The sequence below is a fragment of the Empedobacter brevis genome, from assembly GCF_965118635.1.
Lineage (GTDB): Bacteria > Bacteroidota > Bacteroidia > Flavobacteriales > Weeksellaceae > Empedobacter > Empedobacter brevis_A.
The window spans coordinates 1-57,671 of record NZ_CBCPHV010000008.1 but is presented as its reverse complement, the minus strand read 5'-3'; the positions used below and the strand labels follow the sequence as shown (position 1 = coordinate 57,671).

45 protein-coding genes (1 of these 45 running past the window's edge) are annotated in these 57,671 nt (G+C 30.3%); 22 read left to right on the top strand and 23 right to left on the bottom strand.

Annotation, left to right across the window (positions count from 1 at the left end):
- Nucleotides 1–4,531: the 5' portion of a translocation/assembly module TamB domain-containing protein gene (locus ACMHJW_RS11185; protein ID WP_413533500.1), read on the bottom strand. It extends 77 nt beyond the left edge of the window; only the first 4,531 of its 4,608 coding nucleotides appear in the window; its start codon is at nt 4,529–4,531; its stop codon lies beyond the left edge, outside the window.
- A 63-nt stretch (nt 4,532–4,594) separates the two neighbouring features.
- Here ACMHJW_RS11185 and tsaD point away from each other — a divergent pair, with 63 nt between their 5' ends.
- Together tsaD and ACMHJW_RS11175 are read left to right on the top strand one after the other, a co-directional pair.
- Nucleotides 4,595–5,614, top strand: coding sequence for a tRNA (adenosine(37)-N6)-threonylcarbamoyltransferase complex transferase subunit TsaD (tsaD, locus tag ACMHJW_RS11180; protein ID WP_413533499.1), 1,020 nt, complete (start codon nt 4,595–4,597; stop codon nt 5,612–5,614).
- Nucleotides 5,614–6,321, top strand: a complete 708-nt coding sequence (locus ACMHJW_RS11175) for an RsmE family RNA methyltransferase (RefSeq protein WP_413533498.1) — start codon at nt 5,614–5,616, stop codon at nt 6,319–6,321. The genes tsaD and ACMHJW_RS11175 overlap by 1 nt, the downstream gene beginning before the upstream one ends.
- 106 nt (nt 6,322–6,427) lie before the next feature.
- Here ACMHJW_RS11175 and ACMHJW_RS11170 read toward each other — a convergent pair whose 3' ends face one another.
- Nucleotides 6,428–7,042, bottom strand: a complete 615-nt coding sequence (locus tag ACMHJW_RS11170; RefSeq protein WP_413533497.1) for a vancomycin high temperature exclusion protein — start codon at nt 7,040–7,042, stop codon at nt 6,428–6,430.
- Between the two features lie 142 nt (nt 7,043–7,184).
- Between ACMHJW_RS11170 and ACMHJW_RS11165 the strand changes: the two genes are divergently transcribed.
- The 3 genes from ACMHJW_RS11165 to ACMHJW_RS11155 all read left to right on the top strand — a co-directional run bounded on the left by ACMHJW_RS11165 (nt 7,185) and on the right by ACMHJW_RS11155 (nt 8,745).
- Nucleotides 7,185–7,976 (top strand): HipA family kinase, encoded by a 792-nt coding sequence (locus ACMHJW_RS11165; protein ID WP_413533496.1) that lies wholly within the window; start codon nt 7,185–7,187, stop codon nt 7,974–7,976.
- Nucleotides 7,954–8,337, top strand: a complete 384-nt coding sequence (locus ACMHJW_RS11160) for a DUF3037 domain-containing protein (RefSeq protein WP_413533495.1) — start codon at nt 7,954–7,956, stop codon at nt 8,335–8,337. The genes ACMHJW_RS11165 and ACMHJW_RS11160 overlap by 23 nt, the downstream gene beginning before the upstream one ends.
- Before the next feature lie 81 nt (nt 8,338–8,418).
- Nucleotides 8,419–8,745, top strand: a complete 327-nt coding sequence (locus ACMHJW_RS11155) for a single-stranded DNA-binding protein (protein WP_413533494.1) — start codon at nt 8,419–8,421, stop codon at nt 8,743–8,745.
- 76 nt (nt 8,746–8,821) lie between these two features.
- Here the strand turns inward: ACMHJW_RS11155 and ACMHJW_RS11150 are convergent, their stop codons facing one another.
- The 8 genes from ACMHJW_RS11150 to ACMHJW_RS11115 all read right to left on the bottom strand — a co-directional run bounded on the left by ACMHJW_RS11150 (nt 8,822) and on the right by ACMHJW_RS11115 (nt 16,992).
- Nucleotides 8,822–10,045, bottom strand: coding sequence for an aminotransferase class V-fold PLP-dependent enzyme (locus ACMHJW_RS11150; protein ID WP_413533493.1), 1,224 nt, complete (start codon nt 10,043–10,045; stop codon nt 8,822–8,824).
- A 103-nt stretch (nt 10,046–10,148) separates the two neighbouring features.
- Entirely contained in the window at nt 10,149–11,468 is a 1,320-nt protein-coding gene (gene sufD, locus ACMHJW_RS11145) for a Fe-S cluster assembly protein SufD (protein ID WP_413533492.1), read from the bottom strand.
- Between the two features lie 78 nt (nt 11,469–11,546).
- Complete coding sequence (gene sufC, locus ACMHJW_RS11140; RefSeq protein ID WP_413533491.1) at nt 11,547–12,302, bottom strand: Fe-S cluster assembly ATPase SufC; 756 nt, start codon at nt 12,300–12,302, stop codon at nt 11,547–11,549.
- A 139-nt stretch (nt 12,303–12,441) separates the two neighbouring features.
- Nucleotides 12,442–13,899: a Fe-S cluster assembly protein SufB gene (gene sufB, locus ACMHJW_RS11135; RefSeq protein ID WP_413533490.1), complete on the bottom strand. Its 1,458-nt coding sequence runs from the start codon at nt 13,897–13,899 to the stop codon at nt 12,442–12,444.
- A 4-nt stretch (nt 13,900–13,903) separates the two neighbouring features.
- Complete coding sequence (locus tag ACMHJW_RS11130; protein ID WP_413533489.1) at nt 13,904–14,758, bottom strand: hypothetical protein; 855 nt, start codon at nt 14,756–14,758, stop codon at nt 13,904–13,906.
- Nucleotide 14,759: 1 nt separating this feature from the next.
- Nucleotides 14,760–15,089: a HesB/IscA family protein gene (locus ACMHJW_RS11125; RefSeq protein ID WP_125349067.1), complete on the bottom strand. Its 330-nt coding sequence runs from the start codon at nt 15,087–15,089 to the stop codon at nt 14,760–14,762.
- 153 nt (nt 15,090–15,242) lie between these two features.
- A complete protein-coding gene (trpS, locus tag ACMHJW_RS11120) occupies nt 15,243–16,217 on the bottom strand; it encodes a tryptophan--tRNA ligase (protein WP_413533488.1) in 975 nt (324 codons plus the stop codon).
- 112 nt (nt 16,218–16,329) lie between these two features.
- Complete coding sequence (locus ACMHJW_RS11115; RefSeq protein WP_413533487.1) at nt 16,330–16,992, bottom strand: hypothetical protein; 663 nt, start codon at nt 16,990–16,992, stop codon at nt 16,330–16,332.
- Between the two features lie 64 nt (nt 16,993–17,056).
- On the opposite strand from ACMHJW_RS11115, the gene ACMHJW_RS11110 reads away from it, so the two are divergent.
- From ACMHJW_RS11110 to ACMHJW_RS11100, 3 genes are all read left to right on the top strand, one after another.
- The gene (locus ACMHJW_RS11110; RefSeq protein WP_413533486.1) at nt 17,057–18,064 is read left to right on the top strand and encodes an energy transducer TonB; all 1,008 of its coding nucleotides are present in this window, start codon (nt 17,057–17,059) and stop codon (nt 18,062–18,064) included.
- Between the two features lie 181 nt (nt 18,065–18,245).
- Complete coding sequence (locus ACMHJW_RS11105) at nt 18,246–18,440, top strand: C4-dicarboxylate ABC transporter (protein WP_219035204.1); 195 nt, start codon at nt 18,246–18,248, stop codon at nt 18,438–18,440.
- A complete protein-coding gene (locus tag ACMHJW_RS11100; RefSeq protein WP_413533485.1) occupies nt 18,424–19,365 on the top strand; it encodes a PstS family phosphate ABC transporter substrate-binding protein in 942 nt (313 codons plus the stop codon). Before ACMHJW_RS11105 ends, ACMHJW_RS11100 begins: the two co-directional genes overlap by 17 nt.
- A gap of 53 nt (nt 19,366–19,418) precedes the next feature.
- Here the strand turns inward: ACMHJW_RS11100 and ACMHJW_RS11095 are convergent, their stop codons facing one another.
- Complete coding sequence (locus ACMHJW_RS11095; RefSeq protein WP_413533484.1) at nt 19,419–20,378, bottom strand: PorP/SprF family type IX secretion system membrane protein; 960 nt, start codon at nt 20,376–20,378, stop codon at nt 19,419–19,421.
- Between the two features lie 16 nt (nt 20,379–20,394).
- The gene (locus tag ACMHJW_RS11090; protein WP_413533483.1) at nt 20,395–23,574 is read right to left on the bottom strand and encodes a T9SS type B sorting domain-containing protein; all 3,180 of its coding nucleotides are present in this window, start codon (nt 23,572–23,574) and stop codon (nt 20,395–20,397) included.
- 118 nt (nt 23,575–23,692) lie between these two features.
- On the opposite strand from ACMHJW_RS11090, the gene ACMHJW_RS11085 reads away from it, so the two are divergent.
- The gene (locus ACMHJW_RS11085; protein WP_413533482.1) at nt 23,693–25,279 is read left to right on the top strand and encodes a peptide chain release factor 3; all 1,587 of its coding nucleotides are present in this window, start codon (nt 23,693–23,695) and stop codon (nt 25,277–25,279) included.
- 39 nt (nt 25,280–25,318) lie between these two features.
- On the opposite strand, the gene ACMHJW_RS11080 is transcribed toward ACMHJW_RS11085, so the two are convergent.
- The 6 genes from ACMHJW_RS11080 to ACMHJW_RS11055 all read right to left on the bottom strand — a co-directional run bounded on the left by ACMHJW_RS11080 (nt 25,319) and on the right by ACMHJW_RS11055 (nt 36,729).
- A complete protein-coding gene (locus tag ACMHJW_RS11080) occupies nt 25,319–26,434 on the bottom strand; it encodes a serine hydrolase domain-containing protein (RefSeq protein WP_413533481.1) in 1,116 nt (371 codons plus the stop codon).
- Nucleotides 26,435–26,888: 454 nt separating this feature from the next.
- Nucleotides 26,889–32,912 carry an alpha-2-macroglobulin family protein gene (locus tag ACMHJW_RS11075; RefSeq protein WP_413533480.1) on the bottom strand — a complete coding sequence of 2,008 codons (6,024 nt, stop codon included), beginning with the start codon at nt 32,910–32,912 and terminating at the stop codon, nt 26,889–26,891.
- A gap of 151 nt (nt 32,913–33,063) precedes the next feature.
- Nucleotides 33,064–33,576: an IS1096 element passenger TnpR family protein gene (locus ACMHJW_RS11070; protein WP_413533479.1), complete on the bottom strand. Its 513-nt coding sequence runs from the start codon at nt 33,574–33,576 to the stop codon at nt 33,064–33,066.
- Between the two features lie 3 nt (nt 33,577–33,579).
- Nucleotides 33,580–35,001 (bottom strand): CCA tRNA nucleotidyltransferase, encoded by a 1,422-nt coding sequence (locus tag ACMHJW_RS11065; RefSeq protein WP_413533478.1) that lies wholly within the window; start codon nt 34,999–35,001, stop codon nt 33,580–33,582.
- A 31-nt stretch (nt 35,002–35,032) separates the two neighbouring features.
- Complete coding sequence (locus ACMHJW_RS11060) at nt 35,033–35,590, bottom strand: L-threonylcarbamoyladenylate synthase (protein WP_413533477.1); 558 nt, start codon at nt 35,588–35,590, stop codon at nt 35,033–35,035.
- 77 nt (nt 35,591–35,667) lie between these two features.
- A complete protein-coding gene (locus tag ACMHJW_RS11055) occupies nt 35,668–36,729 on the bottom strand; it encodes a glycosyltransferase family 4 protein (RefSeq protein ID WP_413533476.1) in 1,062 nt (353 codons plus the stop codon).
- Between the two features lie 126 nt (nt 36,730–36,855).
- Between ACMHJW_RS11055 and ACMHJW_RS11050 the strand changes: the two genes are divergently transcribed.
- Nucleotides 36,856–37,635 (top strand): lipopolysaccharide kinase InaA family protein, encoded by a 780-nt coding sequence (locus ACMHJW_RS11050; protein ID WP_413533475.1) that lies wholly within the window; start codon nt 36,856–36,858, stop codon nt 37,633–37,635.
- Nucleotides 37,636–37,669: 34 nt separating this feature from the next.
- Here the strand turns inward: ACMHJW_RS11050 and ACMHJW_RS11045 are convergent, their stop codons facing one another.
- The 5 genes from ACMHJW_RS11045 to ACMHJW_RS11025 all read right to left on the bottom strand — a co-directional run bounded on the left by ACMHJW_RS11045 (nt 37,670) and on the right by ACMHJW_RS11025 (nt 44,249).
- The gene (locus ACMHJW_RS11045; RefSeq protein ID WP_413533474.1) at nt 37,670–38,578 is read right to left on the bottom strand and encodes a GYDIA family GHMP kinase; all 909 of its coding nucleotides are present in this window, start codon (nt 38,576–38,578) and stop codon (nt 37,670–37,672) included.
- Nucleotides 38,579–38,583: 5 nt separating this feature from the next.
- Entirely contained in the window at nt 38,584–39,462 is an 879-nt protein-coding gene (gene fabD / locus ACMHJW_RS11040) for an ACP S-malonyltransferase (RefSeq protein WP_413533473.1), read from the bottom strand.
- Nucleotides 39,463–39,511: 49 nt separating this feature from the next.
- On the bottom strand, nt 39,512–41,416 hold the full coding sequence (locus tag ACMHJW_RS11035; protein ID WP_413533472.1) for a glycosyltransferase: 1,905 nt from the start codon (nt 41,414–41,416) through the stop codon (nt 39,512–39,514).
- Between the two features lie 44 nt (nt 41,417–41,460).
- The gene (locus ACMHJW_RS11030) at nt 41,461–43,311 is read right to left on the bottom strand and encodes an LTA synthase family protein (protein WP_413533471.1); all 1,851 of its coding nucleotides are present in this window, start codon (nt 43,309–43,311) and stop codon (nt 41,461–41,463) included.
- Nucleotides 43,312–43,433: 122 nt separating this feature from the next.
- On the bottom strand, nt 43,434–44,249 hold the full coding sequence (locus tag ACMHJW_RS11025; protein ID WP_413533470.1) for a 2,3,4,5-tetrahydropyridine-2,6-dicarboxylate N-succinyltransferase: 816 nt from the start codon (nt 44,247–44,249) through the stop codon (nt 43,434–43,436).
- A 92-nt stretch (nt 44,250–44,341) separates the two neighbouring features.
- On the opposite strand from ACMHJW_RS11025, the gene ruvX reads away from it, so the two are divergent.
- From ruvX to lysS, 12 genes are all read left to right on the top strand, one after another.
- A complete protein-coding gene (ruvX, locus tag ACMHJW_RS11020; RefSeq protein WP_413533469.1) occupies nt 44,342–44,755 on the top strand; it encodes a Holliday junction resolvase RuvX in 414 nt (137 codons plus the stop codon).
- Nucleotides 44,756–44,799: 44 nt separating this feature from the next.
- Nucleotides 44,800–45,375 (top strand): peptide deformylase, encoded by a 576-nt coding sequence (def, locus tag ACMHJW_RS11015; RefSeq protein ID WP_413533468.1) that lies wholly within the window; start codon nt 44,800–44,802, stop codon nt 45,373–45,375.
- A 20-nt stretch (nt 45,376–45,395) separates the two neighbouring features.
- On the top strand, nt 45,396–45,992 hold the full coding sequence (locus ACMHJW_RS11010) for a DUF5606 domain-containing protein (RefSeq protein ID WP_413533467.1): 597 nt from the start codon (nt 45,396–45,398) through the stop codon (nt 45,990–45,992).
- Between the two features lie 7 nt (nt 45,993–45,999).
- Complete coding sequence (gene mazG, locus ACMHJW_RS11005; RefSeq protein ID WP_413533466.1) at nt 46,000–46,764, top strand: nucleoside triphosphate pyrophosphohydrolase; 765 nt, start codon at nt 46,000–46,002, stop codon at nt 46,762–46,764.
- A gap of 338 nt (nt 46,765–47,102) precedes the next feature.
- Nucleotides 47,103–49,094, top strand: coding sequence for an excinuclease ABC subunit UvrB (uvrB, locus tag ACMHJW_RS11000; RefSeq protein ID WP_413533465.1), 1,992 nt, complete (start codon nt 47,103–47,105; stop codon nt 49,092–49,094).
- An 18-nt stretch (nt 49,095–49,112) separates the two neighbouring features.
- Entirely contained in the window at nt 49,113–49,922 is an 810-nt protein-coding gene (locus ACMHJW_RS10995; RefSeq protein WP_413533464.1) for a DUF4846 domain-containing protein, read from the top strand.
- Between the two features lie 85 nt (nt 49,923–50,007).
- A complete protein-coding gene (locus ACMHJW_RS10990; RefSeq protein ID WP_413533463.1) occupies nt 50,008–51,168 on the top strand; it encodes a cysteine desulfurase family protein in 1,161 nt (386 codons plus the stop codon).
- The gene (locus ACMHJW_RS10985; protein ID WP_413533462.1) at nt 51,168–51,689 is read left to right on the top strand and encodes a CvpA family protein; all 522 of its coding nucleotides are present in this window, start codon (nt 51,168–51,170) and stop codon (nt 51,687–51,689) included. The genes ACMHJW_RS10990 and ACMHJW_RS10985 overlap by 1 nt, the downstream gene beginning before the upstream one ends.
- Nucleotides 51,690–52,329: 640 nt before the next feature.
- Entirely contained in the window at nt 52,330–53,706 is a 1,377-nt protein-coding gene (rmuC, locus tag ACMHJW_RS10980; RefSeq protein WP_413533461.1) for a DNA recombination protein RmuC, read from the top strand.
- A 31-nt stretch (nt 53,707–53,737) separates the two neighbouring features.
- Nucleotides 53,738–54,676, top strand: a complete 939-nt coding sequence (locus ACMHJW_RS10975) for a hypothetical protein (protein ID WP_413533460.1) — start codon at nt 53,738–53,740, stop codon at nt 54,674–54,676.
- A gap of 77 nt (nt 54,677–54,753) precedes the next feature.
- Nucleotides 54,754–55,734, top strand: a complete 981-nt coding sequence (locus ACMHJW_RS10970; protein ID WP_413533459.1) for a hypothetical protein — start codon at nt 54,754–54,756, stop codon at nt 55,732–55,734.
- 107 nt (nt 55,735–55,841) lie between these two features.
- Nucleotides 55,842–57,542 (top strand): lysine--tRNA ligase, encoded by a 1,701-nt coding sequence (gene lysS / locus ACMHJW_RS10965; protein ID WP_413533458.1) that lies wholly within the window; start codon nt 55,842–55,844, stop codon nt 57,540–57,542.
- Nucleotides 57,543–57,671: the final 129 nt, after the last annotated feature.

Genomic DNA, 57,671 nt, shown 5'->3' with positions numbered 1-57,671 from the left:
AATCTTTGTTATTTTGACGAATCGTATCTATTCTTTTTTCTTCTTTTCTTTCCTCAACTTTTTGGAATTTAGGTAGCGCAATTGAATCAAACTTTTCTTGTGCTTCTTCTGCAGTTTTCTTTTTTGATTTCTTTTTGCTATCATCTAGACCAAGGAAACCTCGGAATGTATCAAAGTTTTTGTTGTATTGAATTCCAACTCCAAAACTTTGATTCAAATTATTTTCCATTCCTGGTAACAATCCAAAACTTGTAGGTTTTGTAAATGCTCTTAATAATAATGCACCATTATTTAATTTAGAAATATCGTATGTAATATCGAAGTTTCCATCAAAATTTTCTTGTACACTACGGTTATTTGTCACAGCAATTCCATAAGATCCTCTTAAACTTAATCGATTATTGACACGGTATGAAACAGATGTTCTAATTTTATCGTTTGTATCAGATTGCACACTTCCTCCTACATATTCCATTTGTATATCTACATTATTGGCAATTGAAGATAACATTCCAGCAATTGTTGACAAACCTATATCTGCAGCAGTACTTGTAACTCCGGATTGAACAGCAGAAGCATCTCCGAATTTTCCTGTTAATAAAATATAACTGAACTGAAGCATTTGTTCTTCTGTATTGGAACGGAATTTTGATTGTAATTGTGAATTGATATCTGATCCTGCATTTGGAATAGTTAATCCAAAATCAATGATTGGTTTTTTCAATGTTTCTGAAATATTAATCGATAGAATCGCATCATAAATTTGTGAATAGCCAACTCCTAAATAATCACCAACATTAGAAACCGAACGTTGATATTCTGCTGTAATGTTAAGTGTTGCATCAAGTGGATTTCCTGCAAATTGAACTGAAGATCCTTTTCTTATCTTAAAGTCTTTCGGAATTAAAGGAAATTGTCGGAATTCATATGTTCCACTTTCTATATTATATACTCCCGTAATACTAAGTCCAGATTTATTCATTAAGAATCTAAGATTTTCTGCCGTTCCACGAGCTGTTGCTTTATCATTTGTAGCAGCATCAAAAATTAAATTCACCATTGAATTAGGATATGCATTGATATTAACATTAATAGACATTCCTTTTGGCGTACTTATTTTATCCTTCAATTCTTTTTCATCTAAATGTTGATTTGGAACAAATCGAACCAAATTATTTTCAGATTCTATGGTTGTACTACCAGTATTAATTGTTAATTCTGAATTTCCAACAACGGTTGCATCTCCTGCTATTTCTAATTCTTCTACAGCACCAAACATGGTTACATTTCCTTTCGCAAAGACTTTTCCATAAAACAATTCATTGTCTTTAATTGTCGTATTCATTACCAATAAATTATCGGTATCAAAATCTAAGTTGAGACCCCATTTACTTAAGCTTCTAAAAAGTATTGCTCCATCAACTTTTCCCTTTGTATTGAAGGATGTATCTTTAAATGCTATATCATTCAAAATAATACTTCCTTGGCCTGCTCCTTGTTTCGCAACGAATAACTGATTTTCTCCTTCAAACAAATAATCTGTTCCTAAGAAATTAACCTTTAATCCAAGGTCTTTTGCAATCATATTCCCATTAAGATTAGGCAAATCAACTGGACCAGTAATTTTTAAATCTCCTGATAAAGATCCACGCATATTAGAAAAAACCGATTTTAAGAATCCTTCTAAGAAGTCGATATGAAATTCATCAAAATTGGCATCAACATCAACTTCAGGACCAGTTGGTTTATTGATGATATTTCCATAAGCAACCAATGATTGGATTTGTTCTTTTTGTAAACCTGCTTCAAAATTAAATTGTTTATCCGAAACATTATAACCTCCTTGCAAAGTCAAATTACCAAGTTCATAATCATTTAATCCTAACTGATCAATTTTAGCTTCAAGCGTTGGTTCTAACTTTTCTTTTGTTCTAATAACATCAACTTTACCATTTGCTATACCTTCTATTTTTAAATTATTTAATAATGTTTTAGGTATAATTTTTTCTAAATGCAAATCCTTAAAATCGGCATTAAAATTGTAATCGACGTTGTTATTAAATAAACCACTTACTTTTAAATATTGTTCATCAGATTCTAATGATAAATCTTCTACTTTCAATGATTTATTGATTCGATTAAAAATAAAACGATTAGAATTTGCATCATTCAAATGATTGATTGTCCATTGCGTTGAATCGATTTGAATAGTTGAAGGTGAAAATCCGAAAATCAAATCATTTTTATTTTGAACTGTATGAAAAAGATTCAGATTGAATAAAATTGGACTTTTTCGACCAATGTTAAAATCTGTCTTCACAATCATCGTATCATTCTTTGGAACTGAATTAACATTAATTGTATTAATTGTAACACCACTTACTTTCAAACTATCAATCTTGGCATTCAATGTTGGCAATTCTGAAATTGTATTCAAATTCACATTTGATTGAAATAACTGAATCCCAGCATATTTTATCCCTGGAGTTTCCAAGGCTGCTTCTAACTGATTTTTGGTTCCATCTATATAACCTTTTACATGCGTATCTGGTTCTATCATAATTGATGGATCAATATATTTTAAAAGATTTTCTTGTACATAAACATCAAGCGAAAAAGCTTGGTTTGGAGACACTTTTTTAAAGCGGAAAGATGGCACCAAATCAACAAGAGAATTATTCATTACATCAACAACTTCTGTGATATTGAATTTTCCATCAATCGTTGCACGCATATATTGAGGAACATCTAACGTTATGATTTTACGAGAATTATTAATTTCTGAATTCAGAATGATATGAGCCAATTCTACTGTATCTTTTTTAGAACGGAAGTAAAGATTTTTCACATCAATGTTTCCTCTTAAATCGTTTAGATTTGTCAGTTTAAAATTCCCTTCAACATCTCCACGAACAACTGCATTCAAATCTTTAGTAAGTCCAAGAAAGTCTAGATTTATTTGACGAATATTCGAAGTAAAATCAAAATCGTAAGGCTTTCCACTAAAGTTTATTTTTCCATTTAATTGTGCATTCAAATTTGGATCTTTGATATCAAACAAACCGTTAAATTGATAATCTTTAACTAAACCATCAACCGTAATATTTTGGTAACGTTTGTTCATTAAATCTAGATAACGAAGCGTTCCATCCAAATTCAAATTAATATTTTTCAGATCCGTTCCTCTTCCATCAAATCTAAATTTTCCACTCACAAAACCTAAATCCTTAGCATTTGTTAATTGACGAAGATTTAAATTTTTAGCATCTAATGTTCCTTTGTATATTAATGATTTTACGTCTTTATAATTTCTTATTTGCGCATTCAAATCAGCATCACCAAGCCCAGAAACAGCATAGCCATTTGCTTGAATTTCGTTTGGATTTAATAAAATATCTCCACGATAGTTTAAGTTTCCAAAACGTGCCAAAATATCTGGAATTTTTTTCGAAATAAATGTCGGAAGTAATTTTGTAATGCTTTTATACGAAGTGGTAACTTTTGCATTTCTGCTCGAAAAATTTAACGAAGAACCATGCAAAACATCTTGTAATTGTAAACGCGAAGCACCAACATAATTATCCTCTCCTTTCAATTCGAAATCAGAAAAAGTCAGATTATTTAGCGTTCCATTTACTTTTCCATACACATCAACTGATGAATTTTTATCAAATAAATCCGTGAAATAACGAATTTCCTTAAAGTTAATTTTAGAACCACGATCAAAAAAGACATCCCAACGAACTTTATCAGCAAATTCGCCCATATCAGAAGGTTCATCGTAACTCAACAATAAATTTCCGTTGAGTACAGAAGTATCTGTTCGTAAATTTAAATTTCCAATTCGAATTTCTTTATTTGAATAATGAACTTTTCCTGTAAAATTCTGAACCTTATAAATCTCTTTATTTTTAGTTGCAACAAAACAAAAATTCTGTAGTTCGGCTGTAATATCAGAATCGACCAATCGAAAGTTTTTCACGGTCATATTCAGTTGTTTCGAGTCTAACCAAATATTACCAGAATTTTGATTCACAATTGAAACTTTTCCGTCTTCTAAAATAAAGTTTCCATCAAGCTTAAAAATCTTTTTCGGATCTTTTGGTTTATCCGAACTAAAACCGTTTACAAATTTGATGAAGTTTGAAATAGAATCGCCTTTGTATGTAATCACACGAATTTCTGGCTGAACCAATTTTACTTCATTCAAATCAATATGATCTTTTTTAATCCCAGGTAAAAGAGTCCAAAGATTAATGCTTGTTTCCAAGGTTTTCGACTTCATAAAATCATATTTATGGTCGTCTTTTATTTTCACGCCATGGAAATATATTCGTCCAAAAAAATCAATATCCACTGAATCTACAAAAATTTGTGTATTCAATGATTTATTTAATTTTTCTAAAGCAAAATGGGCTATTTTTGTCTGTACTGCAGGGATTTGTATTGCAATTGCTACTGTTAAAACTAAGGTTAGAACAAGTATCATCAACGACAATAAAAATCTTCCTATTCGTCTGACTATTTTCAATGGTTTAAATTTACGATATTTGCAGGGTAAAAATAAGTTATAAATTTTATTCTACAAGGAATTATGAGCGATAAAAACTACATTTTAGCCATAGAATCTTCTTGTGATGACACAGGCGCTGCAATAATTGAAGGAAACAAAATTATTTCTAATGTTGTGGCGAATCAAAAAATTCACGAAATATATGGTGGCGTAGTGCCAGAATTAGCTTCGAGAGCACATCAACAAAATATTGTTCCCGTCGTAGATCAAGCCATTAAACAGGCAAATATTACCAAAGAAGAACTTAAAGCAATTGCTTATACACGTGGTCCTGGATTAATGGGTTCTCTTTTAGTTGGCGGAAGTTTTGCAAAATCATTCAGCCAATCATTGAATATTCCATTGATTGAGGTTAATCATATGCAAGCTCATATTTTGGCAAATTTTATAGAAGATGCTAATGATGAAAAGCCAACTTTTCCATTTCTATGTTTAACCGTTTCTGGTGGACATACGCAAATTGTTAAAATCAACAATTATTTTGATATGGAAATTTTGGGTGAAACGATTGATGATGCAGCTGGAGAAGCATTTGATAAAGCAGGAAAAATTTTAAATTTACCTTATCCTGCTGGACCTATTATTGATCAAAAATCAAAAGTAGGAAATCCGTTGAAATTCAAATTTGCCAAACCAAAAATTGATGGATTAAATTTTAGTTTTAGCGGTTTCAAAACTTCAATTTTATACTTTATTCAAAAAGAAGTAAAAGCAAATCCTAATTTTATCGAAGAAAACATCGATGATTTATGTGCTTCAATTCAGCATTCAATTGTTAATATTTTGATGGAAAAAGTAATAAAAGCTACTGAAATAACAGGAATTAAACAAATTGCAATTGCTGGTGGCGTTTCTGCAAATTCAGAAATTCGACAACGTTTAAAAGATGGTGAAATTGAATTTGGTTGGAAAACATTCATACCAAAATTCGCCTATACAACTGACAATGCTGCTATGATTGCAATGGTTGGAAGTTTAAAATTTGATCAAGAAATATTTACAGAAAGTACAACAAAATCTGTAGCAAAATACCATATCTAATGAAATTATTTTTTGGAAAAATAGAGCACGATACAGCTATTTTAAATGAAGAAGAAAGCCATCATTTTGCTAAAGTTTTGCGAGGAAATGAAGGAGATTTAATTCACGTAACTGATGGTAAAGGAAACTTAGCAAAAGTAGAGATAAATGCTATTTCGAAAAAAGCTGTAGAAGGAAAAATCATTGAGTTAAAAACTGATTTCGAAAAGAAAAACTATTACCTTCACGTTGCTATTGCTCCAACCAAAACCATGGAAAGATTGGAGTTTTTCTTAGAAAAAGCAACAGAAATTGGTATTGATGAAATTACTTTTCTACAAACTTTTCATTCGGAACGAAAAAACATTAAAATTGAACGAATAGAAAAAATCGTTCAAGCTGCAACAAAGCAATCTTTAAAAGCTTATTTGCCTAAAGTAAATGATTTAACCAAGTTTAATGATTTTATCAAATCAGATTTCGAAGGTTTTACCAAATGTATTGCACATTGCGAAGCTGATATTGAACGAATTCCATTTCAAAATATTTTAAAGGAGAATCCGCAACATATTTTAATTATGATTGGTCCTGAAGGAGATTTCTCACGAGAAGAGATTCTTTCTGCTGAAGAACATCAATTTAAAGGAATTAGCCTTGGACATCAACGTTTTCGAACAGAAACTGCAGCTTTACAAGCTGTTTTTGCCGTTGATTGGAGTTTAAAATAAAATTGAAAATATATTTTATAAAAAAAACCGATTCTGAGAATCGGTTTTTTACATTATATGAATAATAAAAATCTATAAATAGAAAGATAAATCTTAATTGCTTTCTTTACTTTTTTGGTTCTATAATTACTTCAGGCGCTCTCTCTTGCCCAATATCCAATAGTGCTTTTATATTTGCCAACACTTCTCTAAAACTATGTCTACTTTCGGTTTTATAAGGTCCATTATCAGCATTATATCCAATACAATCCAAGCCAAATACTTTTCCTAAAAACAAAGCACGTTTTAGATGATATGATTGAGAAATCAAAATTACTTTATTAAATTGATAAATATTTTTTGTTCTATAAATTGTGCTGTAAGTATCCAAACCTGCACCATCAAGATAAGTATCTTCAACTTTAACACCTCTATCCAAGAGATATTTTTCCATCACATCAATTTCATTAAAACTTTCGTGAATTTTTTCACCCGAAAGTAGAATTACATCAACTTGATCCTCTTTATAAAGTCGAATTGCAGCATCCAATCGATCTTTCAAAAAACGAGTTGGCAAACCATCTTTTTGCACTTTTGCACCAAAAACAACTGCAATGCGATAATCTCGAGGTATATTTCCTTGGTAATTATAAATATAAAAAGATGTTAAAACTTGAATAATCAATGCAACAACCAAAGTAAAAGCCGCTATTAATCCAGCGATGAATATACTTTTTCGCATTACAAATTTTCCTATTTTAACAAGTTTAATCAACTATACTTATTTTAATTTTTTCTTAACATTCAAAAGTCTATAAGTTTCCTGATATTTAAAAATTATAAATGTGAAAATTATTTTAAATTTTTCATCGTAATTTTATACAATGAATGAAATTGAGTTAAGAACAGTTACCGTTGAACGCTATTTACAACCTTTGCGCGAAGGTGGTTCTTTGCCTGCATTGGTTGATGCAGATGACGGTTTTAAATATGTTTTAAAATTTAAAGGAGCTGGACATGGACCACGCATGCTAATTTCCGAATTATTAGGTGGCGAAATTGCTCGTGTTTTAGGATTTAAAGTTCCTGAATTAGTTTTTGCAAATTTAGACGAATATTTTGGTCAATCGGAAGCCGATGAAGAAATTCAAGATTTATTGAAATTCAGTGAAGGAACTAATTTAGCGTTGCATTATTTATCTGGCGCAATTAATTATGATCCTGCTGTAATGAAAATTGATGATAAATTATCTTCTCAAATTGTTTGGTTGGATGCTTTTTTAACAAACGTAGATCGAACTTTTCGTAATACAAATATGTTAATGTGGCACAAAGAATTATGGTTAATCGATCATGGTGCTTCTTTTTATTTTCATCATTCTTGGGACAATTGGGAAAAAGCTTCACTTGCTCCTTTTACGCCAATTAAAGATCATGTTTTATTGAAAAATGCAACAAAACTTGAAGAAGTTGACAAAGAATTTAAAGCTATTTTGAATGATGAAATCATTGATAAAATTGTCGACTTGATTCCTGATGAATGGTTAGAAACAGAAGTTACACATGCTACGCATGATGAAATGAGAACAGTTTACAAAACATTTATCAAAACACGATTACAACATACCGAACTTTTTATAAACGAAGCTAACAATGCAAGAAAAAATCTTATATGAGTATGCAATTCTTCGTTTAGTTCCGAAAGTTGAACGCGAAGAATTTATCAATGTTGGAGTAATTTTATTTTCGAAAAAGGAAGATTATTTGAAAGTAAAATATTTTATCAATGATAATAGAATTAATGCTTTTTGCCATGAATTGGATCTTAACTTTATTGATAGTAACTTAAATGCTTTGTCTAAAATTGCAGAAGGAATTCATCCTGAATCTGCTATTTCTAATTTCGAAACACCAGAACGATTTCGTTGGTTAACAGCTGTCAGAAGTTCTTCGATACAAAGTTCTCGTCCGCATCCAGGTAAAACAACAAATCTTGATAAAACATTAGACAATTTATTCAAAGAGTATGTTATATAAAACTTTAAACGATTAAAAACGAATATTTTAAAAATAATTTCTTAGATTTGGTTATACATTAATTTTAAATTATTTATCGCCATGAGTACATTAAGAAACAAAGTTCAGTTAATTGGGAATGTTGGTAGCAATCCTGAAGTTAAAACATTAGAAAACGAAAAGAAGTTTGCAAAATTTAGTTTAGCAACAAACGAAAGCTACACAAATAGCAAAGGTGAGAAAGTTCAGCAAACAACTTGGCATAATTTAGTTGCTTACGGATCAATTGTAAATGTAATCGAAAAACACGTAGAAAAAGGAAAACAACTTGCTATAGAGGGCAAATTGACTTACCGAGATTATCAAGATAAAGATGGTCAACAAAAATCGATTACAGAAATTATAATTGATGAAATTGTACTTCTTTAGTTTTTAAAATAAAAGGGAAACAGTAATGTTTCCCTTTTATTATTTTATGAGTTTTCAAAATAAGATTGAAAATATATTATCCTAACATTCTTATCGCGGTTTTTAAACCTTCGATAAATGTATCTATTTCTTCTTTTGTATTGTAAACAGCGAATGAAGCTCGCACTGTTCCCGGAATATTGAAATGATGCATAATTGGTTGCGCACAATGATGTCCTGTACGAACAGCAATTCCTTTTTTGTCCAAAATCATTCCGACATCAGATGAATGAACGCCATCAAATTTTAAATTGAAAGAAACTGCTCCAGAATGTTCTGCATCTTTAGCATAAATCTCTACTTCATCAAATTCTGATAAACGTTGAATGGTATAATCTACCAACTCTTTTTCGTAATCGTGAATATTTTGCATTCCAATTGAATTGATAAAATCAACCGCTGCTCCAAGTCCAATAATTCCAGCAATATCTGGTGTTCCAGCTTCGAATTTAAAAGGTAAACAAGCATAAGTCGAAACTTCCATTGTTACATCTTTTATCATCTCTCCTCCTCCATGAAAAGGTGGCAATTCGTTCAAGATTTCTTCTTTTCCATATAAAACACCAATTCCTGTTGGTCCATACATTTTATGTCCAGAAAAAACCAAAAAATCACAATCCATTTCTTGCACATCTATAATTGTATGTGGAGCAGATTGCGCTGCATCAATCAGAACCCAAGCCCCTTTTGCATGTGCTTTTTCAATAATCGTTTTTATTGGATTGACAACTCCTAATGCATTCGAAACTTGATTAACACATACTAATTTCGTTTTATCTGTCAATAAATCATCCAATTTTTCAATATCCAAAATTCCTTCTGCGCTTAACGGAATATATTTCAATTTTGCTCCAGTTCTTTGACACAACAATTGCCACGGAACAATATTAGAATGATGTTCGATTTCGGTAATAATAATTTCGTCATCAGCCGTTAAAACATTACGTAATGAATTTGAAACTAAATTAATTCCTTCCGTTGTTCCACGCGTAAAAATGATTTCGTAATCATGTTTAGCATTGATAAATTTTTGAATTTTACGACGAGACTCTTCCATCAAATCAGTTGCTTCTTGACTTAATGTATGAATTCCTCGGTGTACATTTGCATTGTACTTCTCGTAATATTCGTCTAAAACATCTAAAACAACTTTTGGTTTTTGAGAAGTTGCTCCATTATCTAAATAAACCAATGGTTTTCCATTGACTTCTCTTTCTAAAATTGGAAATTGACTTCTTATTTGTTGAATATCTATTGACATTGTTTTGTTGTATTATGTAGTTTGTAAAATGTATTAGGTTTAAAAAAAGTTGTAAGTAAACTTACAACTTTATACTTATGACTTAATACTTTCGTACATTCAATTATAATTCGAAATCTAAACTAACTCCTAATTTATCTGCAATTAAAGTATTTACACGCTTTGAAATCTGAGGAATTACAACATGTTGTAAAGCATCTGATGCAAAAGCATATAATAACATTGCTTTGGCTTCTTTTTTAGGAATACCACGTTGTTGCATGTAGAATAATGATTCTTCTTCTAACTGCCCAACTGTACATCCGTGCGAACATTTTACATCGTCTGCAAAGATTTCTAATTGTGGTTTCGTATCAATCGAAGCTCCGTCTGATAATAAGACATTATTATTTTGCTGAAAAGCATTTAATTTCTGCGCTTCTTTATGTACAAAGATTTTTCCATTGAAAACACCTTGTGCTTTTCCATCATAAATTCCTTTGTACATTTCATGCGATTCACAATTTGGTGCATTGTGTTCTACAAATGTATGATGATCTACATGTTGTTTACCATCGATTACTGTAATTCCGTCTAAAACTGAATTACAGTTTTCTCCATTTTGAGAGAAATTTAAATTGTTACGCACAATTTTTCCTCCAAAAGCGAATGTAAACACATTTGCACGAGAATCTCTTTCCTGGTTGATATATGTATTATCTATTATAGAAGCTTCATGCGAATCATTCTGAAATTTGTACCAATGAATTTCAGCATTTCGACCAACATTTATTTCTGTAACAACATTTGTTAAGTTTGCTTTATCGTCTAAAGTTTGGTGTCTTTCAACAACCTGAACTTGAGCATTGTCTCCAACTACAACCAAATTACGTGGTTGATACATTGCTTCTTGAGCAACGCCTGTCGAAAAATAAACAATCTGAATTGGTTTAGATAAAATTACATTATTTGGAATATAAATGTAAGCTCCATCTTTAGCAAAAGCTGTATTTAACGCAACTAAACTATCATCATTTTTTGCAATTTTTCCGTAATAATTTTCAATTACTGCTTGATGAGTTGTTTTATGCATTGCGCTTGATAAGACACAAATATCTGCTTCGTCATGTGTTGTGTTTGACAAAAACGCAGAATATTTACCGTTAATAAATACGATTGTATAAGTATCGATTTCATTAACCAAATATTTCTTAATGTCTTTGTACTCAATTGCCACTTCGTCTTCAGGGAATAATTTGTAATCCACCTTCAACAAAGGAGCAAGATTTGTATATTTCCATTCTTCGTCTTTACGTGTTGGAAAACCTTTTTGATTAAAGATTTCGATAGCTTCTTGACGTAAACCTTCGATTCCTTTATTCACTTTGTTTTTTTCGTTGAACACTAAATGACGAGAAACTAAATTTTCTTTTAAATCAATCATTTTAGATATTGTATTAATGTATTATGTAAGAAGTAAAAAGTACTTTGGACTTAATACATTTTACATTTTACAAAATGTTTAGATTCCTGCTTCTTCTTTTACCCAATCGTAACCTTTAGCTTCTAATTCTAAAGCTAATTCTTTACCACCAGATTTAATGATTTTTCCGTCTGCTAAAACGTGTACAAAGTCAGGAACGATATAGTCTAATAAACGTTGGTAGTGTGTAATTACTAACACTCCATTGTTTTCATTTTTGAATTCATTCACACCATCTGCAACAATACGTAAAGCATCAATATCTAAACCAGAATCAGTTTCATCTAAGATCGCTAATTTTGGGTTTAACATTAACATTTGAAAAATTTCGTTACGTTTTTTCTCTCCTCCCGAAAAACCTTCGTTAAGAGAACGTGATAAGAAATCTTTTTTGATTCCTAATAAATCTGCTTTCTCACGAATTAATTTCAACATTTCTGAAGCTCCCATTTCTTCTAAACCTTGTGCTTTACGCGTTTCGTTGATAGAAGTTTTGATGAAGTTTGTTACCGAAACTCCTGGAATTTCAATTGGATATTGGAAAGACATAAAAATTCCTTTTTGTGCTCTTTCTTCTGGTGCTAATTCTAAGATTGATTCATTTTCAAACTCAATATCACCACTAGTTACTTCGTATTCTTCTTTACCTGTAATAACATTAGATAAAGTTGATTTTCCAGCTCCGTTAGGTCCCATAATCGCATGAACTTCACCTGGATTAATTTGAAGGTTTAAACCTTTTAAAATTTCGCGCTCTTCAATACGAGCGTGTAAGTCTTTTATATTTAATAACATAATCTAATTTGTAAATTAGTTAATGTGATAATTCTTTAATTATCTTGATTTTGATATTAGATGTCAGATTTTATAATCCTACTACTATATATCTATTTATTATTGTTAATTTCTAACTTCTCAATTCTAGTTTCTAAAACTATCCTACAGAACCTTCTAATGAGATTTCTAATAATTTTTTCGCTTCAACGGCAAATTCCATTGGTAATTTGTCTAATACTTCGCGGCTAAATCCATTTACAATTAATGCAATTGCTTTTTCAGTATCAATACCACGTTGATTACAATAGAATAATTGATCTTCTCCAATTTTAGAAGTTGTAGCTTCGTGTTCTAATTGAGCTGATTTATTTTCTATCTCAATATAAGGGAAAGTATGTGCTCCACATTCGTTACCCATTAACAAAGAATCACATTGAGAGAAGTTACGTGCTCCGTCTGCATTCTTCATCACTTTTACCAAACCACGATAAGAGTTTTGAGATTTACCAGCAGAAATACCTTTCGAAATAATTGTCGATTTAGTATTTTTACCAATATGAATCATTTTTGTTCCCGTATCTGCTTGTTGGAAATTATTTGTTACGGCTATTGAGTAAAACTCACCAACTGAATTATCTCCTTTTAAAATACAAGATGGATATTTCCATGTTACAGCAGAACCTGTTTCGACTTGTGTCCACGATACTTTTGCATTTTTCTCACAAATTGCACGTTTTGTTACAAAGTTAAAAACACCTCCTTTTCCTTTATCATCTCCTGGATACCAGTTTTGTACTGTAGAATATTTTATTTCTGCATCATCCATTACGATTAATTCAACCACAGCTGCGTGCAATTGGTTTTCATCACGCATTGGAGCAGTACAACCTTCTAAATACGAAACATAAGAACCTTCGTCCGCAATTAATAAAGTACGTTCAAATTGTCCTGACCCTGCAGAGTTAATACGGAAATAAGTTGATAATTCCATTGGGCAACGAACACCTTTTGGAATATAGCAGAATGATCCGTCTGAAAAAACTGCCGAATTCAAAGCTGCATAAAAGTTGTCTGTTGGTGGAACTACTTTACCAATATATTTTTTCACTAATTCTGGATGCTCTTTAATCGCTTCCGAAATTGACATGAAAATAATTCCTTTTTCTGCTAAAGTTTCGCGGAAAGTTGTTTTCACAGAAACTGAATCAAAAACTACATCAATAGCAACTCCAGATAAACGTTTTTGTTCGTCTAAAGAGATTCCTAATTTCTCGAAAGTTTTTAATAATTCAGGATCAACCTCATCTAAGCTCGCTAATTCTTTCTTAGGTTTCGGTGCTGCATAATATGTAATTGCATCAAAATCTGGCTTTTCGTAAGTTACGTTTGCCCATTCTGGTTCTTCCATCTTTTCCCAAGCACGATAGGCTTCTAAACGCCATTCCGTCATCCACTCAGGTTCCTCTTTTTTGGCTGAAATAGCACGTACGATATCTTCATTCAATCCAACTGGGAATTCTTCATATTCCATGTCAGTCGTCCAACCAAACTCATATTGTTTTTGGCTAGCTAGATCTTCACGTAGATCGTCTTCTGTATATTTAGTGTTACTCATCTTATTATTTATAAAATGTATAGGTAAAATTAAACTGTAAAGGTTGCTGTTTATCAGCTTTATTTCCTAAAAATTTGAATTCTTTTAATCGTTGATTTTGATCTAAAATCACCTCAAATTGTGGTTGATTATTTTTCAAAATCTGATATTTATTTTGAGAAATTAATTTAATTTCTGACCAAGGTCCTTCTACCAAATTAATTTTTTCTGTTTTTGGTGCAACATCTGGTGTATATTCTTTTATTTTTAATGGCACCTGAAATGTTGAACTACTATAACAAATCTTATTAATGTCTTGACCTAATGATTTTGTAATTCTACAATCATGCATTAATCGGTCTTCAAAACCTATTTTTTGTTCTAAATATGTTTTTTTCAACATTATATCTCCTTCCAACCAAATGATATCAAAAAGTTTATTTCCATTTTTGACATACATATTTTCTTGGTCGTAAAAGAACTGATTTGTTTTCACTTCACTTCCTTTTCTTGCGATTGTTTCGGCAGAAATTACACCATCTTTGTAAGTATAACTCACTTTTGTTGGTGTTGCAACCTCATCTGTCAATTCAAAATCAAGAAGATTTCCTGTTGTATCATAATTTGCTTTGTAAGCAATTTTTTTATTTGATACATTGGTTATTGTAATCGTTTTTATTTTAGATTCGTTTAAATCCAACGCTTTTATAAAGGGTTTTACATTAAACAAACCGAAAAATAGTTGTTCTGAATATGCTTTACTCAATTTTGTTGAAGATGCTGTTGGTTGATAAACCATCAAATCTTTCTCTACAATTGTATTTTGTCCAAAAGCGACAAAACCAATCAAAAACGAGATGAATAAAGCTATTTTTTTCATCTTAAACTGCAAAACTTTCACCACAACCACATGTGCGCGATGCATTCGGATTATTAAACACAAAACCTTTTCCGTTTAATCCGCCCGAATATTCCAATGTCATTCCAACAAGGTATAAGAACGATTTTTTGTCAACCAAAATTCTTACGCCATTGTCATCGAATAATTTATCGTCTGCGTTTTGTTCTTTTGTAAACTCTAAATTATAGTTTAATCCTGAACATCCTCCGCTTGTTACTCCAACACGAACAAAAGATTCTTCTATAGAAGTTCCTTCTTCTTGTAAAAGTGATATTATTTTATTTTTTGCTGATTCTGAAACCTTAATCATTTGACTCTAATTTTATATTACAAAGATACTTAATTTAAAATGACTTAAAATAATGAACGATATAAATATTAACAATGGTTTAAGTTTTATTATTTATAGTCAAGATTTTTTGAAAAAATGTAACTGATTATATAAAACTTAATTAAGCCTATTTTAAGCTTTTAAACCTAATTTTGTTCTTGTTCTTTTTAATACTTTTTGTGCTACTTCTCTTGCTTTTAAAGCTCCATTTTCTAAAAATGCATCTAGCGTTGCTTTATCATTCATCAATTCATCAAAACGAGTTCTTGCTGTTGCGTATTTTTCTAAAATCAATTCGAATAAAGCTTGTTTTGCATGTCCATAACCATAACCTCCTTTCAAATAATTTTGACGCATTTCCTCTATTTGTTCTGGAGTTGCTAATAATTTGTATAACGCAAAAACATTGTCCGTATCTGGTTTTTTTGGCTCTTCTAAAGGTGTTGAATCTGTTTCGATTGACATTACTTGCTTGCGCAATTGTTTTTCTGGCAAGAAAATATTGATGAAATTATTTCTTGATTTTGACATTTTGTTTCCATCTGTACCAGGAATCAACATAATATTTTCATCAATTGCAGCTTGTGGTAAAACAAATGTTTCTCCCATTTGGTGATTGAATTTTTCTGCAACACTGCGAGTAATTTCTAAATGTTGTAATTGATCTTTACCAACTGGTACAACTTCTGCATCATACAATAAAATATCCGCAGCCATTAAGATTGGATAGGTAAATAATCCTGCATTTACATCTGCTAAATAATCTGCTTTATCTTTGAAAGAATGCGCTAAAGTAAGACGTTGAAATGGAAAGAAGTTTAATAAATACCATGTTAATTCTGTTGTTTCAGTTACATCAGATTGACGATAAAAAACTACTTTCGAAGGATCTAAACCTAATGCCAGCCAAGTTGCAGCCACTTCGTACGTATTTTGTTTTAACACTTCCGCATCTTTAATTTGCGTTAAAGCATGTAAATCAGCAATAAAAATGAAAGAATCATTTCCTTCTTTCTCCGTTAATTCGATTGCGGGAGAAATTGCTCCTAAAATATTTCCTAAGTGCGGAGTTCCAGTAGCTTGAACTCCTGTAAGTATTCTTGGCATTTGTTTAAAATTTTTAAGCAACAAAGATAAACTTAATCAATGAAATGCACCAATTGAAACGCGAAGTTTATTCGAATTAATTGAGAAGGATGATGAAAAACATATGGATGAATTAAAAAAGCTTTCCAATTTGTCGAAATGGCCAAAAGATTGTTCTTAATGTTTTATCCAAAAAAGTTGTCTTCTTATAAACACTTAAACCAACTTCTACTAAATTATTCATTTCATTTTCATTTAAAATAATCCTACAAAATGTAGGGTCTTCAGTTACAAACAATTGTTTTTCATCTCCCAGATAAGAATACTCAATCTCATAATTAGATTGATTTTTTAAAGCTTTTAACTCAAATTTTCCATTTTCATCTGTATAAACAATTTGATTAGAATTTTTTAAATTAACCTCAGCATCAGCAGCTAGAAAACCATAACTATCAATAACAATTACATGAATAACAATCGAATCATTTTCGATTTGTGCTTTTGTGATAGTTGAAAAACTTAAAAATCCAACTAAAGATGAAAGTTGTAACCATCTTTTGGATTGATTAGAAATAGATTTTGAAGCTTCGTATGAATTAAATTGTTCTAAATTTCTGGTTTTAATTTTTACACAAACAGCAGGATTATCATTCAGAAAACTTTTTAATTCTTTGAATGAATAATGATCCAAATCGTGAACACATTTCGAACAAACATCACAAAACTTTTGTTGCGAATCTGCATCCTTCATTTCGTCCCAATTCTGATTACATTTTTTATTAATTTGTAGCTGCATAAAAATCTACTTTTCAATAAAATTAAACTTTTTTCGAAAATTTATCAAACCTCAACCAACCTTTTTGCAAAAAGATGAATCTATAAAGAAAAAAGATTCATTAACCTTAAATTATATTGATATGAGTAACAAAGCTTTTTTAGACATTCTTTTCGAAAATCGAAATAAAGAATATGGTGCTTATCAACTGAGACAAGTTGTAAGCCATGATTTGATGAAATCTCTTTTTGTAGGGATTGGTATTGTTGCATTAATTACTGGTGGAACTATTTATGCAAATAACAGAACCATGAATAATGATATAACAAAAGGAGATGATGGTGTAATAGCTTGTCCTGTTTTTATTCCAGAAATTCCTCCTGAAAAGAAAAAAGAAGAAGTAATCCCGCCAAAAGAAGATACACCGAAGGAAGAAAAAACAATTCAAGCGAAGACAGATCAAGCGAAACATATCATTCCAACTCCAAAAGAAAATCCAGAAATTGAAGAAACAATAAAATCTGTTAAGGAACTAGAAAAAGTAGATCTTGGAACAGAAAATAGAGAAGGAATTGCTTCTACTGGACAAGTTGGTGGTGGAGAAGTAAGTGATACAGGAAATAAAGTTGGCCAAGCAAACACAAAAGTACCTGAAGGACCAAAAGAAGTAAAACTTGTTATTAATTCTAACGCAACAATCACAGCTAAGAATGCTGCGATAATGGCTATTTATCCAGGATGTGAAAGTGAAAGCAAAAAAGGAAATGCTGCTTTGACAAAATGTATGAGCGATAAAATTTCGAAAGAATTAGGAGGAGAATTAAGTGATTTTGCTGAAACAGCTTCTCGTAATAACATTGGTTCGGCAGTTGCTAAGATGCAATTTATCGTGAATAAAAATGGAGAAATCTCGCAAGTAAAACCGCTAAGTGGAAGTAACCAAGATTTAGGAAAAGAAGCAAAATCTGCCTTAGAACGAATCAATAAACAAATTCTAAGAAGAGGTAAAAAAATAACACCTGCAAAATTAGAAGATGGTTCTGAAGCAAATTTAATTTTTTCTATTCCTGTAAAATTTCAGCTTGCCGAATAATATTTAAAATACTTTTCTTTCTGAAACCATTGCATTCATTTTTTTGAGTGTGATGGTTTCTTATGATTTAAGAAATTGAATATCTATTCAAAAATAGTTGCCAATAAATGCATATTTGTCGTATAAAATTTAAGTTTTAAGTCAATCTTAACACAATAAAATTGTAACTTCGTCGCGAATTATGAATAAGAATATTGTTTACGGATTGATTGGTTTCGGTTATTTTTTGATCGGAATTTTTACTTGGAAATATCAGTTTTTTATCATCAAATTAGATGAAACAAAAGCGATGTTGCTAGGTATTTTATTTATTGTTTATGGCGCTTTTCGAGTTTATCGCGGTATAAAATCTTATAAAAATGATCAAAAAAATTAGTTTACTTTCACTTTCAGCTCTTCTTCTTTTTTCTACTTTTAGTTGTAAAGACAAAGAAAAACAAACAAAAGCAGCACAAAAAACTGCTGTAAAACGTGCTTTACATGAATACGGAAATCTTACAATGACTGTCGATCCAAGTTTTAAGAATTTGGCAACATCGTTGGCAGATATGTATATGGTTGATTATCCTGATGTAAAAATTACGATTAACGAAGAAATTGAAGAAAAAGCAATCAAAGATTTTTACGAAGGTAAAATTCCAGTTTTGATGGTGAGCAAACCATTAACAAAAGCGCAACAACAACATTTATTCAATAAAACAACTACAAAATATATCTCATCTGTTATTGCTTTGGATGCCACAGTTTTTATTACTTCTATTGATAATCCAATCAATTCTATAACAATGAATGATATTAAGGATAATTTGTACAAAAAAGATCCGAAAATAACTTTTGTTTACGATCATCCAAATTCTGCTAATTATAATACAGTTAATGAAAAACTAAAATTATCTGGTGCAAATGGTGCAAAAGTAACGGCAATGGGCGATGCAGAAAAAGTGATTGATTTTGTACAAAAAGACAAAAATGCAATCGGAATTATTGGATTGAATATTTTGAGTGATAAAGGGAATCCGAAAGTTGAAGAACATCTAAAAAAGGTAAAAATATTATCTATTGCTGATGATAAAGGAAATTTAGCATTGCCAACTATTCCAAATCTGAAATATGGTGTTTATCCTTTTTATCGTCAAATTTATATTCTGAAAAACGAAGTCGGTTTCGGAATTGGAGCTGGTTTCACAAGGTTTGCAGGTTCGCAACGTGGACAAAAAATTGTAACACGTGAAAGCCTTCAACCTTATTATATTTACAAACGTGAAGTTCAGATTAATAATCTGGACAAACCTTTACAATAAAACAAAAACCTTCCGAAATGGAAGGTTTTTTTATCAAAGATTAATATTTTAATTTAATAAAATCTTGCTCCCCAAGGATTTTGTAAATCAAAACCTAAACTAAATAACATTCCATTTTTTCTGCCATCAACTTGATAATCTGATAAACCAATATCGTAGGAAATTCCAGCTTTTAAAGAACCTACTTTAAACTTTAGGATTGGAGAAATAAACAACGGATTACTATTCTTAGAATCCATTCCTTGCTTGTATCCTACTCCAATATCCACACCTTGATTATTGTCACCAAAACCAATATGCGACATCAAATTGATATCTAAATGACGTTCTGAAATTGAATTCAAGTTATAAACCAAAGAAGGTTCTAATGCAATTCCGTCAGCAACATTCCATTTATATCCAACATTGAAATAATACCACGTTGGCAAAGGTTCTATATTATTAACATAATACACATTCTGACTTAAAGGAATATCCAAAACAGAAACTCCACCAAAGAAACCTGCATATTTAAAAGACAATCCGACATTGGCAAAAAAAGTAGAATATTTATCTTCTTGCAAAGCAGGATCGTTTGGATCTTCTGCTATAATTTTGGAATAATCAAAACGTTGAGAAACGTTTGAAGCGCCAACTCCAAAAGAGAAAACATTTATTTCGTCACCGTCATAACTTCTGTCATCAATTGGAATATGATAGGCTGCATTAATTCCGAAGCCAGTCATTTTAACAGCTCCATTTCTATCGTTAAAAAACTGCATTCCTAATGCCAATCGATCTACAATAATTCCGTGCGCACTTACAGTTTGTGTACTTGGACTATCGGGCAAATCGTCCCATTGATTACGATGTGTTCCTGTTATAGAAATCACATTTGGATCTTGTCCGGCATAAGATGGATTAATCAACATTTTATCACTCACCAAATAATGGTTGTAAAATGGTAATCCTTGCTGTGCGTCAACTTTTGTTATTGAAAATAAAGTGAATATAAATAGTGATAATTTTTTCATAAATGTGTTTAATCAATTATTTGATTTTACGTTTAACTAATATACTACCAGAATATTGAACTTGCATATCATCTGATTGTTTTGAAAATTCTAATAAATACCAATAAGTTCCGTCTGGTACAGCTTGCCCATTAAGCGTTCCATCCCATTTGATAATATTTGTGCCTTCTTGAGATAAAATAGTTTTCCCGTAACGGTCAAAAATAATCAATTTGTACGAATTTAATGTATCGTTAACTTTACCATCCTTTATCATTGGTTGCCAAACATCATTATAACCATCATTATTTGGCGTTACAACATTTGGTAACGCAAGATAAATAACGTTTTTACGTTCTTTAATACCACAATTATTCAATCTTACTTTTACTGTAAAATCATTATCAAGAATATTATCTGGAATTATTAATTCATTGTTCTTTTGCCAATCAACAATTACTTTCCCTGTAGAATCAAACAACGCATATTCTAATTTCCCTTTTGTTTTTGTTAAAACAATTACGCTTTTTTCATTGATTTTAATCTTATCAATAGCTGGTAGTTCTGAACTTTTTAAGTTCAAATTAAATACTTTCGGACAACCTGAATCTTTATTACTAATTGTAATCGTGTGATCTCCAACGCCTAATTCGTATTTATAAGTTGAAATTTGATTTTTATCAATTCCATTTACTACAAAATTATAATCATCAACATTCAATCCTTTCTCTTTAGCTAATTCTTCAAAATCTAGAATATACTTTGTATCTGTACAAACTTCTGCTGAAGTTGGAATATCAAACGCTGGCAAAGTATTTTTTTGATAAAAGAATTTTATTGAAGCTATTCCACAAAAATTAGGATCTTCGAAATCGACTATAACTTCTCCTTTATCTGAATTGAATTGAGCCAAAATTTCACCATCCGAAGATTTCGCATCCAGATTAGGATATTGTATTCTGTAATAATTTTTAATGTAATCAATGACACGATTTATTTCATTTTTAGCATCATGATTATTCTCTTCACAATAAATAATTGGATTATCTTTTGTGTAGCTTTCTAAAGCTGCAATATCAACTATTAAATCTGGTTTTTTATTGATCGTTAAATTCACAATTGTTGAACACGATTCACTTAATCTATTTTTGAACTCAATTGAAATATTCAAAAAAGTATTTAATCTTTTTTGAATTGGATTTCCTTCTATATATTCTACTCCTTCAATGAATATTTTATAATCAAAAACATTTGGACCAAAGTAATTTTTCAATAAATCATCATTAATTGTTAAGATTTCTCCTTCGCAGAATTTAGTTGAATAAGTCTTATCATTAACATTTGGTTTGTTGACTGTTTCTACGATCAAATACATTTCTTCTGATAAACAAGTTTCTGATTTGTTTCTAATTTTAAAAATTAAGGTTTTATTAGAATTCGCTAACACATTTACAGGTTGAAATGATGTTGCATCTGAATTCAAAATTTCAAAATCCGAAATATTTGTAAATCCTAAATATCCTTTAATATGTTCTTTTATTTCGACTACTGAAAAAGTATAATCTTGAGTAACACCTAAACAGCCTGGACTCAATAAAACATCAAACGATTTTCTTGGAACAGAAGACTTATTTAATATTATTGTTAATGGTACTGTTAACTCACAAAAACCAATTTGATTACCTGTAATTAATAAATTAAAATTTGTTTTATCAGTTGTTCCTAAAATTAAATCATATAAACTCTGTAATTGAGTTTCTGTGTAATTTATTCCATTGTAATTAATGGTTAAATTAATATTAGAATCAAAGTTTTTTACTTCATCTATTTTATCTCGAAAATCAAAAAATGAGAATTCACTTCTACATTTTTCAAAATTTGGTAAACTATTAAGTACAATATTAGGTTTTCTAATGACTTTAAAATCTACAATATTACTTTTACAATTTTCATTTACTTTATCTACAATCTGAACTTTAAACTTTGCTTCATTTCCTTCAAAATCGTAAGGTGTAGCTGGCATATTCACTAATTTATAACTAGTCGCATCAACTCCTAGAGCTAATAAAATATCAGCTTCTGATAAAGTTTCTGAATTACAAACTTCTGCTGATTTACCAGTTTCTAAAGTTGGATTTGAATTTTTTAATTCAAAATTGACTGATTCAGAAAATGGTGTTATTGGACAAAATTCCGTACCAATATAACTTAATTTAACACTGTATATGGTTTCATTTTGTAAAACAATAGGAGCTTCTACTTTTACATTATTTAAATATACTTCGTAATCCGAATATTTGTCAGAAGCAATTGTTGGAGAAACTTTATAGATTAATTGTTCTTTTGAAAAAGTTTTATCAGAGCTACAAAATTCTTCTTTTGCTTCTATTAAATTATAGTAAATAATCGATTTAAAAACTATCGGAATTGTATAAATAAATTTTAGACTTCCCGCATCATCACGTACTTGTGCATATAGGATTGTATTTGTATTAAAAATTGTTGATGGATCATCTATTAAATTACTAAATGTATTATCTGTATATAATTTAATGTCACTTAGATTAGAATTTGTTTTTACAGCATCAACAACTTGCTTGTATGTAGCTTGCTCTCCGAAACATAAATTATTAAAATCTGGAATTACTCCTCCTCCTGGCTCAGGTTCACAAACTTGAGCTGTTCCTCCTCTAATTACATTATTTATTTTTGCATTTGCATCTCTCGTTACAAACCCAATAACTATATATTGCCCAGCTGTAACATTGATTGGTTTTAATTTACCATCTGCATGATCATTTTTTTCATCATAATACTCACATTCATCTGTAGCTTCCTTAAACAATCCTCTCCTTGAACCTGTTGAACTATAAGAATGTCGTATAGAAGCATTTTTTGTTGCAGTATCTGAGAAAAAATCTTGTATTTCTGATTCTGATAAAACCCAAACATGAAAATTTACAGGACTTCCTGATGTAAAATCATAATCAAATTCAAAACTACCTCCACTAGTTACCTTATAGTAATTTATACTTTTATAAATATCCGAATCATCTTTATTACAACTAGAATTTGAAGGTGTTCTAAATTTTTTCGTGTTAAAATCTCCCGTAAAAGTCAAATTAGTATTATTTGAACACAAATTATTAAACTGATTAATTTGCCCCCAAACAAACCCGCTAATCATCAACAGCAAAAAGTAAAATATCTTTTTCATAATTCTATCATCAACTATATTTTAGAATAACGGAATTTACTTTAGAATATTCTATCAAGCATAATGTTTCTATTTTTATTGAGATAAACTATCTTTGCATCCTGAAAATTTGATTAAGATGTCTTTAGAACAAGAAATAAATAAAAGAAAAACCTTTGGGATTATTGCCCATCCCGATGCTGGTAAAACAACTTTAACAGAGAAGTTATTACTTTTTGGGGGGGCAATACAGGAAGCTGGTGCTGTAAAAAGTAACAAAATAAAAAAAGGTGCAACATCCGATTTTATGGAAATCGAACGTCAACGTGGTATTTCTGTTGCGACTTCGGTTTTGGCTTTTGAATACAAAGGCAAAAAGATTAATATCTTAGATACTCCTGGTCACAAGGATTTTGCTGAAGACACTTTCCGTACTTTAACTGCTGTAGATTCTGCTATTGTAGTAATCGACGTTGCAAAAGGGGTTGAGGAACAAACAATCAAATTGGTAGAAGTTTGTCGTATGCGCAAAATTCCGATGTTGGTTTTTATTAATAAAATGGACCGCGAAGGAAAAGATGCATTCGACTTGATGGACGAAGTAGAACAAAAATTAGACTTACACGTTACGCCACTTTCTTGGCCAATTGGTATTGGTGCAACTTTCAAAGGGATTTACAACATTTGGGAAAAGAACATCAATATTTTTTCTGGGGATAACAAACAAAAAATCTCTGAAACAATAAAAGTCGAAGATTTATCAAGCCCAGAATTTGATACATTAATCGGAGAAACATATGCTGAAAATCTTCGTAATGAGATTGATTTAATTGACGGTGTTTATCCAGAATTTGATATGCAAGAATATATGGACGGAAATTTACAACCTGTATTTTTCGGTTCTGCTTTAAATAATTTTGGGGTTCGCGAATTGTTAGATGCTTTCGTCGACATTGCTCCTACACCACAATCCAAAGAAACAGATTTAAGAATTGTTGAGCCTTACGAAAATAAATTCTCTGGTTTTGTATTCAAAATTCACGCGAATATGGATCCTAAACACCGAGATCGTTTGGCATTTATCAAAATCGTTTCTGGAAAATTTGAACGTAACAAAAACTATTTCCATGTTCGCCAAGGCAAAAACATGAAATTTGCCGCTCCAAATGCTTTCTTTGCCGACAAAAAAGAAGTTGTAGACGAGTCTTTCGCAGGAGATATTATTGGATTGCACGATACAGGAAATTTCAGAATTGGTGATACCTTAACAGAAGGTGAAAAATTCTCGTTCAAAGGGATTCCTGCTTTCTCACCAGAACATTTCCGTTACATCAACAATGCTGATCCAATGAAAGCAAAACAATTGGAAAAAGGTATTGATCAATTAATGGACGAAGGTGTTGCGCAATTATTTACATTAGAAATGAATAATCGTAAAGTAATTGGTACAGTTGGTGCGCTACAATACGAGGTTATCCAGTACCGTTTGGAACACGAATATGGTGCAAAAGCAACTTACGAACCATTTGCTGTACACAAAGCTTGTTGGGTTGAGGTAGAAAATGAAAAGTCAGAAGAATTTCAAGAGTTCAAACGTGTGAAACAACGTTATTTGGCAAGAGATAAATTCAATCAATTAGTATTCTTGGCCGATTCTGCGTTTACAATACAAATGACTCAAGAGAAATTCCCTTCAGTAAAATTACATTTTGTAAGTGAATTTTAATTTCAAGATATAAAATATTCAAAAAGCCTCGTTATAATTCTAACGAGGCTTTTTTTGAGCATTCTTTATTAACAACTTTTGAAATTCCTTCCCTATAAATGGATTGATAATATGTTGAAGCCCTTTTTGTAAAATAAAAACAGTAACCGTTGCATCAGATTCTGGCGAATAAATCACATCTGTTCCCCACCAACCTCCGTGATAATAAGCATTAAATCCCATCTCAAAATGATAAATTCCTAAACAATATTTAGATTGATCCGAAGGTAAAACATAGGTAGACATCAAATCCAAAATTTGTTTATCCTGAATAATTTTACCATTAAATAAATATTGAAAAAACAAAGCTGATTCCTTCGCTGTAGAAGCAATTCCGCCACCGCCATATAAATCCCATGAAGGATTCAAATCATAAGAATCCCAATTGTATTTATCTGCATATTGATGTGTAAGTGGAAGTGTTTGTTGTGGATACTTTTCTAAATCGATGAACCATGTTTTAGTTAAATCTAATTCTTTATATTTTAATAAATCTCGCATTGCAAGATAAAAAGGTTGATGTGATTCTTGCTCAATAATTTCTGCTAAAAGCAAATAATTAATATCACCATAACTGAACTTTTCTCCAACTTTTTGAAGAGTTCCAATTTTCATTGCTCGATTGATTTGTTCCTCCTTTGTCCATTTATATTTCGGACGTTGGTTAACAAGCTCAAAATAGTCTTCATCGACATAATCCTGAATACCAGAAGTATGCGACAATAAGTGTTTTACTGTAATTACATTCAAATCATAACCAGCTCTTTCTAAAGTTTTTCTTGTTTTCTTTGACAACAGATTCTTGATTGGTTGATTGATTGTAACTTGACCTTTTTCTACTAATCTCAAAATTGTAGCTGCTACATAAGGTTTCGTATTACTTGCGATTAAAACCGGTTGTTGATGATTTAAAATTTCATTCGTTCTTGTATCCGAAACCCCTTTCGCATAACTCCACGAAATATTATTTTTTGGAGCTTCTACATGAACAATAATTCCGATTGCATCTTTATTTTTCTCATAAATAGAATCTATTTTAGATTGAAAAATAGTTTGCAATTGTGCAACTCCAATAAAAGGAATTAATATAATATTGAGTAGAAATGTTTTCTTCATATAGTGTTATTTGATTTAAAGATAAATAAAATCACTATAAATTATTTGAAAAAAAATTTAGATAGAATTTCATTATAACTACTCCTATTTCTAATCTTCGCCAAAAAGATTTCATTACAACTAGACCTGTTTCTAATCTCCATCAAAAAGATTTCATTACAACTAGACCTGTTTCTAATCTCCATCAAAAAGATTTCATTACAACTAGACCTATTTCTAATCTCCGTCAAAAAGATTTCATTACAACTAGACCTGTTTCTAATCTCCATCAAAAAGATTTCATTACAACTAGACCTATTTCTAATCTCCGTCAAAAAGATTTCATTACAACTAGACCTATTTATAATCTCCGCCAAAAAGATTTTATTACAACTAGACCTATTTATAATCTCTGTATAATTAAAAATGGGCTAAGAAAACTCTCAGCCCATTTTATATTTATTGTTTGAATTGATTATTTAATCTCAACACGAATTCCTTCGCTTTGCGCACTCAATTCTGGTGCATACATATTTTGCATCGATGTAATTCCGTTCGAGAAATTCCCTGCATTATTCGCTTTCAAATCATATTCAAAAACATATGTTCCTTTTCTCATGAAATCGGCAAAGAAATTTGTCGCTGCATCGCGTGTACTTTCGTAATACCCAAATTCTCCTTTCCATTTGTAACCAGAAAGTACATTCACAGGCTCGAAACCACTTGCGCGCATATCTTTTATATGGACAAATTGCATGTTACGATCAACCGAAATTTCTAAACGAACCGTTACAATATCACCTACTTTTATTGGTGTTGAAGTTGTAATTTCTTTTAGAATTGGACCATTTGCAGAATTCGATTTTACGAATAATTTCTTGTTGAACTTGATTCCTGTTTCAGCAGATTTTATCTTATCTAAATCTTCGAAATATTGCCAATACATTGCTCCCCAAGCAACACCAGGAGAAGTTTTAGAAACCTCTACTTTTCCCATTTCTGGTTTTATTTCTTCTCTATTCCAAGAAGTTTTTACATAACCAGAACCAGCTTGAGTATTCTTATCTAAATCAAAATTTTGATTACCAATTTTCACTTCAATTCCTTTTTCTGCATCAATCCAAGATTTCCCGAAATTCATTAATGCATAAACTGCTTTTGTTGTTGCTTTTGTTGAATTCCATTGATTTGTTTGACGATTTTTCAATAACCAAACTTTCATTTCTTCTATCGATTTTTCGTCATTCGAAACCTCAGCAAATGCTTCTATCAACAACGATTGTGTTTCTACAGGTGCTTGATACCAAAACCAACCCGGTTGATTTTCTTTCCAATACATTCCCATTTCGTCCGATTCTACTGCTTTTTCTTTGATTGAATTCACGACAATTTTTGCAGCAGATTGCATTCCGAAACGATTCATTACAATGGCAGCCATTGCTTTTTGTTGCAACGACAAATCCAGTTTAGAAACATTCAAATTCTTTAACATTGCTGTTCTCATTTCTTCCAATTCTTTTGACATTGGATAGTCGTCCAAGAAGAAAGAACGTGCGTATAAGTAATGTAAACCATCTGAATACATGACATCTTTGAAAGATTTTTGATCTTTTTTGAATTCATTGAAACGTTTTAGATTCTCATCATCAACAAACTGAATTGCTTTCTTGATTAATGGATTTACATCAATATCGAATGCTTTGAAATTAACATTCATTTTTTTCATGTTTCCGAAACCAGAAACGATGTGTGTTGTAATATATTCGTTTGCGCGACCGCCATCAAACCAACCAAAACCACCAGTTGATAATTGTTTATCTGATAATTTTTGGAAAGCTGATTTCATTTCCATTTGCATTTGATTCAATTGGAATAAAACGGCAATTTGTTTCATTTGCTCTTCTTCGCTTTCCGCATTTTTCAACCAAGGTGTTTCTTCTAAAATGATATTTTTTAACTCTTGGTTCAATTGTAATTTCGATTTTAATTCTCCATTTTTGTTCCAATCATCAAAAACAGCTTTAATTTTTGGATTCGAATTAATCACTTTTTCCGAAATCATATTTCCATATAAACGAGAGAACACTTGTTCTGCACATTCGTAAGGATATTCGCGCAAATAAGGCAACGAGAAAATCGCATACCAAATTGGATTGGTTGTCATCTCAAACGTTAATTTGAAATTATCCAATGAAGTCGATTTATTGTTGATCAAATGATCGAATTGGAATGTTTTCTTTTGACCTTCTTTTACATAAATCGGTAATGTTTCTGTCACCATCATGCGATTTGTCAAAATTGGTAAAGCCGATTCTTCACCATCAGAAAAATCTCCAGCCGTTGCTACCACACGATAAACAACTGCTTCTACATTTTTCGGAACATTGATTGTCCACGTTACTTGATCTGAATTTCCTTTTGCAACAGAGAAGTTCTGAACTGCATTAGTCAACTTGAATTTCTCATCAATTGGTTGATTGGTAAACGCATCGAACAACATCAATTTCGCAGAACCATTTAATACCTTATCTGATAAATTATTAATCTTAGATGAAACCGAAATTTGATCGCCTTCGCGCAAGAAACGTGGCATATTTGGTACAACCATCAAGTCTTTTTGGGTACGAACATTTTGTTCTAAATAACCTGTTTTTAGGTCTGGCGTATGTGCAATCGCCATAAATTTCCACTCTGTTAAACTTTCTGGCGTTGTAAATTCTATAATTACATTTCCGTTTGCATCTGTTCTTAGATTTGGATAAAAGAATGCTGTTTCGTTTAGATTTGTACGCGCTTTTACATTATCTAAAGCTGCGTTTGCTCCTTTTTTCGTAGTAATTACCACTACTCCATTTGCTCCAATTGCACCATAAATAGCAGTTGCTTCTCCTCCTTTTAACACATTCATTGATTGAATATCATCAGGATTAAGATTTGGTTCTTTATCATACACAACTCCATCTACAACATAAAGTGCATTTGGATTATCAGAAGACGAAACTCCGCGAACTGTTAAATTAATTGTTGAACTAGAAATAGCAGATTCCATCTCAACATCTTCTAAATTCGCTTTATCATTTGTAGAAGTTGGTGCAGCAACAGATTTCATCATTCTACGATTCATGCGATATTGGTTAAATCCAAAATCAAATAAATTAAGATCTAATCCTGCATATCCTCTTGCATAAAAATCATAATTTGTACGATAATAAATAACTCGAGATTGATTTGTAGAATAAAATTGACGAAGATCAAAAGGATTATTTTTTCTTGAATTTGTGAAATTATAAGCATTAAAATCTAAAGAATTTGACGCAAATTGATCCAAAGAAGCATCGTACATACTTGCTAAAACCTCAGCCGAAACTTTGTCTTTGTTAGGTCCTTCAATCTTTAATTGCCATTTTTCTTTTGCTCCTGGTGTTAATTTATCACGTAAAACTTCAGCCGTAACTTTCAATTGTTTATTTGTAAACGGAACAGCCAAACTAAGACTTCCTGTTTGTACATCATTGAATTTCGTCATCGCATAATTCACATAAATTCCGCCACGATATTCTTCTTTGATTGGAATTTCTACTACAGATTTTTTACTTAAATCTAAGAAACCTTTCTCTATAATTGTTTGATTAGCTTCTACTTCATAATACACAAATGTATTTTTAGAACTAGATTTAAAGTCAATTTTTGCAACATCTTTCGGCTGAAAAGTTGATTGATTTTGTGAAACTGCTAAAAGTGTTTTAATTTCATTTGCTTTCTTTTCATTCGAAATGTAAACCAATTTATCTACTTCAACTTTTTGCGCTCCATCTAGTACAAAACCTTTGATTACATAATAACCTTCTTCTAAATTTGATGCTTGATTGAAATTTATTTCTTCTGAAATTTTTGTATCAAAATCACTTTCGAAAACTTTTTGATTAATTGTCCATGTTTTCGGATTCATTTCATCGCCATAAGGTTCATTTGGAAAGATTTTTTTGAATTCTTCTTTCGAATAAAAATTGTAATCTGTTGTAAATTTTTGAGAACGAACAATTTCTTTTGGTGCATTTAAAGAATAAATTTCTATATGTCCTTTTCCATCTAATTTTTCGTCATTCAAGTTCTTTACTTCAACTTTGAATGTTTTCAGATCAGCTGCTTTTGTTTTCTCTGGAATAGCAATATTCAATGTCATTCTTGTATCTCCAACTTTTACCGAAGACGATTCTGACTGTGTTTCTCCATTGATATCCGTTGCATTAACTTCGATAAAATAATTGTATGTTCTTATTTCATCGTTCTTTTTCTCTGAAGCTGGTTTTGCTACAAATTTGAAGTTAAATTTCCCTTCTGAATTCGTTGTTGTTTCGCCAAATGTAATTTCTTCTCGCTCGCCACGATCAGTTGGAATTGAGCGATACCAAGGCCAAAACGTAAAAATTTCTTGACGATAAACACGGTACTTAACTTTTGCATTATCGATATTAGCGCCCGAAAAAGCAATTGCTTTTCCTTCTACTTTTACCTTATCATTTAAGCTGTAAACACCTTTATTTTTCTCAATTTCTACTTTAAATTTTGGACGTTTATATTCTTCTACTTTGAAAGAATGTGAACCAAGGTCTTCAACATCATCATTTTCTACATAAATTCTAAAATCTCCTGTTAAACCAGAATTTGGTAAAACAAAACTTCCGTTTGCAGAACCAAATTCATTCGTAGTCAAATCGATTTTAGAAACCTCTTTTCCATTTACATCATTCAATATAAATGTTAGTTTAGAATTTGGGATAACTTTTCTCGTTTTACCTTCTGATAAATAATAAATTGTTTTGAAATAAACAGTTTGCCCAGGACGATAAATCGCACGATCTGTAAAAATCTTAACAAAAAAATCATCATTTTCATGGTTACGATTATAATTGTAATAATAAGTTGAATAAATCGTATTTTCGTCTTTTATTCGATATTGAAAATTATTCCAGCTTGAAGGAAAAATAATGATTCCATCTTTATCCGATGTTAAAGTTTTTGTTTCCTTTTTATCATAATCTGCTAAATTGGAAAACTCTACCATAACCTTACTTTCTGGCTTTCCTGTTTCTCTATTCACAACCGAAACCTTTCCGTTTAGTGAGTTTATCGCATATTTAGAAACCATTATATTCAAATAATTAATATCCTCTTTTGCATTGATTTCGAACTCTGGATTAGTTGAAAATAAAACAATGTATCGACCAGATTTCAATGGATTTAATTTAACAATTGTCGAATGATTTTGATAATCCTCAAAAGATTTTACATCAATCGTATATTGATCGACAACTTGTAAACTATTCAGAAAATTTTGCGCTTCTGGAATTCGATTTTCATTGTAAACATTTAGCGTTTGTATTTTATTTTGTTTATCAAAACCTACGTTATAAGCAAAAACCTTTACAAAAACTTTGTTTAAATTTTTATGTGTTAATTGAATTGGCGTATTCTGATTTTCGCTGATATATTTCTCTGCTTCTACACTTAATTCTTGTGCTTTTATCTTCGAAACTAGATTGTTTAGATTTACTAATTCATCTGAATTTGGATAAAGCTTTGCAACTTTTGTTTGTATATCAAAAATCTTATTAATATTCGCTAATTTGTCATCTTTCAAGTTATAATAATCAATTGCTAAAGTTGCATAAATATAAGATGAATACCAGGCTTTTGGATATTTTGTTGCTAATGTTTCTTTTTGTTTAATATAATCTTCAATTGATATTGAATTTCGCTTATTATCTAATAAAGACAATTCATTGTACAAAATTGCATTTTCGTTATTTTTCTGAGAATTAACTTGAATTAAATCAGTAAATAATTGATTTACTTTATTTTTATCATCATTCTGATTCAAATAATTGATATATTTTTTAGCCAAAACATCATATAACGAAGGCATTAAATCAAGTTGTTGTTGCTCACTTTTCTTATCATTAACAAAATTCAAAATCATTTTATAATCTTGAGACTTTGTTGCAATTAATTCATTTTTTGGTTGAATTGATTTCGAAAAATAATCGTTTATCGTTTTATTAAATGTTTCTTCTGTCCAAAATCTTACATCATTTGTTGCTTGATTTTCGACATTTGTACGATTTTGTATTTTCCAACGATTTTCTTGAAAATACAATTGATATAATTCGGCTAAATACGAACTAACGATTGCATTTTCTACCTTTGATTTTCCGTCTAATTCTTTTTTAAACAAATCAAAAACGAAGTTGACATCATCTTTTTCATCAGAAGTTGCCACTTTTATTTTTGCTTCATAAAACAAAGCTTTAAGATAACTTTGTTGATTATTTTGCTTTTTTGATAGAGCTTTTAGTTTGTCAATCTTTGGTTGGACTGATTTGAATTGACCATTTTGCATTTGTTGGTCAATTTCGTTCCACTTTTGATCAATCGTTGGGGATTGAGCCATAAGCATCGAATTGGTTAAAATTAATAATAAAAACAGGAGCTGTTTCATAGATTCTTTCTTTTATCTGTAGATGCAAGTTACGGAAAAATGGTTGGTTACGGAAGTAAAATAATTATCAAAAAGGTTGATATATAGTACAAAAAAAATCTGAATGTTTCCATTCAGATTTTTTGATATATAAGTTGATTAGTTGTAGTTTTTATAAATCGTCTACGTCTAAATCTTCGTCGATTTGTAAATCATTTAATTCAGCATCTTCAGCAAAATCAATATCTTCTTCGTCATCTAAATCAACCAAAAGGTCTTTTTTAGGTGCTTTAAGAGGCATTGAACCGAAACGATAAACCGTTAATGGATAGTTTAGCACTGCTGGTTTATCTTCTATAGAAATTAATTCTGCAACGAATGTCCACATTTCCATAAAATCATACACAAACGCCATACGATCTCCTTCATTCGCAAATGCTTCTTTGATATAGAAATCTGCCATTGTTTCATCAGTACCATCATCAGACATATCCTCTAAAGGAATTTCTTTTGTTTGGTTTCCATCTTCATCTACTTCATAGAACGATGCTAACTCTTCACCTTGTAAACTAAAAGCACTAATAATACCTTTGTACAATGTAAATAAAGTTTGCTTCTCTTTAATCTCTATGTCTCTAAAAACATCCTCTTTTGCATCAAGGAATACACGAATTTTATATATCACTTTCTAAATATTTTTCGGTTCCAAATTTAAATCTTTTCCCATATTAATTACAAATTCTAAAGCAGAATTATAATTATTTTCGACTTCTCCTTCTAAAATAGCTTCTTTAATAGCATTTTTTAGTATTCCAATTTCTCTTCCTGGTTGGATATCAAATATTTTCATGATTTCTTCACCTGAAATTGGCGGTTGAAAATTACGAACCCTATCTCGTTCTTCAACATCTTTTATTTTTTGTTCTACAACTTCAAAATTTTGTTTGAAACGTTTCTGTTTGCGCTCATTTTTTGTTGTAATATCAGCTTTACAAAGCGTAATTAAATCGTCGAAATCTTCTCCTGCATCAAACAATAATCTGCGTAATGCCGAATCTGTTGCATCGTCTGTTACAACAGCGATTGGACGAGAACTCATCATGACTAATTTCTGCACATATTTTACTTGTGGTCCTAATGGTAATTTTAGTCTTCTGAACAATTTTAATACCATTTTAGATCCAACAAATTCGTGAGAATGAAATGTCCAACCTACTTTTTTATCAAAGCGTTTGGTTACTGCTTTTCCAATATCATGCAACAGCGCTGCCCAACGCAACCACACATTGTCTGTATTTATGGAAATGTTGTCAACAACTTCTAACGTATGATAAAAATTATCTTTATGTTTCTGTCCTTCAACCTCCTCAATTCCTTTTAACGCAACTAATTCAGGTAAAATATGCTGCATTAAACCTGATTGTTCTAATAACAACAATCCGACCGAAGGTTTATCTGTCATCATAATTTTTTGAAATTCATCCATCACGCGTTCAAAAGATACAATGCTAATACGATCTGCATTATCAATTATAGCTTGAAAGGATTTTTCTTCGATTTCGAATTCCAATTGTGCTGCAAAACGAATGGCACGCATCATGCGCAAAGGATCATCAGAATAAGTTACATTCGGTTCTAATGGCGTTTTGATGATTTTATTATTCAAATCTTCCACTCCATTAAAAGGATCGATTAATTCTCCAAAATTTTCTTTGTTCATCGAAATTGCTAAAGTATTAATCGTAAAGTCGCGACGTTTTTGATCATCTTCCAATGTTCCGTCTTCTACATGCGGTTTTCGACTATCTTCTGAATAGCTTTCTTTACGAGCACCTACAAATTCCAAATCCGTGTCTTTGTATTTGAACATTGCTGTTCCGAAACGTTTAAAAACTGAAACTTGTGATGTATGTCCTAATTTATTTGCCAATTCTTTAGCCAATAAAATTCCATTTCCTACTGTTACAAAATCGATGTCTTTTTTTTGACCACGATTTAATAAATAATCGCGTACAAATCCTCCAACTACATAAGTTTCTTGATTAATTTCATAAGCAACTTCTGCTACATTTTTAAAAATTGGATTTGATACGGCTTCTAAGATTTTCATTCTGCAAAAGTATAAGTTTTGAAATAAAAAACTACTCTCTGATAACTTTTACTTCGTTATCTAGACCTAATTTAATTATTGTAGACGCAGTAAACTGAGGCACAAAGGTTTTTGTTTCCGTTGGATAAAAGTCAACACGCTCTAAAATAGAAGGATTAACTTCTGAAAATACTTTTGGAGAAGATTCTCCTGATAAATTTGCAGATGTTGACACAATTGGTCCGCCTAATTTTCCTATGATTTTTTTACAAAACAAATCATCTGTCAATCGAATAGCAATTGTATTATCTTCTGCTATTAATGATGCTGGCAAACCTTTTGGATTATCATAAATTATTGTAAGTGGTTTTTCATTCAAATCTATCAAATCCCAAGCTAATTCTGGTACTTCAACAATATTTTGTAACATTCTTGGAGAATCAACCAAAATGATTAAAGATTTGGAAGACGGACGATTTTTTATCTGATAAATTTTTTCGATTGCAGCTTCATTCATCGCATCACAACCTAATCCAAGAATTGTATCGGTTGGATATAGCATTGTTTCTCCTTCTTTTAGCTTAGCTACAATTTCATTTATATCTGACATTTTCTTTATTTTATAATTTTGAATGCAAAGGTATTATAGGAAAGTTGAATGAAATAGATTTTTTTTAAAATAATATATTAAATTTCATAGATTTTCAAATATTCTTTTGCAGCATTATCCCAACTAAAACTTGCTGCTCTTTCAATATATGAATTTCTAAAATAATTTATATTTTCATTATATTTATTCAACGCATCTTCCACAACATTTTTCATGTATTCTGCTTCGAAGTTATTCCAATAAAACGCATCTTTGCCTCCAATTTCTGGTAATGAGGTTTTGTCTGATAAAATAATTGGTTTACCAAAACTCATTGCTTCTAATGGAGGCAAACCAAAACCTTCGCCAATAGAAGGAAATAAAAATGCTTCGCAATTCTTCATATAAAACTGCTTTGCTTGTTCAGAAACTTTACCTGACAAAAAAACTTGATTTTCTAACTTTTCTCGAGAAATTAAATCCTTTATTTTTTGTCCATATGCGTTCGTGCAATTACCAGAAATAATTAAATTAAAATCAGGTAATAATTTCATCATTTGAACAATTGATTCAAAGTTTTTTTTCTCTAGAAAAGCACTAATTGTGTAAAAATATGGTTTTGAAATATCTAATGGACTTTTAAAACTCTCACAATCCAATCTATCAGAAATTGAATTACCATTATGAATAATCGTATTTTCAATTCCTGAAATATCAAAATATTGCAATGTTTGTTCTTTTGCATATTCTGAAATAAATGTGATTACATCAGCTCTTTTTATTTTCTTTCTAAAAAACTCTACACGATCTGAATTAAAATCGAGTGATTCTTCTTCCATAAAATTAACATCATGAATAGTCAAAACGTATTTTTTGGGTTTATAGAAAGGTTCAACTTTAATATTTTGATTCAAGGAATGCCAAACATCATACTTTTCACGCGTTCTAAAAAGTGGATTACGCATTAAACTATAATATTTTTTGTAATGAAATTTAGTACCAAATTCAGCTTTTAAATCTTTAGGTTTTTTAGATAACAAATAAATATCATCTTCAAAACTTAATTTTGATAAAGCCTTAATCAATTGATAATTAAAAACTCCAAAACCGGTTGCTTGATTCTTTAGATTATGAGATTCTAAAAGAATTTTCTTAGTCATAAGTTAGGTTATAAAAATTAAAAAACTTGTTTTAAGTTGTCTGTATTTTCAGCAAAAATAGACATATCTTTGACAGATTAAAATGAAATATAGATTTTTTCTATATTAATTATAACATTTTGAAAAATGACACAGAAAATTGTCGTAAATAATAATTATAAAACCACGAAACCCGAAATCAAATCTATTGTTGATAATTTCGATTTGATTGACGACTATATTGCAAAAGGGACAAGAAATTCTATCAAAAAAAAGAAATTAGAATCTGGGAAAATTGCTACAATTAAATCATTCAAAATTCCAAATATTGTCAATAAGTTTGTCTATCGTTTTTTTAGAAAATCTAAAGCTGAACGTTCTTATGAATATGCAAAAGAGTTGATAAAATTAGGTTTTTTAACACCTTATCCGATTGCTTTTGTCGAAAATAAAACGGCTTTTACTTTTCGTGATAGTTATTATTTCTGTGAATTGGTTGAAGCTGATTTGACTTATCGAGAATTAGTTGAGATTCCGACTTGGGAAAACCGGAACGAAATCTTAAAACAATTTACAAAATTCACTTTCGATTTGCATGAAGCTGGAATTGAGTTTTTGGATCATTCTCCTGGAAATACTTTAATTAAACAAATTGGAGAAAACAAATACGAGTTTTATTTAGTGGATTTGAATCGGATGAATTTCCATGATTCGATGAGTTTTGACTTACGAATAAAGAATTTTTCACATCTTACTCCATATAAAGATATGGTTGAAATTATGGGAAAAGAATATGCAAAACTTATTAATAAACCTGAGGATTTAGTAATAGATGCGATGTGGAATAAAACAGAAGAGTTTCAACAAAAGTTTCATAAAAAACAAGCTCGAAAAAAGAAATTGAAAGCCTTGATTGGTAAAAAATAAAAAAAGCAGATTTGATGTTTCAAATCTGCTTTTTTTATTTTTTTATCATTTCAGAAAATGGAATTATAATATCATATCCTTTTTCTTTAAAATAATCGTGCATTCCTTCTCTATAAGTTACCAGAACAAAATCTCCTCCCCAAGTACCAAGACTTTTCACTGTTCCTAAATAATCAGAAAAATATAATTCTTTGACTTGTGGAATTTGCATAAAACTTCCCAATTCTTCTTGATATTCGTCTAAAACAATTTCTAAATCAGTTAAATTATTAACTTCTGTTGCTTTAATAACCAAGTCAGAAAGTTCGTGAATCATTTTCCAATCTTTTGGTTTATTTTTATAATGATTCCCAACAGCCGATTGCGTATCTTGTTTTTGATTAAGATAAACAAAATAAAGTTGATTTGTAAAATCCCAATTCAACTCTAATTCTTCAACTTCAATAGGATTGTTCGAGAACAAAATTGGTTGATCATGATGTGCACAAGCAATATCATAACCGCTTGTATTAAATGTTAATCGATTTAATTCAAAAGGATTTACTTCAATCCATTGACCAATTAAATCAATCAATGTAGAACTACTTCCTAATCCCCATTCTTGTGGATATTCTAGCTTTGTTAAACATTGATAACCTTTTTTAGAATTAAAAAAAACTGGATTTAATGTTTTAGCTTTTTGTAAAATAGTTTGTAATGATTTGGATAATTGATTATTTGTTGAAGAAATTATTTCTAAATCATTCAATCTTAATTCTGCTTCAAACCAAATAGATTCATCATATTTTTCTGCTTTCCAGCTGATAAAATTTTCTGTATCTGAAGAATTTTCTACAAACAAACATTGCCCATATTTTGTGGGCAATGCAAATGCTTTCGCTCCATCAATCACAATATATTCCCCGATAAGAAATAATTTTCCATTGGAACGGTATGTTTTCATCTATTTTAGATTTGTGCAGAAGAAGTCGAAACTTCTCTATTTATTTTTTTTACTAAACCTTGTAAAGTATTTCCTGGACCAACTTCGATAAATTCTGTTGCTCCATCAGCAATCATATTCTGAACAGATTGCGTCCATTTTACAGGCGCTGTTAATTGTGCAATTAAATTTTTCTTAATTTCTGCTGGATCTGTAACAGCTGTTGTCGTTACATTTTGATAAACTGGGCAAATAGGCGTATTGAAAATAGTTTCTTCTATTGCTTTGGCCAATTCTTCTTCGGCAGGTTTCATTAAAGGTGAATGAAAAGCTCCACCAACCGGTAAAACTAAAGCACGTTTTGCACCTAATTCTTTCAATTTTTCACATGCTAAATTAACTGCTTCAATTTCTCCAGAAATCACTAATTGACCTGGACAGTTGTAATTTGCAGCTACTACAACTCCATCAATTTCTGCACAAGCATCTTCAACAATTTTATCTTCTAATCCTAAAATTGCTGCCATTGTTGATGGATTTGCTTCACATGCAGCTTGCATAGCTAATGCACGTTTGTATACTAATTTTAATCCTGATTCAAAATCTAATGTTCCATTTGCAACTAAAGCTGAAATTTCTCCTAAAGAATGCCCAGCAACCATTTCTGGTTTGAAGTCTGGTAAAATTTTCGCTAAAATAACAGAATGTAAAAAAACTGCTGGTTGAGTTACTTTTGTTTGTTTTAGATCTTCAGCAGAACCTTCAAACATAATTGTTTTTATATCAAATCCTAAGATTTCGTTGGCTTTATCAAATAATTCTTTTGCGATTTCAGAATTTTCGTACAAGTCCTTCCCCATTCCTGTGAATTGAGCGCCTTGTCCTGGAAAAACGTATGCTTTCATTGTATTATTTTTAATATATGACAAATGTATAATAAAATCTTAAACTTCTTTATTTACCTAAGTCTTGATTCTCTTTTCTATAAATCTCGTCTAAATATTTATATCGATTAGTAACTGAAATGGCATGTACCTTTGCAATTGTATAACCATATTTTCCATCTAGAAATCCAAGCCTCATTACGAAATAATTAAAAAATCTATAAGCCGGCTTTATCTTGTAATGAAAAAATGATGGTTTTAAATTTTTGAGACGAAGTTCTTTGGCTCTTAAACGAGAATAACTATTTAATTTATCTAAATAATCCTTTTCATTATCAAAAGTGTAATGATCTAATTTATTTTTCAAAAAACCAACATCGCCTTTACAATCGATAATCTCATGTACCATACGATCTGATTTATATAGAGATTTCGATTTTCTGAAAAGACGTATTGCTTTATCACTTTGCATTCCAGAATATTTAATAAATCTATTCTTGAAAAAAAACTTTCTGTAAACGTAATAAGCATCAAATTTTGGATGATTATTAACTGTAGAAACTATTTCTTCTTTTAAATGATTCGGAATTCCTTCATCAGCATCAAAAAAAGTGATCCATTCATTATTAGCTAAAGAAATGGCAAAATTCCGTTGATTCGTAAAATTATCAAACTTTCTTTTTATAAATTTAACCTTAGGATTTTGAAGAGCTATTTCTTCTGTTTTATCATTACTATAAGAATCTACTATGATTATTTCATCTGCGAAACTAACATCGTTTAGATAACGTTGCATATTTTTCTCTTCATTATATGCAATGAGTAAGGCTGATATTTTAGTAGGCATTAGTTCTGAACAAGATTCTTTTTTAGTTTCTATTTTAACTTTATTATTGCTTACAAGTTGTTCATTTATTAAATTATTGTTTAAAAAAAGTTCTAATTTTTCTTTAAACAATTCAAAATCAAAGATTGAATAAAATTCATGAACATCCTTTTTTATTTGGTGATCACTTAAATTTTGAAGTTTTTCAGGAAAATAATCTTTTAAATGAACACTTATATGATTAATTCCATCTTCGAAAGTTGCCCAAACATTTTTATCTATCCAAGGAGAAAAAATAATAAATGATTTTTTTCCTAAAGCTTTCGACATATTGATTGCGCCACCATCGTTTCCAATAATTAAATCACATTCGTTTGCTATAGCTATAAATTCGCGCAAATCATTACCTAATAAATCAAAATATACTTTAGATTTCGTTACATCTGATAATTGCTGATAAACTTCTTTCGCTTGATTAATTTGTGTTGGAAAATAATTAAATAGAATATTAACATTATAATTTTGTCCAATAAAATCAACCATTCTTGCCATTTGGTCCAAAGGATATGTTTTAGACATATCTGAACCAAGCAAACTTATCATAATTGTTTTACGTGATTCATCAACTTGATGTTTTCGAAACAACTCTTTTGCTGCTTGAATTTCTTTTTCGGTCAGATATAATTTCGGTTCTGTAACTATAGGTTCTTTTATTCCAATAGGTTTTAATAGTGCTAAACGATGTTCTATCGCAAGACCAAGATGACTATTTGGAGAATGATGTTTTATCACATTATCCGTATACAGAAATGTTCTACCTATTTTTTTGTAAGAAATTTTTCTAGGAGCTTGATTAATAAAAACATCAACCCAACTCTGAATTTTAGAATAAGCATCAATTACAACATCATAATTATTCTCATTCAAATGTTTAGAAAATTTTATCAATTTTATCAATCCTTTATTTTCTTTTTCATCAAAAATAATTTTTTTATCGATATAAGGGTTATTTTCTAAAACAGGCAAAGTATTACTGTTGATTAAATAATCAACAATAGCATTTGGATAGGCTTTTTTGATATTTTCGCACAACAAAGAAGATATTAAAACATCTCCGATCATTTTATGCTGAATTATTAAAATCTTCATATGATTGTGTTGTCTCGCAAATCTAAGGAAATATATATTCTTTATTAAATAGTCAGTTGATTTTTTGAAACTCTATGATTAAAAGACTGAATATACGCTTTTATAAAACGCTCCATTTTTTCTTTTGTTTCTAGATCCTTTTTAATTAAATTCTCTTTCAAAAGTGGATCTTTTTTCCAATTATAAAGTCCTAATGATTTTGTTCCATCAAAAGCCAAATAAAAATCTCCCATTTCTAAATTATAAACATTATCTAAATAATTCACAACAAAATCTTTCTTAGATTTATAAGATTTCCCGTACGAAATTAGTTTTGTATTTAATTGCAGATAATCGACTAAACTTGGCAAAATATCAATTTGTTCAAAATTCTTTTTATCTATTTTCACCATAGAAGGATCGTTTGGAACATAAAACATAATAGGAATTCTAAATTTCCCAACATTGTTTTTATATTTTAGTTCTTCGCCTGTAGATGAAGTATGATCTGAAGTGATAACAAAAATAGTATTATTGAACCAAGGCATTTTTTCTGCAGATTCAAAAAAATTCTTTAATGCATAATCAGTATACGCAATCGATTCATGAATTTCGGTTGTTCCTTTAGGAAATTTACCTTTATATTTTTCAGGAATTGTGAAAGGTGCATGCGATGAAATAGTGAATAAAGTTGTAAAAAAAGGCTGTTTAAATGTCGTTAATTCTTTTGCGAAAAATTGTAAAAAGTCTTCATCAAAAACGCCCCATTTTCCATCAAATGATTCAGGTCCTTTGTATTCATTTTTTCCATAATAGCGATCAAATCCAGCAATATTTGCATATTGATCAAAATTTTGACTTCCGTTGAAAGCTCCATGAAAAAAAGAAGTATCATATCCATTGTCTTTCAATATTTTTGGTAATCCATAAACATCATTCAAAGCATAATTAGACGAAATAAAACTTTTATTCATTAAACTCGGAATGCTAGAAATAGTTGAAGGAACTGCATCTATCGACAATTTCCCGTTTGCAAATCCATTTTCGAAAAAATAACTTTTTTGAATCAATGAATCCAAAAATGGAGTTTGTCCTCGTTGAATATTTTCTCTTCCGAAACTTTCTAAAATCAATAAAACGACATTCTTTTTATTTGATTTTTCGTACGAAAAAGATTGAATAGGATTAAAAATAGCATTTGCTTCCTCTTCACTAAAATAATTTACTTCTTTTAAATTCTCTTTTTTACTCAAGGTTTTTAAAACAGTAAATGGTGTGTTTAAAACCAATGCAGAAGTACCGATTGGTCCATATTCAGAAGCATCTACAATACTCAAAGGTTTTCTATCAATTCCTCTTCCAGATGTAAAAAGTAAAATCACCATGAATAATAAACTTAAAGAAGAAAGCAAATTAGAAGATGTTTTAATTTCTTTGTATTTTATTTTCTTTAAAGCAAACCAAAATAAAGTAAAAGTTACAGCAACAAGAACAGGAATCTTCCAATAATCAACAAAATATGAAACGATTAATCCTCCTATTTCGTTTGACATTCCTTCTGCAGTAATCATTGAAAATGAACTTCTTCTACCTACAAAACGAAAATATTCAAAATCGATAAAATTCAAGCAAATAAAAATTCCGTTTACAATAAAAAAGCTGTAAAATAAGAAATTTTGATACGTTTTATTTTGTTGAATTTTTCCTGGAAATAAATGTAAAATTGCAAAAAGAATATTGATATAACCTAAAATAGAAAGATCAAACAAAAATCCTCCAACAAAAACTTTTGAATTTATTTCAGGAAAAAAAGACTGATTGTAAAAGTAAAATCCAACTCTAACAAGCTGATAAATTGCCAAAACTAAAATAAAACGTTGGATAAATAATGTAATTGTGTTTTTTGATTTATTCATGATTCGCCAAATAATTGGCAAAAGTCGAATAATATGAAAATTTAACCAAAATATAACATTAAAAAAAACGATTTCTTTGCTTAAAAGAAATCGTTCTAAATACTATACGTTATTGTTTTAAATTAAACTGCTACATTATGTTCACGTAATGCATCATTTAAAGATGTTTTTTTATCTGTAGATTCTTTACGTTTCCCGATAATTAGTGCACAAGGAACTTGATAATCACCTGCAGGGAATTTTTTCGTGTAAGAACCTGGAATAACTACTGAACGAGCAGGAACATAACCTTTAATCTCGACTGGATCATTACCAGTTACGTCAATAATTTTAGTTGATGCAGTTAATACAACATTTGCGCCTAAAACAGCTTCTTTTCCTACACGAACTCCTTCTACAACTATACAACGAGAACCAATAAACGCGTTATCTTCTATAATTACTGGAGCAGCTTGCAATGGTTCTAAAACTCCACCAATACCAACACCACCAGACAAGTGAACATTTTTACCGATTTGTGCACAAGAACCTACTGTTGCCCAAGTATCCACCATTGTTCCTTCGTCTACATACGCACCAATATTTACATAAGAAGGCATTAAAATAACTCCAGAAGAAATATAAGCACCATAACGAGCAACTGCATTTGGTACAACACGAATCCCTTTTTCTGCATAGTTACGTTTCAATTCCATTTTATCATGGTATTCGAAAATTCCAGCTTCTAAAGTTTCCATTTTCTGAATTGGGAAATACATTACAACTGCTTTTTTCACCCATTCATTCACTTGCCAATCATCACCTACTGGTTCTGCACAACGTAATTGCCCGTTATCGATCAATTCAATTACTTCACGAATTGCTGTTTGTGTTGCATCTTCTTGTAACAATTCTCTATTGTCCCAAGCTTTTTCTATGATTTGTTTTAAATTCTCCATTTATTATTAATAATAGTCACAAATATAAAAATTAATATGAAGCCTTTCCATAGAGATTATTTATTATTGAATCGTTTTTTTAAATTTGCCAAATGTCACGAATATTAGCATTAGATTACGGAGGAAAAAGAACAGGTATAGCTGTAACCGATGAATTGCAAATCATCGCTTCACCTTTGGATACAATAGAAACTTCAAAATTGATGGATTTCTTGAAACAATATATAGAAAAAGAAAACGTTTCTGATCTTGTTGTAGGATTATCTGTTCGTTTTTCGGGAGAATTAAATGAGATTGAAAATCAAATTCAACCTTTTTTAAAAAAGTTTTCTGAACAGTTTCCCTTAATTAAAATTCATCGTGAAAATGAGATGTTTACCTCAAAAATGGCATCTCGAGCAATGTTTGAAGGAGGCATGAAAAAGAAAAAGCGCCAAGAAAAAGGAATGGTAGATAAAGTAAGTGCTGTAATAATTTTACAATCATTTTTATCACATAAACTATAACAAATTGTATCTTTGCCGTTAAATTAATAAAAAAAGATCAAAAAATGGTATTACCAGTTGTAGCTTACGGAGATCCTATCTTGCGTAAAGTTTCACACGAAATAGATCAAGATTATAAAAATTTACAAGAACTGATCGAAAATATGTTCGATACAATGTATGACTCAAACGGAGTTGGTATCGCTGCGCCACAGATCGGAAAAGATATACGTTTATTTGTTGTTGATTGTTCGCCTTTCGAAGAAGATGAAGATTATGAAGATGTAAAAGATAAGTTGAAAGACTTTAAACGTGTTTTCATCAATCCTAAAAAAATCAACAGTTCTGAAGGTGACGAATGGGCTTTTGCAGAAGGATGTTTGAGTATTCCTCACATTCACGAAGAGGTTACTCGCCCAGAATCTGTAACATTAGAATATTTTGATGAAAATTGGGTAAAACATACCGAAACTTTTTCGGATATTCGCGCTCGAGTTATTCAACACGAATACGATCATTTGGAAGGAAAACTTTTTATTGACTATATTTCGAGCTTTAAAAAGAAACTAATAAGTAATAAATTAAAAAATATAACAAAAGGGAAAGTAAACACGAGTTACAAAATGAAATTCCCTTCATAGACCCTTAAACATAATAGAATATGGATTTATCAAGAGTTATCGCAATTTCAGGAAAACCAGGATTATACCGTTTAATTTCTCAAACAAGAGGTGGTTTCGTTGTTGAAGATTTAGAAAAAGGTAAAAAAATCTCAATCGCATCTAACTATAATGTTAGTTTATTAGACAACGTTGCGATTTACGGTGTTTCACAAGAATACCCTTTAGCAGAAGTTTTCTTTAGAATTTACAAAAAAGAAAACGGAGGTGAAACAATCGACCACAAAAATTCTGGAGCAGAATTGCGTAAATATATGGAAGAGGTTTTACCAGAATATGACGATTCAAGAGTTTATGATTCGGATTTGAAAAAATTATTCCAATGGTATAATATCTTACACAAAAATGGATTATTAAACATTGATTTAGCTGCTGTAGAAGCTGCAATGGCTGCTCAACAAGCACAAGAAGCTCCTGTTGCTGAAGTAGAAGCTAAAGAAGAAGTTGCTGTAGAAGAAAAACCAAAAAAGAAAGCTACTGTAAAAAAGGCTACTGACAAAAAAGATGCTGAAGAAAAACCAGCTAAAAAAACTGCTGCTAAAAAAACAACAGCAAAAAAAGATAAAGACGCTGAATAATTAAGAGATGAATACACGTAAAAATCAATTAAAGGCTTTCGAGAGATTGTTAGACATAATGGATGAATTACGTGAAAAATGTCCGTGGGATCGTAAACAAACAATGGAAACGTTACGTACGTTATCTATCGAAGAAATTTATGAATTATCGGATGCAATCATCGAAAAAGATTCAGATGAAATAAAAAAAGAACTAGGTGATGTTTTTCTTCACCTAGTTTTTTATTCTAAAATAGCATCAGAGCAAAATAATTTCGACGTTGCTGATGTTTTAAATGGTATTTGTGAAAAATTAATTCATCGTCATCCGCATATTTATGGAGATGTAGAAGCAAATACTGAAGAAAAAGTACTTCAAAACTGGGAACAAATCAAACTAAAAGAAGGCAACAAATCGATTCTTTCTGGCGTTCCTACTTCTCTACCAGCAATGGTAAAAGCATACCGAATTCAAGATAAAGTAAAAGGTGTTGGATTTAAATTTGAAAATTCTAATCAAGTTTTTGATAAAATTATAGAAGAAATTAAAGAATTCAAAGAAGAACAAAATCCTATTGATAAAGAAATGGAATTTGGTGATATTCTATTTTCTTTGATTAATTATGGACGATTTAATGGAATTAATTCTGAAGATGCTTTAGAGCGTTCTAACAAAAAATTTATTCATCGATTTCAAAAATTAGAAGAAATCGCTAAAGAAAATGGTCAAGATTTAACTGAATTATCCATTTCTGAATTAGATAAACTGTGGAATTTAGCGAAAATAATTTAGTGTAAAAAAGACACTATAAAATTTATTAAAATCTACGAAAACGTTGTATTCATACCGTTTCACACTATTATAAATATATTTTATCGACACCAATAAAACAAAGTATTACAAATTATTGTGCATGCACAGAAAACCGACCTATATTTGTAGTGGTTATAGCGGGCAATAGCTTGTAATAATGGAAGGAAGTTTGTTTACTTAGTAAACAGTTTTCTCATTTTTTTGTGGTTTTGATGAAAAGGTGACTTAAAGTCGCCTTTTTATTTTTTCATCAATTTCTTCTGTAAATCACAATTTATCACAACCTATTTTTATCTAAAATTTTGTAAATTTGTAGAATGCAGTTTCAATTAAATTCTGAATTCAAACCAACAGGTGATCAACCAAAAGCTATTGAAGAATTATCAAATGGTATTCTAAACAATGAACGCTATCAAACACTTTTGGGTGTTACCGGTTCTGGTAAAACATTTACAATTGCAAATGTTGTGCAAGATGTACAGCGTCCAACATTAGTTTTGGCACATAACAAAACATTGGCAGCTCAGTTGTACATGGAATTCAAAGAATTTTTTCCGAATAATGCTGTCGAGTATTTCGTTTCTTACTACGATTATTATCAACCAGAAGCCTATATTCCTTCCTCTGGAACATATATTGAAAAGGATTTATCAATCAACGAAGAAATCGAAAAGTTACGTTTAAGTACAACTTCTTCCCTACTTTCTGGTCGTCGCGATATTTTGGTCGTAGCTTCTGTTTCGTGTTTATATGGTATTGGAAATCCTACAGAATTTCATAAAAATGTAATTCAGATAGAAACGGGACAAATTATCTCAAGAACCGCATTTCTTCATAAATTAGTTCAAGCTTTATATTCAAGAACTGAAGGAATTTTTCAACGTGGAAATTTCAGAATAAAAGGAGATACATTAGATATTTTTCCTGCTTATGCTGATGATGGAATCAGAATTAATTTCTTTGGAGATGAAATTGAAGAAATTTCTGTTTTTAATGTAGAAACGGGTAAAACAACTAACAGATTAGACAAAATTAATATATATCCTGCAAATCTTTTTGTAACTTCTAAAGATACGTTGAATGGAGCAATTGCTGATATTCAAATTGATTTAGGAAAACAAGTTGAATATTTTCACGAAATCGGAAAACATCTCGAAGCAAAACGTTTACAAGAACGTACAGAATTTGATTTGGAAATGATTAAAGAATTAGGTTATTGTTCTGGAATCGAGAATTATTCAAGATATTTGGATGGTCGCGAACCAGGAACTCGTCCGTTCTGTTTATTGGATTATTTTCCAGAAGATTATTTAATGGTAATCGACGAATCGCACGTTACTGTTTCTCAAGTTCATGCTATGTATGGTGGCGATCGCTCTCGTAAAGAGAACTTGGTAGAATATGGTTTTCGACTTCCTGCTGCAATGGATAACCGTCCATTAAAGTTCGAAGAATTCGAAGCTTTACAAAATCAAGTTATTTATGTTTCGGCAACTCCAGCAAATTACGAATTAGAAAAATCAGAAGGAATCGTTGTGGAGCAAGTTATTCGTCCTACCGGTTTATTAGATCCAATTATAGAAATTCGTCCAACACAAAATCAAGTCGATGATTTGATGGAAGAAATTAATAAACGTGTTGAATTAGACGAGCGTGTTTTGGTTACAACTCTTACGAAACGAATGGCAGAAGAATTAACAAAATATTTGACAAAATTTGGAATTCGTTGTCGCTATATTCATTCTGATGTTGATACTTTGGAACGTGTTCAGATTATGGCTGATTTACGTGCAGGATTATTTGATGTTTTAGTTGGTGTTAATCTTTTGAGAGAAGGTTTGGATTTACCGGAAGTTTCTTTAGTCGCAATTCTAGATGCAGACAAAGAAGGTTTCTTAAGAAGTCATCGTTCGTTAACACAAACGGTTGGTCGTGCAGCGAGAAATATCAATGGATTAGCAATTATGTATGCCGACAAAATTACGGATAGTATGCAATTGACAATTGATGAAACCAATCGTCGACGTGAAATCCAGATGAAATACAACAAAGAACACAACAAAGTTCCGCAAGCTTTAAATAAAAAAATTACTAAATTAAGTTTAGCAGCAGCAGAATTTGAAGAAAATCCATATGAACAAAAACATTTAATTCAACAAGCTGCAGAAATTAACGAAAATTACTCGACTGAAGATAAAGAAAAAATGGTACAAAAATTGCAGAAAGAGATGGAAAAAGCTGCAAAAAATTTAGATTTCATAAAAGCAGCTGAGTTGAGAGATCAAATTCAACTCTTAACCAAAGAATAGTACATTTTTACCGTTTCAATGAAATTTTTTAGTTCTATATTTTTAATATTATTTTATCTATTTACATCTTGTAATACTCATATTCTAAAATCTTCTACGAATAATGAATTAATAGAAAATGGAGAACATAGTCTTATTCATCCGCGTGAATTAAAGATTTTTAAACGATTTGAAACTCCACAAAATTTTGATCGAGATCAAAACTATACAAAATTTGGAAAATGGTTAAACAATATTCCACTTAAAAATAGTAATACGCCTGTTTATTCATACAACGGTCAAAAAAAACCAAATCCGAATATTTATGTTGGAGTTTTGGATTTTGAACAACCAAAAAAAAATGTTCAATTTCATGCAAAAGCAATGATTGGTTTGCGTTTAGAATATTTTTATCAAGAAAAAAAATATAATGAGATGAATAAAATGGCTAAAGTTTCGACAAAGCCAATTCCTTTTACTGATTATGTGAAAGGAGATTATTCATATTCTAAATACATGGAATATTTAGAATATTACTTAGAAAATACAAGTTCTAACACAATTTCAGAATTATTGAAACCTATTTCTATCAAAGATATTCAGATTGGCGATTTATTTTTTCAGAAAGGAAATATAAAAAACCATGCTGTAATGGTTATGGATTTAGCAAAAGACAAAAAAGGAAATAAAATATTCTTATTAGCTCAAAGTTATTATCCAAGTCAAGACATTCATATTCTTACCAATCCAAGCAATGATTTAATTTCGCCTTGGTATGTTTCAAAAGAAGGCACACTACTTACTCCTGAATGGAGATTTTTATCATCAGACTTGATGCGTTTTAAATAACATTTTACTTTTTCAATACTTACATTTTACTTAAATTTGTTGATCAAAACCTCAAAGTAAACAACAATACAGTAAATAATCGATAATGCAAAGAGTATATTTAGACAATGCAGCTACTACAGCTATTCGTCCAGAAGTCGTTGACGAAATGACAAATGTGATGAAAACGGTTTTCGGAAACCCATCTTCTACCCACATTTTTGGTAGAGAAGCAAAAGCACTTATAGAATTAGCTCGAAAGAATATTGCTCAGCGTTTAAATGTTTCTCCTGCCGAAATTTATTTTACTTCTTGCGGAACAGAATCTAATAATACAATTATACGATCTTGTGTAAACGATTTAGATATTACTCGTATCATCACTTCGGATATGGAGCATAAATGTGTACAAGAAAGTATTAAAGATTTAGAAAATCGTGGAAAAGTTGAAGTAATCCGCATCAATATTGAAAAGAATGGCGATATTGATTATGCTCAATTAGAAGAATTATTAAAAGATCAATCGAGAAAGACTTTAGTTTCTTTAATGCATGCCAACAACGAAATTGGAAATATAACAGATGTTAAACGTATTTCTCAATTATGCCAAGAAAATAATGCATTATTTCATTCAGATACGGTACAAACTGTTGGACATTATGATTTAGATTTTCAAGATTTGGGAATAGATTTCGCTTCATGCTCTGCTCATAAAATTCATGGTCCAAAAGGTGCTGGATTCTTATATGCTAAAAAAGCATCACATATCAAACCATTAATCGCTGGAGGCGGACAAGAAAGAGGAATGCGTTCTGGTACAGAAAATGTTTACGGAATTGTAGGACTTTCTAAAGCTTTTGATTTAGCAATTGATGAGTTAGAAGCTCATGTAAATCACATCAAAGAAATAAAACAATATACAATAGATCAATTAAAAGAAGCTATTCCAGGCGTTTCTTTCAATGGATTATCAGAAGATTTAGATCAAAGTTTATATGCTTTATTAAGCATCAAATTGCCATTTCACGATACATTAATCGGATTCGAATTAGAATTAGCAGGAATTGCTGTTTCTCAAGGAAGTGCTTGTAGTTCTGGAGCTGCAAAAGTATCATTGGTTATGCAAACATTGTACACAGAAGAAGAAATCAATCAAATGACGCCTTTGCGTGTTTCCTTTTCATACGAAACAACAAAAGATGATATTAATATCTTAGTTAATACATTGAAAAAAATTGCAGAGAAACATCAATTACAAAACGCTTAATGACAGATTTCAATCAACTTGATATTCTGATTTTAATTGCATTAGCTTTTGGTTTCATCAATGGATTTTTCAAAGGTTTTATTTCTCAATTAATTGGTTTAGTCGGTTTTTTTGTAGCAATTTGGCTAAGTTTCAAATTCTATCAAATTATCGAAGTATATGTCGATTCTTACAACATTGTAGCAGATAGCCTAACTTCTTTAGTCGCATTGGTTATCACATTTGCAATTGCGTATTTTACTATAAAATTAGCATCAAGCATTACACAAAAAACAGTAGAAGCTGTTGGTTTAGGAATCATCAATCGATTTGGAGGAGCAGCTTTAGGATTCATAATATCTTTACTTTTAACCTCAAGTATTTTATATTATATCGATCCAATTTTAGAATTAGGTTTTAAAGAAACAAAAGAAAAAAGCCAGATTTTACCAATTTTAAATGAAAGTTCTCAAATTATCAAGAACTCAATCTTTGAAACAAAAGATAACTTAAGAAATGAATCTCAAGATTCTATCAAATAATATAAAAAGGATTTATTAAAAGTAAATCCTTTTTTTTATACTTTTATTTATGCTGAAACAACATTGTATTCCTAATAAAAAAAACTATATTAATGCATATATAATATATGTCGAATTATTAATGAAAATTAAAAAAAGTAAAAATTCATTCGCTGTAAACTTGACAATCTTTCTCGCTTTAATATCATTTATTTTAGCTTTAATTTTAAAATCTGTCGTTTTAGCCGAATTTTGCATTGTTTTCTTATTATTAATTATCGTACTAAATGTATATTACTATTATATAAAAAATAAATTAATTTCTAATTTTAAAAAGCATGTTAATTCAATTCCGGAAGAAGAATTCAAAAAAGAATTCGATATAATATTCGAAGAAAATGGAATAAAAATTGACAATTTTTTACATAAGTATGATGAATTAAGAAATTTTGTTCAATACAAACATTTATTATTCATCGAGAAAAAAGACAATTCACTATTTAACGTTATTTTTTCTAATAAAGAAATAGATCAAGAAACATATAACAAACTATTAGAAATTCTTAACAACAAAAATATTAAAGAATTTAAACATAAATTTCATTAATCAAACGACACTTTATGTCGTATAAAATTGTTCCTTTGTTTAAATTTTAAGATTATGAACAGCGCAATTATTCTGACAGCAATCCTTTTTTTTATTATCGGAGCTCTTATCAGTTTTTTATATTCAAAATCGAAAGCAAATTCAGCAATTATCGGAAATGAAATAAAATACCAAGAACTTCAAAAACAATATGATTCACTTAAAAATGAACTTTTAGAAATAAAAGATGATGCCAATTTCAATTTGGATCAATGGCAAAAAGAACGCGAAAAAAATACAGAATTAACTGTTCGTCATCAAGAAGCAATAAAAGCAGTTGAAGAACAAAAATCATTTATGCTCGAAACAAACGAACGTTTGAAAGAACAATTTGAAGCGCTTTCTGCACAAGTTTTTAGAAATAATAACGAACAATTTCTTGATTTAGCAAAAACAACATTAGATAAACATTTTTCCGATTCTAAGAATGATTTAGAAAAGCGCCAACAAGCAATCGATTCATTAATCAAACCATTGAATGAAAGTTTGAATAAGTTTGATGGAAAAATTTCTGAAATAGAAAAAGCACGCGAAGGAGCTTATTCAGAAATCAAAGTTTTCTTAGATTCGATGCGCGGCACAACCGATAAATTGCAAAAAGAAACAAATACATTGGTTTCGGCTCTTAAAACTTCGCATACAAGAGGAAAATATGGAGAAATAGGTTTGCGCCGAGTTGTAGAATTTGCTGGAATGTCTTCTTTCTGTGATTTTGAAGAACAAACTTCTGTTCAATCAGAAAATGGTTTGCTTCGTCCAGATTTAATTGTAAATCTTCCTGGAAATAGGAAAGTTATTGTTGATTCTAAAGTTCCATTGAACCAATATATGCTTGCTTTCGAAACGGAAGATGAAAATTTGAGAAAACAACATTTACAAATGCACGCAAAAGCTGTTCGCGAACATTTAAAGAATCTAAGCTCAAAAGCATATTGGAATCAGTATACAGAAGCGCCCGACTATGTCGTAATGTATCTACAAATTGAAAGTTCTTTTGGTGCTGCGTTAGAATTGGAGCGAACTTTGATAGAAGATGCATTAAACAATAGAATAATTATTGCAACACCAACGACTTTAATTACGATGCTTCGTACAATTGCTTTTAGTTGGCAACAATTAAACGTTGCTGAAAATATTTATCAAATGCGTGATGCTGGAATAGAATTATACAATCGTGTGAATGTTCTTATCCAACACTTAGCAACTGTTGGACACAATCTTAACCAAGCAACACAAAGCTACAATAAAGCTGTAGGTTCGCTGGAAAACCGATTTATTCCTCAGGTAAAAAAACTAAAAGAAATTGGTGGAACATTGATGGAAAAAGAAATTTCGGAAACCAAGCCAGTTGATACAATGATTCGTTCAATAAATAACGTAGATATTCAATAATCATTCTATATTTGTACAACTATTAACGAGAATGAAAACAAGCCTATTTGCCTTGATTTTACTATGTTCTCCTGCTCTTTTTGCGCAGGTAAATTTTGAAGAGAAATCTGTTCAGGTAAAACCAAATTTAGAATTAAATAAAATATATAATTATTCATTTACAGATCGTAACTTTTCGATTTCTGTAAACGATACAATTTCTAAAGTTATCAATCAATCCAATAAATCAATGGAATTGGTTGATAAGAATAGTTTTGCAAATAAGTATACTTTTATAAATGGTAAAAATCAATCGAATGATCCTGATGAATTTTACCGCGATTTCATCAATAATTCGGAAGGAATAGAATATGAATTTACTACAAACACTTCTGGCGAATTTTTAGAATTATTGAATATTCCTCAAGTTGAAGAAAAATTACTTCAAATAACAGATAAACTTGCGAAACAACGTAAAAAATCTGAGGAATATAAAGCTAATATTGCTTATATAGAAGAAATGGTAAAATCAAAAACTTATGTTCCATATGTTTTTGAGCAAGAAATACATGTTTTCAATTATTTCAATGGGCAATATTTCCGATTAGGAGAAAATTACCAAGGAAAATCTGTTCAAGAAAACATTTTTGGATTTCCTATTTCTTCTACAACAAATACTTATTTAAAAAATATTGACAAAGAAAAAGGAACCTATACAATTGCTTCTGATCAAAATTTGAGCAAAGACGATTTTGAGAAATTGTGGGAAGAAATGGCTTATTATATGCTGAATGATGCAAAGCTGAATTTGTCGCAGGAACAAGTAAAAAAGGAAATTAAAAAATATTCAGAAACAGTAGAATTAAAAGTAAAATATGAAAATACATATGATCTGAATTCTATCTTACTGAGATCAGAATATATGTTTAGTTTAAATATTGGAGCGAAAAAAACTGTTAATCATTTAAGTATTAAATTATTAAATGATTAAACCTTTATTTTTTTAGGAATTTAAAGCCTCTTTTAGAATAATTTGGTTTATTTTTGGCTTAGATTGATCGCATTAGAATGAAATTTAAATTTACATATTATTTCCTTTTCCTATTTTTTTCGATAAAAATCTTCGCTCAGCAACCTGTTCAAGATAGTATTTCTCCAATAATTAAAAATGATACTATTTTTAATTCACCACAGAAAGCCACTATTTTTCCAAAAACTTATTGGAATGTTGGTGATGAGAAGAAATATATTGTAAAGACAAGCGAAGTAAAATTGGAAGATGATACGATTTCGCATCAGGAAGAATATACTTATAACGTTATTATTGATGTTGAAAATATTTATCAAAATGAAACGATTGTAAAATGGAGTTTTAGAAATGTTCAATTCAATTCTAAATCATTTCTAAATAATCCTGTTTCATTAATTAATAATGTATCAATTTCTTTTAAAATAGATCAAGACGGACGATTTTTGGGTTATACAAATTTAGATAAGACCATTAAACAATTGGTTTTATCTTCAGAAGATTTAGAAAATAAATATCTAGATAATCCGACTGCAATCGCATTAATCAAAAAGAACGTTCAACAATATTCAACGGAAGAAAATATTGTAAAATTATTCGATAAAGATATTCGTCAATTCCATCATTTTTATGGAAAAAGTAATTTTACATTAGAAAGTGTACCATTTGTCTATCAATCTTACATGGATAATTTATTCAGCACTTCTCCTACTCCAGCAACGACCGAATTAAAATTAAACGAAATCGGCGCTTCGCAGACAAATTACATAATGTCGAGCTTTCAAGAAGCAAATAACGAATGGTTAGCCAATTCTTGGTACAACTATTTGAAAGATCTAGCTACAAAATTAGGAACAGAATCACCATCTGAAAATAGATTGAAAGACGATATCAAATATTACGTAAAAACAACTTCTCGTATAAAAGATAACGGGTGGATTTCGTATAGTATCGAAACCAAAAAGGTTAAATTTCAAGATACAGATTATACATTAGAGCGACGATTTGAATTGATCGACTAAAACTCGCTTCAATACTGATATTTCTTACATTATTAAATCATAAAAACTTCGTGATTCAAGATTATTTTTCATAATTTTGCTTTCATTTTATATAAATTATATTCACTATGCAATTGTCTGAACAAGAAATTATTCGTAGAGAAAAACTACAACAATTAAGAGACTTAGGCGTTGAGCCTTACCCTGCCGAAGAATTCGTGATAACTTCTAATTCAAAAGAAATAAAGGATAAATACGAAGAAGGAAAGGTTGTCAAGCTTGCCGGACGATTGATGAGTGTTCGAGTAATGGGAAAAGCATCTTTCGCAGAATTACAAGATAGCGAAGGTCGTATACAACTTTATGTTTCTAGAGATGATATTTCATCTTCTGAAGAAGGAATTGAATACAATACAATTTTCAAAAAATTGATGGATATCGGAGATTTTATTGGAATTGAAGGATATGAATTCAAAACTAAAGTTGGTGAAATTTCTGTTCATGTAACAAAATTAACTTTATTATCAAAAACTTTACGTCCATTACCAATTGTAAAAACTGACGACGAAGGAAACGTATTCGATGCATTTACAGATCCTGAATTACGTTATCGTATGCGTTATGTAGATATGGTTGTAAATCCACATGTGAAAGAAATTTTCTTAAAACGTACACGTTTATTCAACGCAATGCGTAATTTCTTTAACGATCGTGGTTATATGGAAGTTGAAACTCCAGTCTTACAATCTATTCCTGGAGGAGCAGCAGCACGCCCATTTATTACACATCACAATGCATTAGATATTCCATTATATTTAAGAATCGCAAACGAATTATACTTAAAAAGATTAATCGTTGGTGGTTTTGAAGGAGTTTATGAATTTTCTAAAAACTTCCGTAACGAAGGAATGGATCGTACGCACAATCCTGAATTTACAGCAATGGAAATTTATGTTGCTTACAAAGATTACAACTGGATGATGGATTTCACAGAGCAATTATTAGAGCATTGTGCAATCGCTGTAAACGGAACTTCTGAAGCTACTTTCGGTGAACATAAAATTGATTTCAAAGCACCTTACAAACGTGTTACAATGCGCCAAGCGATTATTGATTTCACAGGATTTGATATCGAAGGAAAATCTGAAGCTGAATTATTTGAAGCAGCAAAAGAAATGGGAATCGAAGTGGATGATACAATGGGTAAAGGAAAATTAATTGATGAAATTTTTGGTGAAAAATGTGAAGGAAACTACATACAACCAACTTTCATTACAGATTATCCTAAAGAAATGTCTCCATTGACAAAACAACACCGTGATAATCCAGATTTAACAGAACGTTTCGAATTAATGGTTTGTGGAAAAGAAATCGCAAACTCTTATTCAGAATTAAATGATCCAATCGACCAACGTGAGCGTTTCGAAGAACAATTAAAATTATCTGAAAAAGGTGATGACGAAGCAATGTTTATCGATCAAGATTTCTTACGTGCATTAGAATACGGAATGCCTCCTACAGGTGGTTTAGGAATCGGTATGGACCGTTTAATTATGTTCTTAACAAACAATCCATCAATACAAGAAGTTTTATTTTTCCCTCAAATGCGTCCAGAAAAAGCTGCTCCAGCTTATGAATTGACAGAAGAAGAAACTCAAATTATTGAAATTTTAAAAGCAAACGAAAACATTGATTTGAATGATTTAAAATCTCAAGCTGCATTAAGCGGAAAAAAATGGGATAAATCAATGAAAAATTTAGCAAAATATAACTTGACTAAAGTTACTGTTAATGGTGATGCCAAAACAGTGGCATATTTAGGCGAGTAAATTAATACCCTTTCATCTATATTTAAAAGCTCAACTTAGGTTGGGCTTTTTTTATGACTTACTATTTTCACTAATCTAAATATCCATTTCTTCTTATATAGAATTTAAAAGATGTTTAAATAAAATAAC

Coding starts and splice junctions, on each gene's coding strand:
- tsaD (WP_413533499.1), top strand. CDS start 4,595: ATGAGCGATAAAAACTACATTTTAGCCATAGAATCTTCTTGTGATGAC.
- ACMHJW_RS11175 (WP_413533498.1), top strand. CDS start 5,614: ATGAAATTATTTTTTGGAAAAATAGAGCACGATACAGCTATTTTAAAT.
- ACMHJW_RS11170 (WP_413533497.1), bottom strand. CDS start 7,042: ATGCGAAAAAGTATATTCATCGCTGGATTAATAGCGGCTTTTACTTTG.
- ACMHJW_RS11165 (WP_413533496.1), top strand. CDS start 7,185: ATGAATGAAATTGAGTTAAGAACAGTTACCGTTGAACGCTATTTACAA.
- ACMHJW_RS11160 (WP_413533495.1), top strand. CDS start 7,954: ATGCAAGAAAAAATCTTATATGAGTATGCAATTCTTCGTTTAGTTCCG.
- ACMHJW_RS11155 (WP_413533494.1), top strand. CDS start 8,419: ATGAGTACATTAAGAAACAAAGTTCAGTTAATTGGGAATGTTGGTAGC.
- ACMHJW_RS11150 (WP_413533493.1), bottom strand. CDS start 10,045: ATGTCAATAGATATTCAACAAATAAGAAGTCAATTTCCAATTTTAGAA.
- sufD (WP_413533492.1), bottom strand. CDS start 11,468: ATGATTGATTTAAAAGAAAATTTAGTTTCTCGTCATTTAGTGTTCAAC.
- sufC (WP_413533491.1), bottom strand. CDS start 12,302: ATGTTATTAAATATAAAAGACTTACACGCTCGTATTGAAGAGCGCGAA.
- sufB (WP_413533490.1), bottom strand. CDS start 13,899: ATGAGTAACACTAAATATACAGAAGACGATCTACGTGAAGATCTAGCT.
- ACMHJW_RS11130 (WP_413533489.1), bottom strand. CDS start 14,758: ATGAAAAAAATAGCTTTATTCATCTCGTTTTTGATTGGTTTTGTCGCT.
- ACMHJW_RS11125 (WP_125349067.1), bottom strand. CDS start 15,089: ATGATTAAGGTTTCAGAATCAGCAAAAAATAAAATAATATCACTTTTA.
- trpS (WP_413533488.1), bottom strand. CDS start 16,217: ATGCCAAGAATACTTACAGGAGTTCAAGCTACTGGAACTCCGCACTTA.
- ACMHJW_RS11115 (WP_413533487.1), bottom strand. CDS start 16,992: ATGCAGCTACAAATTAATAAAAAATGTAATCAGAATTGGGACGAAATG.
- ACMHJW_RS11105 (WP_219035204.1), top strand. CDS start 18,246: ATGAATAAGAATATTGTTTACGGATTGATTGGTTTCGGTTATTTTTTG.
- ACMHJW_RS11100 (WP_413533485.1), top strand. CDS start 18,424: ATGATCAAAAAAATTAGTTTACTTTCACTTTCAGCTCTTCTTCTTTTT.
- ACMHJW_RS11095 (WP_413533484.1), bottom strand. CDS start 20,378: ATGAAAAAATTATCACTATTTATATTCACTTTATTTTCAATAACAAAA.
- ACMHJW_RS11090 (WP_413533483.1), bottom strand. CDS start 23,574: ATGAAAAAGATATTTTACTTTTTGCTGTTGATGATTAGCGGGTTTGTT.
- ACMHJW_RS11085 (WP_413533482.1), top strand. CDS start 23,693: ATGTCTTTAGAACAAGAAATAAATAAAAGAAAAACCTTTGGGATTATT.
- ACMHJW_RS11080 (WP_413533481.1), bottom strand. CDS start 26,434: ATGAAGAAAACATTTCTACTCAATATTATATTAATTCCTTTTATTGGA.
- ACMHJW_RS11075 (WP_413533480.1), bottom strand. CDS start 32,912: ATGAAACAGCTCCTGTTTTTATTATTAATTTTAACCAATTCGATGCTT.
- ACMHJW_RS11065 (WP_413533478.1), bottom strand. CDS start 35,001: ATGAAAATCTTAGAAGCCGTATCAAATCCAATTTTTAAAAATGTAGCA.
- ACMHJW_RS11060 (WP_413533477.1), bottom strand. CDS start 35,590: ATGTCAGATATAAATGAAATTGTAGCTAAGCTAAAAGAAGGAGAAACA.
- ACMHJW_RS11055 (WP_413533476.1), bottom strand. CDS start 36,729: ATGACTAAGAAAATTCTTTTAGAATCTCATAATCTAAAGAATCAAGCA.
- ACMHJW_RS11050 (WP_413533475.1), top strand. CDS start 36,856: ATGACACAGAAAATTGTCGTAAATAATAATTATAAAACCACGAAACCC.
- ACMHJW_RS11045 (WP_413533474.1), bottom strand. CDS start 38,578: ATGAAAACATACCGTTCCAATGGAAAATTATTTCTTATCGGGGAATAT.
- fabD (WP_413533473.1), bottom strand. CDS start 39,462: ATGAAAGCATACGTTTTTCCAGGACAAGGCGCTCAATTCACAGGAATG.
- ACMHJW_RS11035 (WP_413533472.1), bottom strand. CDS start 41,416: ATGAAGATTTTAATAATTCAGCATAAAATGATCGGAGATGTTTTAATA.
- ACMHJW_RS11030 (WP_413533471.1), bottom strand. CDS start 43,311: ATGAATAAATCAAAAAACACAATTACATTATTTATCCAACGTTTTATT.
- ACMHJW_RS11025 (WP_413533470.1), bottom strand. CDS start 44,249: ATGGAGAATTTAAAACAAATCATAGAAAAAGCTTGGGACAATAGAGAA.
- ruvX (WP_413533469.1), top strand. CDS start 44,342: ATGTCACGAATATTAGCATTAGATTACGGAGGAAAAAGAACAGGTATA.
- def (WP_413533468.1), top strand. CDS start 44,800: ATGGTATTACCAGTTGTAGCTTACGGAGATCCTATCTTGCGTAAAGTT.
- ACMHJW_RS11010 (WP_413533467.1), top strand. CDS start 45,396: ATGGATTTATCAAGAGTTATCGCAATTTCAGGAAAACCAGGATTATAC.
- mazG (WP_413533466.1), top strand. CDS start 46,000: ATGAATACACGTAAAAATCAATTAAAGGCTTTCGAGAGATTGTTAGAC.
- uvrB (WP_413533465.1), top strand. CDS start 47,103: ATGCAGTTTCAATTAAATTCTGAATTCAAACCAACAGGTGATCAACCA.
- ACMHJW_RS10995 (WP_413533464.1), top strand. CDS start 49,113: ATGAAATTTTTTAGTTCTATATTTTTAATATTATTTTATCTATTTACA.
- ACMHJW_RS10990 (WP_413533463.1), top strand. CDS start 50,008: ATGCAAAGAGTATATTTAGACAATGCAGCTACTACAGCTATTCGTCCA.
- ACMHJW_RS10985 (WP_413533462.1), top strand. CDS start 51,168: ATGACAGATTTCAATCAACTTGATATTCTGATTTTAATTGCATTAGCT.
- rmuC (WP_413533461.1), top strand. CDS start 52,330: ATGAACAGCGCAATTATTCTGACAGCAATCCTTTTTTTTATTATCGGA.
- ACMHJW_RS10975 (WP_413533460.1), top strand. CDS start 53,738: ATGAAAACAAGCCTATTTGCCTTGATTTTACTATGTTCTCCTGCTCTT.
- ACMHJW_RS10970 (WP_413533459.1), top strand. CDS start 54,754: ATGAAATTTAAATTTACATATTATTTCCTTTTCCTATTTTTTTCGATA.
- lysS (WP_413533458.1), top strand. CDS start 55,842: ATGCAATTGTCTGAACAAGAAATTATTCGTAGAGAAAAACTACAACAA.